This window comes from Paraburkholderia sp. UCT70, assembly GCF_050434085.1.
GTDB lineage: Bacteria > Pseudomonadota > Gammaproteobacteria > Burkholderiales > Burkholderiaceae > Paraburkholderia > Paraburkholderia tuberum.
On sequence record NZ_JBNPVZ010000002.1, the window covers coordinates 1,256,302 to 1,313,972 of the forward strand.

The 57,671-nt window shown below is 59.1% G+C and carries 47 protein-coding genes and 9 pseudogenes (2 of these 56 only partly in view); 31 read left to right on the forward strand and 25 right to left on the reverse strand.

Features of this window, described 5'->3' with window-relative positions; genetic code table 11:
• The 4 genes and pseudogenes from folC to OKW41_RS08100 all read right to left on the reverse strand — a co-directional run.
• Nucleotides 1-1,047 carry the 5' portion of a bifunctional tetrahydrofolate synthase/dihydrofolate synthase gene (folC, locus tag OKW41_RS08085; protein ID WP_429572124.1) on the reverse strand. 264 nt of this gene lie to the left of the window's left edge, so only the first 1,047 of its 1,311 coding nucleotides appear in the window; its start codon is at nt 1,045-1,047; its stop codon lies beyond the left edge, outside the window.
• A gap of 460 nt (nt 1,048-1,507) precedes the next feature.
• Nucleotides 1,508-3,640: an ATP-binding protein gene (locus tag OKW41_RS08090; protein WP_429572125.1), complete on the reverse strand. Its 2,133-nt coding sequence runs from the start codon at nt 3,638-3,640 to the stop codon at nt 1,508-1,510.
• Nucleotides 3,637-4,788 (reverse strand): substrate-binding domain-containing protein, encoded by a 1,152-nt coding sequence (locus OKW41_RS08095; RefSeq protein ID WP_429572126.1) that lies wholly within the window; start codon nt 4,786-4,788, stop codon nt 3,637-3,639. Before OKW41_RS08095 ends, OKW41_RS08090 begins: the two co-directional genes overlap by 4 nt.
• A 378-nt stretch (nt 4,789-5,166) precedes the next feature.
• Nucleotides 5,167-5,283: pseudogene (locus tag OKW41_RS08100) on the reverse strand (IS6 family transposase); the annotation flags it as partial.
• A 316-nt stretch (nt 5,284-5,599) separates the two neighbouring features.
• On the opposite strand from OKW41_RS08100, the gene OKW41_RS08105 reads away from it, so the two are divergent.
• Nucleotides 5,600-7,459 carry a PAS domain-containing protein gene (locus tag OKW41_RS08105; RefSeq protein ID WP_429572127.1) on the forward strand — a complete coding sequence of 620 codons (1,860 nt, stop codon included), beginning with the start codon at nt 5,600-5,602 and terminating at the stop codon, nt 7,457-7,459.
• A 380-nt stretch (nt 7,460-7,839) separates the two neighbouring features.
• On the opposite strand, the gene OKW41_RS08110 is transcribed toward OKW41_RS08105, so the two are convergent.
• The 3 genes from OKW41_RS08110 to OKW41_RS08120 form a co-directional block, all read right to left on the reverse strand.
• A complete protein-coding gene (locus OKW41_RS08110; RefSeq protein WP_429572128.1) occupies nt 7,840-8,070 on the reverse strand; it encodes a hypothetical protein in 231 nt (76 codons plus the stop codon).
• A gap of 135 nt (nt 8,071-8,205) precedes the next feature.
• Nucleotides 8,206-9,075 carry a substrate-binding periplasmic protein gene (locus OKW41_RS08115; protein WP_429446094.1) on the reverse strand — a complete coding sequence of 290 codons (870 nt, stop codon included), beginning with the start codon at nt 9,073-9,075 and terminating at the stop codon, nt 8,206-8,208.
• 957 nt (nt 9,076-10,032) lie between these two features.
• Nucleotides 10,033-10,509: a hypothetical protein gene (locus tag OKW41_RS08120; RefSeq protein WP_429572129.1), complete on the reverse strand. Its 477-nt coding sequence runs from the start codon at nt 10,507-10,509 to the stop codon at nt 10,033-10,035.
• A gap of 668 nt (nt 10,510-11,177) precedes the next feature.
• Here OKW41_RS08120 and OKW41_RS08125 point away from each other — a divergent pair.
• Entirely contained in the window at nt 11,178-11,618 is a 441-nt protein-coding gene (locus OKW41_RS08125) for a response regulator transcription factor (protein ID WP_429446100.1), read from the forward strand.
• Nucleotides 11,619-11,677: 59 nt separating this feature from the next.
• Here the strand turns inward: OKW41_RS08125 and OKW41_RS08130 are convergent, their stop codons facing one another.
• Both OKW41_RS08130 and OKW41_RS08135 read right to left on the reverse strand, forming a co-directional pair.
• A complete protein-coding gene (locus tag OKW41_RS08130; RefSeq protein ID WP_429446949.1) occupies nt 11,678-12,349 on the reverse strand; it encodes a response regulator transcription factor in 672 nt (223 codons plus the stop codon).
• Between the two features lie 185 nt (nt 12,350-12,534).
• Nucleotides 12,535-13,137: an ATP-binding protein gene (locus OKW41_RS08135; RefSeq protein WP_429572130.1), complete on the reverse strand. Its 603-nt coding sequence runs from the start codon at nt 13,135-13,137 to the stop codon at nt 12,535-12,537.
• Between OKW41_RS08135 and OKW41_RS08140 the strand changes: the two are divergent.
• Nucleotides 13,057-13,537, forward strand: a pseudogene (locus tag OKW41_RS08140) (ISKra4-like element ISBte1 family transposase); the annotation flags it as partial. The gene OKW41_RS08135 and the pseudogene OKW41_RS08140 sit on opposite strands and share 81 nt — an antisense overlap.
• Here OKW41_RS08140 and OKW41_RS08145 read toward each other — a convergent pair.
• On the reverse strand, nt 13,472-13,777 hold the full coding sequence (locus tag OKW41_RS08145) for a hypothetical protein (protein WP_429573440.1): 306 nt from the start codon (nt 13,775-13,777) through the stop codon (nt 13,472-13,474). The pseudogene OKW41_RS08140 and the gene OKW41_RS08145 sit on opposite strands and share 66 nt — an antisense overlap.
• Nucleotides 13,778-14,168: 391 nt before the next feature.
• Between OKW41_RS08145 and OKW41_RS08150 the strand changes: the two genes are divergently transcribed.
• From OKW41_RS08150 to OKW41_RS08210, 13 genes and pseudogenes are all read left to right on the forward strand, one after another.
• On the forward strand, nt 14,169-14,594 hold the full coding sequence (locus OKW41_RS08150; RefSeq protein WP_184072442.1) for a hypothetical protein: 426 nt from the start codon (nt 14,169-14,171) through the stop codon (nt 14,592-14,594).
• 17 nt (nt 14,595-14,611) lie between these two features.
• Nucleotides 14,612-14,971, forward strand: a complete 360-nt coding sequence (locus OKW41_RS08155) for a hypothetical protein (protein ID WP_429446951.1) — start codon at nt 14,612-14,614, stop codon at nt 14,969-14,971.
• Between the two features lie 904 nt (nt 14,972-15,875).
• On the forward strand, nt 15,876-16,157 hold the full coding sequence (locus OKW41_RS08160; protein WP_429572131.1) for a hypothetical protein: 282 nt from the start codon (nt 15,876-15,878) through the stop codon (nt 16,155-16,157).
• Between the two features lie 424 nt (nt 16,158-16,581).
• Nucleotides 16,582-17,919 (forward strand): lyase family protein, encoded by a 1,338-nt coding sequence (locus OKW41_RS08165; RefSeq protein WP_429572132.1) that lies wholly within the window; start codon nt 16,582-16,584, stop codon nt 17,917-17,919.
• A gap of 348 nt (nt 17,920-18,267) precedes the next feature.
• A pseudogene (locus OKW41_RS08170) lies at nt 18,268-19,354 on the forward strand (efflux RND transporter periplasmic adaptor subunit).
• Nucleotides 19,351-22,524 (forward strand): efflux RND transporter permease subunit, encoded by a 3,174-nt coding sequence (locus OKW41_RS08175; RefSeq protein WP_429572133.1) that lies wholly within the window; start codon nt 19,351-19,353, stop codon nt 22,522-22,524. The pseudogene OKW41_RS08170 and the gene OKW41_RS08175 overlap by 4 nt, the downstream one beginning before the upstream one ends.
• 2 nt (nt 22,525-22,526) lie before the next feature.
• On the forward strand, nt 22,527-23,990 hold the full coding sequence (locus OKW41_RS08180; protein ID WP_429573365.1) for an efflux transporter outer membrane subunit: 1,464 nt from the start codon (nt 22,527-22,529) through the stop codon (nt 23,988-23,990).
• Nucleotides 23,991-24,210: 220 nt separating this feature from the next.
• Nucleotides 24,211-24,410, forward strand: a pseudogene (locus OKW41_RS08185) (hypothetical protein); the annotation flags it as partial.
• A 228-nt stretch (nt 24,411-24,638) separates the two neighbouring features.
• Nucleotides 24,639-25,085, forward strand: coding sequence for a hypothetical protein (locus tag OKW41_RS08190; protein ID WP_429573366.1), 447 nt, complete (start codon nt 24,639-24,641; stop codon nt 25,083-25,085).
• Between the two features lie 431 nt (nt 25,086-25,516).
• Nucleotides 25,517-26,704, forward strand: a complete 1,188-nt coding sequence (locus OKW41_RS08195) for an ATP-binding protein (protein ID WP_429572134.1) — start codon at nt 25,517-25,519, stop codon at nt 26,702-26,704.
• Entirely contained in the window at nt 26,692-27,147 is a 456-nt protein-coding gene (locus OKW41_RS08200) for a response regulator (RefSeq protein WP_429572135.1), read from the forward strand. Before OKW41_RS08195 ends, OKW41_RS08200 begins: the two co-directional genes overlap by 13 nt.
• The gene (locus tag OKW41_RS08205) at nt 27,147-29,060 is read left to right on the forward strand and encodes a PAS domain S-box protein (RefSeq protein ID WP_429572136.1); all 1,914 of its coding nucleotides are present in this window, start codon (nt 27,147-27,149) and stop codon (nt 29,058-29,060) included. Before OKW41_RS08200 ends, OKW41_RS08205 begins: the two co-directional genes overlap by 1 nt.
• A gap of 168 nt (nt 29,061-29,228) precedes the next feature.
• A pseudogene (locus OKW41_RS08210) lies at nt 29,229-29,432 on the forward strand (IS5/IS1182 family transposase); the annotation flags it as partial.
• A 113-nt stretch (nt 29,433-29,545) separates the two neighbouring features.
• Here the strand turns inward: OKW41_RS08210 and OKW41_RS08215 are convergent.
• From OKW41_RS08215 to OKW41_RS08225, 3 genes are all read right to left on the reverse strand, one after another.
• Nucleotides 29,546-30,451 (reverse strand): GlxA family transcriptional regulator, encoded by a 906-nt coding sequence (locus OKW41_RS08215; RefSeq protein ID WP_429572137.1) that lies wholly within the window; start codon nt 30,449-30,451, stop codon nt 29,546-29,548.
• 120 nt (nt 30,452-30,571) lie between these two features.
• Nucleotides 30,572-30,784: a hypothetical protein gene (locus OKW41_RS08220; RefSeq protein WP_429446127.1), complete on the reverse strand. Its 213-nt coding sequence runs from the start codon at nt 30,782-30,784 to the stop codon at nt 30,572-30,574.
• Between the two features lie 458 nt (nt 30,785-31,242).
• The gene (locus OKW41_RS08225) at nt 31,243-31,458 is read right to left on the reverse strand and encodes a hypothetical protein (protein ID WP_018424979.1); all 216 of its coding nucleotides are present in this window, start codon (nt 31,456-31,458) and stop codon (nt 31,243-31,245) included.
• A 164-nt stretch (nt 31,459-31,622) separates the two neighbouring features.
• Between OKW41_RS08225 and OKW41_RS08230 the strand changes: the two are divergent.
• Both OKW41_RS08230 and OKW41_RS08235 read left to right on the forward strand, forming a co-directional pair.
• Nucleotides 31,623-31,757 (forward strand): annotated as a pseudogene (locus tag OKW41_RS08230) (IS110 family transposase); the annotation flags it as partial.
• A 12-nt stretch (nt 31,758-31,769) separates the two neighbouring features.
• Nucleotides 31,770-31,976 (forward strand): annotated as a pseudogene (locus OKW41_RS08235) (IS3 family transposase); the annotation flags it as partial.
• A gap of 74 nt (nt 31,977-32,050) precedes the next feature.
• Here OKW41_RS08235 and OKW41_RS08240 read toward each other — a convergent pair.
• The 10 genes and pseudogenes from OKW41_RS08240 to OKW41_RS08285 all read right to left on the reverse strand — a co-directional run bounded on the left by OKW41_RS08240 (nt 32,051) and on the right by OKW41_RS08285 (nt 39,252).
• Nucleotides 32,051-33,034, reverse strand: coding sequence for a phytanoyl-CoA dioxygenase family protein (locus tag OKW41_RS08240; protein ID WP_018424982.1), 984 nt, complete (start codon nt 33,032-33,034; stop codon nt 32,051-32,053).
• Nucleotides 33,035-33,672: 638 nt separating this feature from the next.
• Nucleotides 33,673-33,818 (reverse strand): annotated as a pseudogene (locus tag OKW41_RS08245) (IS5/IS1182 family transposase); the annotation flags it as partial.
• Between the two features lie 426 nt (nt 33,819-34,244).
• Nucleotides 34,245-35,240 (reverse strand): GlxA family transcriptional regulator, encoded by a 996-nt coding sequence (locus tag OKW41_RS08250; RefSeq protein ID WP_429572138.1) that lies wholly within the window; start codon nt 35,238-35,240, stop codon nt 34,245-34,247.
• A 30-nt stretch (nt 35,241-35,270) separates the two neighbouring features.
• Complete coding sequence (locus OKW41_RS08255; protein ID WP_429572139.1) at nt 35,271-35,483, reverse strand: hypothetical protein; 213 nt, start codon at nt 35,481-35,483, stop codon at nt 35,271-35,273.
• A 10-nt stretch (nt 35,484-35,493) separates the two neighbouring features.
• Nucleotides 35,494-35,664: a hypothetical protein gene (locus OKW41_RS08260; RefSeq protein WP_429572140.1), complete on the reverse strand. Its 171-nt coding sequence runs from the start codon at nt 35,662-35,664 to the stop codon at nt 35,494-35,496.
• Nucleotides 35,665-35,843: 179 nt separating this feature from the next.
• A pseudogene (locus OKW41_RS08265) lies at nt 35,844-36,023 on the reverse strand (hypothetical protein); the annotation flags it as partial.
• The gene (locus tag OKW41_RS08270; RefSeq protein WP_429573367.1) at nt 35,989-36,234 is read right to left on the reverse strand and encodes a helix-turn-helix domain-containing protein; all 246 of its coding nucleotides are present in this window, start codon (nt 36,232-36,234) and stop codon (nt 35,989-35,991) included. The gene OKW41_RS08270 and the pseudogene OKW41_RS08265, both read right to left, overlap by 35 nt.
• Nucleotides 36,235-36,512: 278 nt before the next feature.
• Nucleotides 36,513-37,696, reverse strand: a protein-coding gene (locus OKW41_RS08275; RefSeq protein WP_429572141.1) for an IS3 family transposase whose coding sequence is annotated in 2 segments (ribosomal slippage) — nt 36,513-37,441 and nt 37,441-37,696 — 1,185 coding nt in all. Because the reading frame shifts where the segments join, the coding sequence is not laid out codon by codon here.
• Complete coding sequence (locus OKW41_RS08280) at nt 37,693-37,905, reverse strand: hypothetical protein (protein ID WP_429572142.1); 213 nt, start codon at nt 37,903-37,905, stop codon at nt 37,693-37,695. The genes OKW41_RS08275 and OKW41_RS08280 overlap by 4 nt, the downstream gene beginning before the upstream one ends.
• A gap of 93 nt (nt 37,906-37,998) precedes the next feature.
• Nucleotides 37,999-39,252, reverse strand: coding sequence for a glycosyltransferase WbuB (locus OKW41_RS08285; RefSeq protein WP_429572143.1), 1,254 nt, complete (start codon nt 39,250-39,252; stop codon nt 37,999-38,001).
• Nucleotides 39,253-39,889: 637 nt separating this feature from the next.
• On the opposite strand from OKW41_RS08285, the gene OKW41_RS08290 reads away from it, so the two are divergent.
• The 8 genes from OKW41_RS08290 to OKW41_RS08325 all read left to right on the forward strand — a co-directional run bounded on the left by OKW41_RS08290 (nt 39,890) and on the right by OKW41_RS08325 (nt 48,650).
• A complete protein-coding gene (locus OKW41_RS08290; protein WP_429572144.1) occupies nt 39,890-40,705 on the forward strand; it encodes an aldo/keto reductase in 816 nt (271 codons plus the stop codon).
• A gap of 1,350 nt (nt 40,706-42,055) precedes the next feature.
• On the forward strand, nt 42,056-42,244 hold the full coding sequence (locus OKW41_RS08295) for a GMC oxidoreductase (protein WP_429292478.1): 189 nt from the start codon (nt 42,056-42,058) through the stop codon (nt 42,242-42,244).
• 66 nt (nt 42,245-42,310) lie between these two features.
• A complete protein-coding gene (locus tag OKW41_RS08300) occupies nt 42,311-42,949 on the forward strand; it encodes a putative colanic acid biosynthesis acetyltransferase (protein ID WP_429572145.1) in 639 nt (212 codons plus the stop codon).
• Complete coding sequence (locus OKW41_RS08305) at nt 42,912-43,781, forward strand: glycosyltransferase family 2 protein (protein ID WP_429446146.1); 870 nt, start codon at nt 42,912-42,914, stop codon at nt 43,779-43,781. The genes OKW41_RS08300 and OKW41_RS08305 overlap by 38 nt, the downstream gene beginning before the upstream one ends.
• Nucleotides 43,782-43,831: 50 nt before the next feature.
• Nucleotides 43,832-44,983: a glycosyltransferase gene (locus OKW41_RS08310; protein WP_429446149.1), complete on the forward strand. Its 1,152-nt coding sequence runs from the start codon at nt 43,832-43,834 to the stop codon at nt 44,981-44,983.
• A gap of 141 nt (nt 44,984-45,124) precedes the next feature.
• On the forward strand, nt 45,125-45,856 hold the full coding sequence (locus OKW41_RS08315; protein WP_429572146.1) for a hypothetical protein: 732 nt from the start codon (nt 45,125-45,127) through the stop codon (nt 45,854-45,856).
• 79 nt (nt 45,857-45,935) lie between these two features.
• Nucleotides 45,936-46,553: an MATE family efflux transporter gene (locus OKW41_RS08320; RefSeq protein ID WP_429572147.1), complete on the forward strand. Its 618-nt coding sequence runs from the start codon at nt 45,936-45,938 to the stop codon at nt 46,551-46,553.
• Between the two features lie 99 nt (nt 46,554-46,652).
• Nucleotides 46,653-48,650: a hypothetical protein gene (locus OKW41_RS08325; protein ID WP_429572148.1), complete on the forward strand. Its 1,998-nt coding sequence runs from the start codon at nt 46,653-46,655 to the stop codon at nt 48,648-48,650.
• Between the two features lie 51 nt (nt 48,651-48,701).
• On the opposite strand, the gene OKW41_RS08330 is transcribed toward OKW41_RS08325, so the two are convergent.
• Nucleotides 48,702-49,724: an IS30 family transposase gene (locus tag OKW41_RS08330; protein WP_429572149.1), complete on the reverse strand. Its 1,023-nt coding sequence runs from the start codon at nt 49,722-49,724 to the stop codon at nt 48,702-48,704.
• A gap of 355 nt (nt 49,725-50,079) precedes the next feature.
• Between OKW41_RS08330 and OKW41_RS08335 the strand changes: the two genes are divergently transcribed.
• Genes OKW41_RS08335 through OKW41_RS08355 form a run of 5 tightly spaced genes read left to right on the forward strand, consistent with a single transcriptional unit; the run spans nt 50,080 to nt 57,176 of the window.
• Nucleotides 50,080-52,326 carry a polysaccharide biosynthesis tyrosine autokinase gene (locus OKW41_RS08335; RefSeq protein ID WP_429572150.1) on the forward strand — a complete coding sequence of 749 codons (2,247 nt, stop codon included), beginning with the start codon at nt 50,080-50,082 and terminating at the stop codon, nt 52,324-52,326.
• Nucleotides 52,327-52,381: 55 nt separating this feature from the next.
• Nucleotides 52,382-53,500, forward strand: a complete 1,119-nt coding sequence (gene gmd, locus OKW41_RS08340; protein ID WP_429446161.1) for a GDP-mannose 4,6-dehydratase — start codon at nt 52,382-52,384, stop codon at nt 53,498-53,500.
• A 45-nt stretch (nt 53,501-53,545) separates the two neighbouring features.
• On the forward strand, nt 53,546-54,928 hold the full coding sequence (locus tag OKW41_RS08345) for a hypothetical protein (protein WP_429572151.1): 1,383 nt from the start codon (nt 53,546-53,548) through the stop codon (nt 54,926-54,928).
• On the forward strand, nt 54,913-56,079 hold the full coding sequence (locus OKW41_RS08350; RefSeq protein WP_429572152.1) for a glycosyltransferase: 1,167 nt from the start codon (nt 54,913-54,915) through the stop codon (nt 56,077-56,079). Before OKW41_RS08345 ends, OKW41_RS08350 begins: the two co-directional genes overlap by 16 nt.
• A gap of 38 nt (nt 56,080-56,117) precedes the next feature.
• Nucleotides 56,118-57,176 (forward strand): IS630 family transposase, encoded by a 1,059-nt coding sequence (locus tag OKW41_RS08355; RefSeq protein ID WP_429572153.1) that lies wholly within the window; start codon nt 56,118-56,120, stop codon nt 57,174-57,176.
• A gap of 172 nt (nt 57,177-57,348) precedes the next feature.
• Here the strand turns inward: OKW41_RS08355 and OKW41_RS08360 are convergent, their stop codons facing one another.
• On the reverse strand, nt 57,349-57,671 hold the end of the coding sequence (locus OKW41_RS08360) for a GDP-L-fucose synthase family protein (protein ID WP_429572154.1). Its footprint extends 628 nt past the window's final position; only the last 323 of its 951 coding nucleotides appear in the window; its start codon lies beyond the right edge, outside the window — the gene reads right to left on this strand; it ends in the stop codon at nt 57,349-57,351.

Consider the following 57,671-nt stretch of genomic DNA (forward strand, 5'->3'; position numbering starts at 1 on the left):
GATCACGCCAGCGATGTCCTTGTCCTGCATCGAGCCAAATACCGCATACGTGTACGGGAAATAGCCCATGTTGCCGAGGTTCTGCTTGAGCACCGCGGCTGCGTGCGGGTTATGGCCGACGTCGAGCACGATCGAAGGCTTGCCCGGCAGCACCTGGAAACGGCCCGGGAGTTCGACGTTCGCCAGACCGAGGCGGATGTCCTGCGCGGAGACCGGCAGACGGTCCCGCAGTGCCTCGAGGGCCGCGAGCGCGGCCGACGTATTGATCAGCTGGTTCGCGCCGCGCAGCGCCGGGTACGCCAGCGCCGAGCGCCGCAGCGCGCGGCCGACATAGCTCCATTGCTGACGCTCGCTGCCCGCCTGCCCTTCGTAGCGGAAATCGCGGCCGAATAGCCACAGATCGGCGCCAATCTGCCCGGCGTGATCGATCAGCGTCTGCGGCGGCACCGGGTCGGCGCAGATCGCCGGCTTGGCCGCGCGGAAGATGCGGGCCTTCTCGAAGCCGATCTTCTCGCGCGTGTCGCCGAGGTACTCGGTGTGATCGATGTCGATGCTCGTGATAATCGCACAGTCGGTGTCAAGGATATTGACGGCGTCGAGACGCCCGCCGAGGCCTACCTCGAGAATGACCGCGTCCAGCGCGCGCGAGGCGAACAGATGCATGATCGCCAGCGTCGTGAATTCGAAGTACGTCAGCGAAACGGGTTCAGAGAGGCTCAGGCGCGCCGCTTCGACCGCCTCAAAATGCGGCAGCAGGTCGGCGTCGCTCGTAATCGCGCCGTTCACCCGCGCTCGCTCATTGAACGCCAGCAAATGCGGGGAGGTATGGCAGCCAACCCGGTAACCCGCGCGCAGCAGGATCGCTTCGAGGATCGCGCAGGTCGAACCCTTGCCGTTGGTGCCGCCAACCGTAATCACCGGACAGTCAAAGGAAACTTGCAGTGCGTCGCGCACCTGGCTGATCCGCTGCAAACCCAAGTCGATGCCGACCGTATGCGCGGATTCGAGGTGCGTGAGCCACGCGTCGAGAGTGGGGAATGTGGTCATCGGATAAGTTGATTCTTGCCTGTTGTCAGGGACGTTAGGAGTAGTATCTGGCGATGCGGGGTAAAGTCCAATATATTCGGAGTGGTGACTTCGATATGGTTTAGTAAATAACAGGACGCTGGCATGGAGTGAAAAAGGCTAGTTCGCAGTCGGACAGCGTCATGCCGGACAACCACAATTCGGGTCAAAAGTCCGGCCAGCTTTCCCAACATACTGACCCGGTTCATCTGCACGAGATCAGCCTCTAGCCTGCAACGGTGGATCAGGCAGTTCCATGAACGCAACGGCTATCACAAAACGCTGATCGCCATTGCCAACAAGCATGCCCGCATGCTGTGGGTGATGGTCGCGAAGGACTTCGTTGCCTCCATAGCTGCGCCGTTTGCTTCCGGCGGGAGCGGTTGTCGGGTGGCGCTTGCACCCGCTAGAAAGCGCCGCCTTTTCACGGCGCACACCCATTTCAGTCGATTGCACCGCTTGAACGAACGTCTGCACTCGTCGTGACACCGGACGGGCATGGCGACACGGCCAGGGTGAACTGAAACACGGCGCCGCTGGGCTCGTTCGAGCTCGCCGACAGACGTCCTCCGTGCGCTTCTATAATCGAACGACAAATCGAGAGCCCCATCCCCATGCCGCCAGCCTTCGTCGTGTAGAACGGCTCAAAGAGACGCTCCACGTTGTCGACCGCCAACCCCGGTCCCGAATCGCGCACGGAAACGAGGACGCGGCCCGATTTGTCGTTGGCGGTGCTGATGATCATTTCCCGCCGCCCGTGTTCAACGACGCTCATCGCCTCCACGGCGTTGATGATGAGGTTCAGCATGACCTGTTGGAGTTCGACGCGATCGCCTTCAACGGGCGGCAAGTCCTCCGCAAGCTGCATCCGCGTGGATACGCCGCTTTTCGCAAGCTCACTGGACGTGAGGGCGATGACCTCATGGATCGCCTCGTTCATCTGCAGGCTTTGCCTGGACGGCGGGACGTTCCGGACGAGACCGTGAACCCGGTTCGTGACCTCGCTGGCGCGCTTCGCGTCCTTGATGATTCGATCGAACGCTTGCCGGGCTTGCTCGAGGACGGGCGGATTGGCACCTAACCAAAGCAGCCCGGCCTGAGCATTGGCGACGGTCGCCGCGACCGGCTGTTTGATTTCATGGCTGATCGAGGCCGCGAGGTGCTCCATCGTCGTCACGCGATTCGCCTGCGCCAGCACCGTCTGAACTTCGCGGTAGCGCCGCTCGCTCTCCCGTAGCTCGGCTTCCGCGCGCTTTTGCTCCGTGATGTCGCGTGAGATGCCGAGCAGGAACTGTGGCTCGCCGCGCGCATCGAGGATCGGGATCTTCATCGTGTGTACGAGGCGCGGCCCATTACGCGTTAGAACCCGTTCCTCCGGCACCTCGACCATCCGCCGCGACTCCAGCACGGCACGATCCTTCAGCGCAAAGAAATCGGCCTCCTGGACCGGAAACAGGTCATGGACGGATTTGCCGATGAGTTCCTCGCGGCGGTAGCCGAGCAGTTGCTCTCCTGCCTTGTTAAAGCGCACGAATTGCAGGGTCACTGCATCCTTGACGAAGACTACATCCGGGATGTTTTCGATGATGCTGTCCAGGAAATGCTCGCTCGCTTGCGCTGCCTCTTCGGCGCGCTGTCGTTCGGCGATCTCGGCCGTCCGGCCCGCAAGTGCCGTGCTGAGTTCGGCCGTGCGCTGCGTGACGCGTGCCTCGAGTTCGGCGTTGAGCTCCTTCAGCGCATCCTCGGCCTGCCTGCGCTGGCGCCGGTCTTCGAGGAACTGCTCGACTGCGCGCGCCATATCGGCAATCTCGTCGCCGCCGTGAACGGGGACGCCGGCTTGCACGCTGTCGACGTCACCGTGCCGCAGGAAGTGACTGACTCGGCGCAGCCGTGCCACGACGTGGCGACCGAGGAATGCGCGGGCGATCAGCCAGGCAAGCAGCAGGCTCACCGCAACTTCGCCGATGACCCACCTGCGCGTGCGGTCCGAGTCTTCGGCCAGAGACTGGACCGCTTTGCGGTAGGCGCGCGTGAAATAATCCGACTGCTGGCGCGCCGCTGCCGCCAAGGCGTCGGCCTGGCGGCGCAGATCGTCGTCCAGGCTGGCCAATGACGCGCCGGGCCGCGACGAGTACGCCGGCGCGGCTGCGGCGCGCAGCGCGGTTTCGCGCACCTGTGCCTCGATGTTGACTGTGTTGCGGAAGCGCTGGCTGGACCGATGCAGCGCGAGCGCATCGACGGTGACGGCGTCACTCGCCGCGGATCCCAGACGGTCTACCAGACGGTCAAAGGATGCCAGCTGTTCGATGATATGCCGATGCGTCTCGCGCACAGCGTCCACCGTATCGTCACTGGACAACTGTAATGCCAGGCGTTCGATCATCAGCGTGCGCTGCGCCAGGTCCTGTGCATCTTCCTGGCGCGCCAGCCGCTCTTCGGCCAACTGACGGATCGCGTGGGCCGAACCGGTCAACGAGTAAATGGTCGTGACACCGACCGCGACCACCAGGGCGGCCAGGCACGAAGCGACGAGCGCAAACTGAGCGGTGAGCGACTGGGGGCGCGGTAGTTTCATGGGCGTTGCCAGATGCGGCGATAAATATCGCGGTAGCCGTTGGCGGGGTCGTAAATCAGACGATCACCACCGTCCGCGGCGATGTTGTCCGCCGTCACGAGATGCACAGGAAACACGTAACCCGTGACACCTCGGCCTGCGAAGAGCCGGTTCATCTCGTCGACCAACTGCCAGCCGTGCAGATTAAGGGGTTCGGCCACGGTGCCGGTCTGGAACGTGCCCGTCCGGATACGCAGGAAGGCGGACTCGCTGCCGTCGCCTGCCGACAGCATGGCCATGGCGGCGTTCGGCATTCCGGCCTGGGTCAGCACCGGGGCGGCGTAGTCGAAGTAGATGTCGTTGACGGCCAGCGCATAGGTCCAGCGCTTGCCATATCGCGCGAGCAAGGCGCGTGTCGCGCCCGGCATCAGTTCCTGGCTGCGCGAGATCGCCACGTCGCGCACATCGAGCAAGGTGCAGCCGCTGCACGCGCGCACGACGGCAGCCATTTCATCCGCCTTGCCTTGCGCAATCCGGAAATTGGAATCGGTGAAGATGACGACTCCCGCATGCCCGCCGGACTGCACGATGGCCGCCAGCGCGGTCACGCGCGCGACCTCGAGCGGATCCGTCGCCACGTTCATCGCCACGGGCGTGCCGGGCACCGGTCCGGCCCGGGCCGCGACATGCCAGCCGACGATCGGAATGCTCCGCTCGGCAAACGGCCGTAGCCCGGGCAGCAGCGCGCGTGCGTCGCCACCGACGATGATCAGGCCGTCTGGATCACTTGCCAGCGCATTCGCAAGCATCTTCAGCCGCAGGTCCGGCGTGCCGCTGGAGTCGAATATCTGTACGCTCCAGCCGATGACCTTGGCCGCCTCCAGTACACCGTCGACCACGCCGACGATGCCGCCGTTGCGCAAATCCTCGGCGACGATGGCGACGCGTTTCCCGGATTGCGCCCGCGGCCCGTTGCGCGGCCCGTTCCAGGGTGCAGCGGGTTGCGCCGCCGCATCGACCACACGCTTCGCTTCCGCCAGGTAGTTACTCGCGGCGGCGACAATCGCGGTGACCGAGGCGGAAGAGGCGGTGGACACGGGGGGAGTCAACAAACCCTGCGCCGCGATAACCGACGGCATGCATACGCATGCCAGAATCAACGCCCTCATGTTGCTCCCTAACGGTCCGCTCGGGGTCGATCGACCCAATTGAAGACGTACCCAAATGCCGCTCGGAGTGCCATCCAAACAAGATACAGCCCAAGCCGCCGCGAGTCATCGCCGCGCTGGGGCAGCGGACTTGCGGGTCGCCGCAAGGAGGCCCCGCAGTGGCGTATCACCACTTGTGCAGTGCATTGACGACCGCGGACCATCTGCCGATGCCGGGATAGCCGAGTCGCTGGCGCTTTCCGGCGCAAAGGCCGCCAGTCATGAAGACAAGTCTGCCACACGTGACGCATCGATGATGCTTATCGCAGGCCGGCAATGAAAGGGGATAACCCTGGCAAAACCGGGTCCCGCAGCATACCGGCCTCCGCTATTGCAACGGAACCGCAACTCCTCGATGTCGCGCAGGCTTAACTGGAGTCGATAGTACCAACGCGCCGCGCAACTGACGACGGCGAGGAATCGCTGACCGTGATAGCGGGATTTTGCGTTCTCCATGGTTTGAATTTCATAAGCCAATCAATCAGGTACCGCCTGAAATAAGCGCAGACTGCATAGTCGCTGGACGGCGGGCTTTCGGTGCAGGCGTTAGAACGGGTATGTTGGGGGTGAGGTAAAGTCAGCGAAACGTCAATGGCACCACTCGCATGCTGCGTCCAGTCGGGCGAACGCCTGCTATCGGCGCCGGGTCTTGCCTTTCATCATGCGATCAAAGAGCTGGCCCTGAAAACCGGGTTACTCCGGGTCCGACGGACTTCCCCAACGGCTGGCTAAGGGATACGATCAGGTTTCATCGCGACCGGCGAGCCCACGGATGCCGCCCAAGGAACAACAGCTCGAACTACAGTCGCCGCACCGCGGCTGGTTGGCATCCATTGCGCAAATCCCTCGAGGTGGCATCGCGATGGCACTGCTGTTGCGTGTGGTGCTTTTCAGCTCCGTGGTCACGTTGATCCTGACTGTCCTGCAGTTGACCTTGAGCTACCGCAGCGAGCGGGCGAGTCTCGAGAGCCGATTCGGCGAGATCGATCAAGCCACGTCGCGCAGCCTGGGTGAGAGCTTATGGGCGATGGACTCGAAGCAACTCGAGGAGCAGCTCGATGGCATATTGCGTCTGCCGTCCATCCGCGCGGTGGAGGTGCGCGAGACGCCTTCGCCTAGCCCTGCCTTCGCGATCTTTCGCGGCGAGCGACAAACCAGCGCCGCCGTGGTGAAGGAATTCCCGTTGTTTTGCTGCGGTACACATCCGCAGCACATCGGCGTGCTCCGCATCGAGGCGACCCTCGCGGACATCTATCGCGATCTGGCCGCGCAGGCCGTCGTCATCCTCCTGAGCAACGCCGCCAAGACATTCCTGGTCGCGTTCTTCATCCTGTTCATCGTGGACCACCTGGCGACTCGACACCTGCTGGACATCGCCGCATCGGCGGCCAGCGTCACGCCGGGCGCCGACCTGCCGCCGTTGCGCTTGCGGCGTTTGCGGGTCGAAGGCGATGAGCTCGATCAGCTGGTGGATGCCCTCAACGCAATGCGTGAGAGGCTGCGGCAGCACGCGATCGAGCTGGGAAACGCGAATGCACGCATGGCGGCAATCCTGGACAACATACCGGACCTTGCGTGGGTTAAGGACGCAAATGGCCGTTTCATCGCAGTCAATCGCGCCGTTGCCGCCGCGAATGGGTTTGCGGAGCCTCACGACATGATAGGCAAGACCGATTTCGATGTTCATCCGCCAGAACTCGCGCGGACTTATCTTCGTGACGACGTCGAAGTGATGGAATCGCACGGGCGCAAGCGGATCGAGGAGCCTCATGTCGATGCGGATGGCAGCATGAGGTGGATCGAGACGATAAAGACAGCGTTGCATGACGGGCAAGGGCGCGTGGCCGGTACTGTCGGGATTGCGCGCGATGTCACCGAACGCAGGCGTGCCGCGGAAACCTTGCGTGAGACGCAGATGGAATTGGCACACGCAAACCGCGTTGCGACAATGGGACAACTCGCGGCCTCGATCGCCCATGAGGTCAATCAGCCGATCGCCGCGACGGTCACTCACGCCCAGGCTGGGCTTCGGTGGTTGAGCGCCCAGCCGCCTGAAATGGAGAAGGTTGCAGAGGGGCTGCGCCGGATCGTCAAGGACGGCAATCGGGCGGCGGACGTGATCGGCCGGATCCGGGAACTACTCAGGAAGACGACGCCACGTAACGAAACGTTGGACATTAACGAGGCAATCCGCGAGGTGATCGAGATCACCCGAGGGGAAGCAATGAAGCGGGGTGCTCTGGTAAAGACACAACTGGCCGATGGCTTGCCCTTCATCGAGGGAAACCGTATCGAATTGCAACAGGTCCTCCTTAACCTGGTCATCAACGCGATCGAGGCCATCAGCGGCGCTAGCGACGGCGCGCGGGAAGTGCTGGTCAGCACGGGGAAGGCCGACGCTGGCTGCGTGCTTGTGGCAGTGTGCGATTCGGGGCCAGGCTTTTCCCCGGAAAGCGCCGAGCGCCTTTTCGCCCCCTTCTACACGACGAAGTCCACCGGCTTGGGGATGGGGCTGTCGATCTCCCGTTCGATCATCGAAGCACATGGCGGACGTTTGTGGGCAAGCGCGAACCCGCCCCGCGGAGCCGTGTTCTACTTCACGGTGCCCGTACATCCGGATTTTTCATCGTGATTGCGACGCAAGCGCGACGACCGCCCCTGTGGTTTTGGTACGCGCGGCCGCCTACCCTGACGGTGCCGTGCTCCGGTTCCTCGCCAGGAAGCCGGATCAGGACACCGCCTACGGCAAGAAGTAGTCACTGTTGCGCTGTGCTCCGACATCGTTGGGACCCGCCGTGCGTTTCACCGCACGCACGGCGGTCTGCATCATGTACTGCGTGATGCCCGCGCGAGTAGTTGTGCATGGGATACGCGATCATGAACCCGTGTGAAGCGCTCGCGCTGCACCGCGGCGGAGTGCCGCGCAACCGCGAAATCGCGTTGACGGTGCTGCGCGGCGCCGGCATCGTCGTCAGCGTCGCTGCGACGGCCAGGAGGCCTTCGACTGCTCGGTCAGCAGCGCTTCGACGGCGTCTTGAGGGCTGCCAGAGCCAGATGCCCGTCATGGATGGCTGCGCGGCGACCCCGCCGCTGCGCCAGCAGCCGCAGCGGCGTGGCCCTGTCGGAGATCGCGATGACCGCCCACACGATGGTCGGCGATCGCGACAAGGTGCTCGCCGCCGCGATGAACGGCCACGTCGCCAAGCGGATCAGTTGAAGAAGCTGTTTGCCACGCTCGCCCACTGGATCCGCCCGGCGATTGTCAGACTTGAGGAACTGCCTAGGTCCGCAGGCGACGGAACGCGCACGCATCCCGCGAACGGGCTCACCGGCATTGCGGCAAGGGACCGTTATCGGCGGTCGTGATACGGCCCGGGTTCACTTCGGATTCGTGGGTTTCCGCCTGAAGTCGTACCAGAGTTCCGGTCGATCGGAAGGCGTGCCGGGCGTCAGCAACGGGTTTTTCAGCTCGATCACCGTACGCGTTTCCAGGTGCGCCTTGCGTAGCCGATCGCCATTGTATTGCTGGAAGAGCTTGTCCAACGAGCCGTCGGCAATGGCCTTTTCGAGCCCCTCGCGGATATCCTGCGCGAGCCGGGTGTTCTTGCGGTTCACCATGAAGTAGGCGTCGTAGAAGTAGTGCAGGGCGAGGTGGGGCTCTACCTCCAGGGTATCCGCGTTGTTCGCCTGCTCGTCCCAGATTTCCATGACGCTTCTCGGAAAGTAGTCGAAGCGCCTGACTATGAGCATTTTGAAGAGGCCTTCGTAGTTTAAAGCGGTGATCACATTGAGGCCGTTAGCCCGCAGGATCTGTGTATCCGGCCAGTCCCCCCCCTGCGCGAGCCGCACACGTTTCAGGTCCTCCAATGTGTTGACGCCCGCGAACAAGCCCTGGTCACCTTTGCGGATCAGCCCCAGGCGCCATCCCAGCATGCCTTTGTTGATGGGGATCCGAATCGGTAGCAATCTCGCCTCGCGTTCGATGGAGCTGGGAATCGGGGCGACATCGATCGTTCGACCGGCCTCGAGCTCCCGCACCTCGCGCTCCTGGGTCATGGGAAACGCGGCGGCCTGGATCCGATATGCGGAGCTGGTTTTTGAAAGCGCGAGCTGCAGCAATTGCAGCGCGTAGTCAGAGCGGTGATCGCCTTCGAACTCGGGCTGCGGAAAGCGAACGACTTCGTTACCGGTGGCCACCCCATGCCACGCAAGCAGTAGACAAACCAGCAGACGAGGAATGATGGACATGATCCGCTCCTGTTGCGCGGAGGAAACCGGTCGACTAAATGGCCTTTGGCAGGCAGCCACCTGCACTTGCCGGTCATGATACGCCCCGATCGTGGTGGCTCGCGGCGCGAGATACGCTTCTGTCGCGCTAAGGCAATGCGGACGATAGCGATACGATAAGGATCGCCTACGTCGCCAGCGTGTAGAAATTGCTGGACACCTGATGGCTTGGTTTGCCTGCGTCTTTCATCTGCCCCTTGGCGATGCTGTGTCGCAATAAGGCGCTCCGGTAAAGTCTGCGGCCCGACGCCAATGCCGGACACGATGGCCAAGACGCAGAAACCGCCCCGCAAAACACTTCCCGCGGACATTGACCGGGCGCTCAGACGTCTACACCTTGGCCACAATGCTCAACGGCAGTAGTACCGGCGCACCGGTCTCGGGATTTGAGGCTGCAGCCCATGCTCAGGACGTGGTGTGTCGAATATGCCTTGAAGATGCTGGCGTCGCCACCTGAACAGCAGATTTGTGCTGTTAGGGCGGGCAATCAGCGATACCGAAGCTCCCCGTTAGAAGGTCTGCTCGACCAAGTGCCGCGTCGTTTCGACAGGAAAGTTCGGTTGTTTGCTCTTCGGGCTACGACTCAATATCTCGTCCACTTTAGTTCCCACCAAGTCGTTTATTGGGAACTAAACACTCCTGCGCAAACTGGGCAAGACGAGCACTCGGACCTCAGAAAGGCCGACTTGACGTCGAGTGCTACCGGTGAAATGAGGGAAGTCGGATAGAAATGTATGGACTACTATTGGATGCAAATTTTGCAAAGGTCGACGGTTCTCTGGTCGACGTTCCGCTTAAGCCATGGGACAAAGGTGTATTCGTCGTAAGCGTTCGCGCCGACGTAGATCCAGTTATGCAAACAGTTGGACATGAAAGTCACCTCAAAATGAAGGTTGGGGAAAAAGCGTTGTCGGCGCGTCAGTCGCGTGGCGGCAGTACGGCTACTTCAAAAACGTGACTGTGGTTGCGCTTGTCACGACCATTCCTGCCAGACGAGGAGAACGCGCAAGCGAGAAACAATGTTTTCGTTACGCAGTCGATGAACGAGGCGGCTGGTACCAGGAGCGAGTCTGTGAACTCAAGCGGGATGGCCGGACCGACTGCAAGCACGCTCATCGCGCACAGAAAACAGAACACGGGCCGTGCGAAGGGGGCGTCGCCTACGACCGCGAGTCCAGATACCACCACGATCAGTCTTGTGCCTACTGTCGCGCCGAGTGCCGCGTCGCTGTCGGTCAATGCAAAATCCAAAGATATCTTGATCAATTCCCACCAGCAGACAGCAAGCGCCGAAATGGTGACTGCGAGCCCGGCCGGTCGGCCGATGTTGTTGCCGTTGGACGCCTTTGTTTCCGCCCGCGGAAAACAGCGATGACCTGTGCGTTTGCTGAACATTGCTTGACCTTTGACGGGCATGCCGAGACGAAAACGTGTGTCTCCAACACGTAACGCATCTGAGCCTGTCGACGCACAGAACGACTTGCAGGTCAACGCTCACCGATAGGCGGGGGCGGGACCTGTTGTGCCTTTAAAGGGAGTCGACTTGTAAGCAGCACCGCCTATGATTGCCAAGATAGACGGCCGGGTGGTATCGAATCCATTCTGCGAGCGTTTGGACTTTCGCCCACCGTTGTTTGTCGAGCTCATACGTCGGTATGGCTCGACTTACCGTCGGTCTGAAAGATCCGAAGCGTAGGTTTTTGCGTTTGAAGACAACGTCGACGCGGGCCGCCGTGAAGCGGTTGTGTCGCGATAATCGGTAATGGAACTTGCCGGACTGCGCGTCTCGCTCTGCAGAAGACTTTAGGCAACCGTAAGGAAAAGATATGGGGACAGTCAGAAGAGGTTCGGGGACAACATTCCGAGGCAGCACCGCGGCGGTAAGATTAGCCACGAGAGGTGTACTCAAGGTTCCTTGGACGGCGTTCGTACGATGAAACCTTGAGCGAGGGCGCGCCCGGCAAGTCTCGATGCGGGGGCCGACGCACCGCGTCTCATCATTCCGGAAGGGATAGTCAGACATACGTCGGTATGATGGACAAGTCGACGCTCCAGGGGCTAGATTGAATAAGCAATCATTGGCAAGCGACCTTATGTCCTCCCGAAGCCCCTCGCAACGACAGGCGCGGGCTTCCGTTTCCGGGATCGTCTGGATTGTCGACGACGACGAATCATCCCGCCTGGCGCTCGAAAGCCTGGTGCAATCGCTCGGCTATTCGACCGAAACTTACTCGCTGCCTTCGGACTATCTGGCGGCGCGGGCGTCGCACCTTCGCACCGAAAACGGAGTCCTGCTTTCCGACGTCCGCATGCCCGGCATGTCAGGACTGGAGTTGCTTGACCGTCTTGTCGCACTGGGCGCCGCGCCGCCGACGATCTTCGTGAGCGCGTTTCCCAGCGACGCGCTGCGAGTGCAGGTGCAGTCCAGCACAGCCATCACGCTGCTCGACAAGCCCGTGGATGCGGCGCTCCTGAAGCGAGCACTCGGCAACGTCGGGATTTAGGCAGGGCGCTCAAAACAGCGTTTTCGGACCTCTTTCCGTCAATGGCGGCTGGCGCGAGCCTAAGGGCGCGGCTTTGTTTGTTGCCGCCCAATTTCGAGTGCGGCGGCCTTGAAGACGAGATCCGGGAGTGAGCGCGCGTCCATTTTTTTCATCAACTGGCCGCGATGGATTTTCACCGTGATTTCGCTCAGGTTGAGTTGGGCGGCGATCTGCTTGTTGAGCATTCCGCTGACCACCAGCGCCAGGATCTCGCGTTCGCGCGGCGTCAGCGAGGCGTACGCGGCGCGTACAGCCGCGAGGCTGTGTTCCTTTTCGAGGCGTTGCGAGTCTTTCGAAATTGCCTCGGAAATCGCGTCGAGCATATCCTGGTCACGAAACGGCTTCGGGAAAAAATGGAATGCACCAGCTCTCATTGCTCGCACCGACATTTCCATGTCGCCATGCCCCGTCATGAAGAGAACCGGCATTTGCAGTCCCTCGCGTGCCATCGCCTGCTGGAACGCCAGACCGCTTTCGCCTTTGAGCCTGACATCGAGGATGAGACAGCTCGGGCCGGCGGGTTTGCGAAACGTCACGAATTCCTGCACGGAACAGAACGTCTTGACGGAATACCCGACGGACTCCAGTAGATCGCACAGCGCGAGGCGGATGGACTCTTCGTCGTCGACGACGAAGACTGTCGAGCCGCGGATTCCACCCGTGGACGACGGTATATGCCTATCGGTAGCCATAAACGAGTCCTCAACACGCCAACAATGCGGCGGACTGATGAGACATTTTCGCCCGCTTGACAGAGACGCATCCGCGCCGTTTTGCGCCCGTAAGACGCGTTTCAAGTATGACACGGTAAAACGAGAGTAGGGTAAATGTCCGAATGGAGGTTTGCCGCCGCCCAAGCGGCCCGCTACCCTTGCATCTACGTCTGCAATGCATCGCACGAAGCGGCTAGAACATGAACCGCGGCATGGAGCGAGGGATACACCCTCTGTTCGGAGCTTACTATGTCGTCGATGCCAGAGGCGTGCTGCAGATTTACCTCTGCGCGCCTTGGCAAGCGCAGCCACCCGGCCCCGCTTGACGCGCGGGCAGCACAAAAGCAGGAGATACCGGAAAACAGCTGCTGTTGGCCGCTGCATGCCCCGGCAGCACAAACGCAGCCGCAAACCGCCCCTGCCGCCGCGGGCTTTAACGCGGACAATCGTGCCGTTCGACAGGGATGGCGAAGCGAAACACCGCACTGCCAGGCTTGTTCGGCGCCTGCGCCGATACGCTCGCCATGAGTCTCGGCAATGGACCTGCAAATGGCAAGGTCCATGCCCTTGCCTCCCGCTTTCGTCGTATAAAACGATTCAAAAAGGTGTTCCAGCTCTCTGTTGCGCAGCCCCACGCCGGTGTCTCGAGCCTCTATGATGGCGTACCCTTGGCCGTCGACGCCCATCGCAATCTCGGACAGGTGATCAAAGGGCTTCCGGAACGCGACGAACGGCGGTGTGCCGACGCGCTGATCGATACGCTGCATCGGGCCAAATGGCACCTGTGGCACGGCTGTTCCTAGCCGGCACTGCGGCGGCTTGAAAGCCTGGGTTGGGCGCTCGATGCGGCGTGCAGTCCCGTCCCGAGGAGGCCAGGCTGCTCGCCATACTGGAGGAGTTCATCGGCTACCTCGAGAACAACCAGAACTTTATCGTGAACTATGGGGGGACCGGTACCGCCACGGCGAGCCGATCACCTCAAGCTTTATTGAACAAGTGGTCAGCAAGCGTTTTGTGAAGCGGCAGCAAATGGCGTGGCGGCCGGCTCACGCGCATGGCCTTCTGCAGGTGAGGACGGCCGTCCTGAATGCGCAACTGCGATCATGCTTCGAGCGATGGTATCCGGCGCTCGCGGGCAACAATCACGCTCACCATATCGCGGCGTAGAGCCCCCGCTTTGGCGCGGTCTCCCTTCAGCGCGTCACGCTCTTTCGCGATCTGCACACGCAGCGCGGCCTCTGCCTCAAGGCGCGCAACCCGTGTCGCGGACAGCTGCTCGCGGCGCTGCGCGCCTGACAGGTCCATGCGGTCGACAAGCGCGCTGCGAGCACGGTAGAGCGCCGATTTGAGCGCCTTTCGCCGCCCGCTCTCATGATCGGCCTGTGCATCCCGCGCGCGACGTAGCATGCGGCTACGGCCCCACAGTCGCCCACTCGCATCGCGTACTCAATCGTTATCGAAATCTCGGAGGCAGAGCCTATACGCCCGTATATTCACGCAACACTGAACACTGTGCCGGTGCATCCCAACGTAGAGGCGTTCCTTCCTTCCGTGTGATAGCCCAATTTCGGTCGCGGCTGTACCGTAAGCCCATGCCCGATGCAGCCGCGCTTTGCGCCTGCAACGGCCTCCGGTCTGACTAGCGCAGGCGGCTTCGAGCCAAATCGAGGTTCCGTCAAAACTTCGCGTCGCTTGTATTCGCAGCAGCCCCTTTGCCCCGGCGGCGACGTTTGATACTTAGAGCGCAGGCTGCCCGTTGCCAACGACTGGCCGATGCGAAAGACGCAAAGAGGTGGACATGAAAAGCCGGAGCTTCCTGACACATCAGGAGATTTTCAACCACGCTGTAGAGCATTTATTCGGCCAGGCGCGAGCCTCCCTGCTGCCTCGCGGCGGCGGCGCCTATCGAGGCTACTGCGGCAGCTGTCCGGTCGGCAGTTTCATTAAGCCGCGCGACTATATGACGGCAATGGAAGGCGTGCCCATCCGCTACGTCGCAAAACCGCCAAAGGACGTGCCGGCTTACATGGATATCGGTGTCGCGGCGCTCAAGCGCGCGCTGCTTCGCTCGCGCATCGATGTGTCCGATCCGGTGACTGTCGAATTGCTTAGTTGTCTGCAGAACGTCCACGATGTATTTGGCACATGGGAATGGAGTGAGCGGCTGGCATCAATTGCTCGACAATTTGCCCTGTCGGCCACGTTTCTGAAAGCCGCTGCTTGAGGGTCGCAGGTGTCGTGATGCAGTGCGCAAGAAAGATATACGAGCGCGTCAGCGCTCATCTGCTTAACCAAGGGGCCGTCTCGGAGGACGAGAACGGCTCATGCCGGCTGCGCGGCGACAACGACCGCGAGTGCGCAGTCGGATCGCTCGTTAGCGACGAGTTCTATCACCCGGACATCGAAGGGATCGGCATTTCGTACTATCGGCACGCCCGGGACGGCAAGCTACTGCAGGCGCTGTATGCATCCAACGTCAATGCCTACGATCCGGGCATTGTCGATCTGCTGTGCGAACTTGAGGAGATTCACGATGGCGCCAGCGTCGATCAGTGGCCAGATCTTCTCGCCGCTCTCGGTAAGCGGTACGGGTTCGTCTGACACGCAAAACGAATAATTGATCGCGCATTGGCGATGCGAGGGTCCGTGAGTCGTAGCGGCCGGTGGCATGCTGATTGATCAGCCACAGGATAGTGAAGCGTGCGCCGCGACCAGATTCCGTCGTTTGCGAGGAAAACCGACGTCCGACCGTCTCCGATGGCCCGACGACGACCGGCCGTAGTCAGCCGCCTTCTGACGGATTCATTTGATCTGTTGCAGAACGACTCAATAATGCAGTTTCTCGACTGCACTACGTTGCCGACCGCTGGTCGACTGGAAAGCGTAACCGTGATGGCGGTGCCATTGCCACGCAAACTGTCGACAGCAATTTCGCCGCGACCGTCGTCGCGCACTTCCAGGAGGCAGTCGCGGCCGCTTCGCTCCAGTGTATTGGTCACGGTATATGTTGATACCTCGACGGACGCGCCAAACGTTTGGCTCGTCGCCGATATCTCGGTAAAACGATAGCTGCTGCGGTGCAGGCGCGAGCGAATGAGATGGCGAAAAAAACGAATCGCTTTATCGCGGCCACCGGAACAACACGCATGGGTACACGCCGGCTTTCCGCACGCTGCTGAACGAGGTTATCGGACCCCACACCTGAGCGGATTGGTCTTATCCCTGTCGCCGCGTGCGCTATACCGCCGTATAGGCTTTGGACGGGCAGGTAGACGCGCGATAACCGACGGTACGATATCTTCCTGGGTCGCTGGCGTCTATCGTAGGAAATGTGGACAGCGCCTTTGCATGGGGCGATCGACGGAGTCTGATTCATCCGGCGGCGTCCGAAACGTGATCGTCCAGTGGCATTCGCGCGGCTCGGATGCACGGTAGCGTGCGAGCCAGACCTCGATACGCATACTGATAATGAAGATCCCGTCACACCCTCCTGGAGAAGTAATCGATGTTTGACGAACGAGCACGAGTGAAGGCATTGCAGTTTGCGCAAGCACATCCTTGGCGTCGGGACGTCAAACGGCGAAATACCGGATTCGCTGTCACCGCTGCGACGCATGTCGTCTCCTGGCGAATGCTCATCCAGACAGTATCTGACTTCCTGTTGAACATCGGTGACGCTGCGTTCACCTCGGCGGTGTCGACGAGACCTGTGTTGTTGGCCCAGGCATTCCCGCGCTATTCGGCGCTCGCCATGCCGCTAAAGTTTTCTCTTTCCTGTGCGCGATGAGTCTTTTTTGCGTTGCCCCATCGACCCCAATGGCGTTTTAGCGTCCGCGCGCGTTGGCTTCGCGGTAGTCATCGACTGCGAAACCGGGGTATTTCCTCGGCCCGTTTCTGCGCCGGGTCGGTGCACTCCGATTAGCCGTCAGAAGTTACCCGCATTGGGCGCCGGAAATCAACATGCGGCTATACACCCGCTTCACGAGATCGTGGTCTCACCAACGGCTGCTAAGGAAGTGACATGTCAAACATTTTGCGCAACTGGCTCTATGTAGGCACCAATGCCTACCGCGAATATAGCTTCTCGCCTCGTTCGACCGGAATGCATACCGACGAACCCTGTCCGAACCAGCTCTGCCTTTGATAAGCAGAGCGACCGCTATTGGCTATTGCGTGTGTTATGCAAGCACTCATCCTTGGCAGGAGTGAATATGGAGATCGGCAGACCAGGCTTCCGGGTCGAATACGATTCGCCGGGCAAGCGGGAAACACCCGAGGAAGCGCGATATGGCATTCACACGCCTGGCGCCGTCGAGAACTGTCCCATATCGGGGACCCCGGTAGGCGCATACCCAGACCGGCTGAATGCGCTGGCGGCAGTCAAGCAGGCTGTCGCAGAAGTGCATGCCGAGTTGCATCTACTTGAACCTCCACTTGGTGACGCAATCGTCGCCTCTTGCGTGGAGGCGCAGAAAGGACGCTTGTGTGACCAGTGCTTCGTCGACGTGACTCAGGGCCGCGCTGACACTGAGACCGACATGAACGCCAACGAGGTGATATGCAACCGCGCTCTTGAACTTCTGGGTCGTCCGCACGGCGACTATGTTCATCTGGATCCAGGTGCGTGCATGTGTCCCGGAGGCGGCAATGTCTATTCGACCGCACTTAGGATCTCGATCTGCGATGCGATTGAACACCTATGTGACGGGTGCGATGCGTTGCGGTCCGCCTTCGTCAGAAAGGCGGAGGAATTCCGCGATTTGCTGCAATTCGACCGAACCACCCAGTTATACGATGCAGTTCACACCACGCTGGCTTTCAAGTTTTTGACGCATGCGCTTTTGCTAGACGAACAGATGGCCAGGTTGCGAGAGTCATCCGCGCAGCTTCGTGAAATCTATCTTCGCGCGACGATTGACGCGGGCGCTACGGCCCATTCCGGATATGAAGTCGAAGCGGTTGAAGTTGATGCGGTTGATGCAGTAAACGCAATGACCGCGCTCGGGTTGCCTATGGCGTCAACTCCGATTGAAAGAACCCAGGAATGTGCCGCGTATTTGCGGATTTCCGGCATTTTGACCGACATCGCCGTCGAGCTTTCGAACGCGTGCAGTGACCTCCATCTGATATCCATCCGGGCACTATTCGACGTGCCAGAAATCGATCTCGCGTGGATGCGGACCGGCTCCTTTGTCACGCCTGGCAGACCGAATGCGGTGATTTCCGATGTCGTCCGTCAGATGGCACTCCGGATTTTGGCGAGTGACGTCGCGGTCACGTTCGCGGCTGAATCGGTTCAGGTGCATCCATGCAAGACGCTGGCCGAGCATTGGATCAGGGAGATCGCGGCCGATTCCGAACAGATCCGGGAGATGCCCGAGTGTCGTTGCGCGATGGCGACTGCGGCAAACCCCTATATTGGCGGCAAGAGTGCTCGCATACCCGGCGCGCATTCCAGATACAGCATGCTAAGAGAGGCGGTGCTGCACCGGCAGTTGATAGCCGAGGAGGAACTCGACCGAGAACTGCGCGCTGGCGCAGGCGATTGATCGGTAGTTTTGTCGATGCCGGGGTAGAGAGCAAAAGCCCCGTGAGGCAAGTGTGCATGTAAGCGCGCGAATCAGACGCTGAGTGCGCGCGTCCCATCGGGAGGGCACATGTCGCCGGCATGCCATGTCAATACGTAGGAGTCCAACGTATTGATAGAGATTGTTTGCGAGCCCATGCTGACGGCGAACCGTGCTTCATTGCATGGCGGGTCTACAGCATCGGGAAATTTTTTACCTGGATCAATCCTCTGCCTTGTGAACATCGTGAAACATTCCGTTCCTGTCGCGCCTAAAATTGCACGTATCTTCTTATCTTCGTCCAGACGATCGCCCAAGCGGACGCACGTGATGGTCGCGGCTTGCAGCGCAATCCTGCTGTCGGCATGCCAGTCGCGCGAAGCCGCCGCTCCTGAGCCGAAGCCCGTGGTCGCCCTGGCCGTTCACGCTGACGGGCGCGCGGTAGGTGCGTCGCTGCCGGCTCAGGTGCAGGCGCGCTACTCGACGGCGCTTTCGTTCCGGGTGGGCGGCAAAATCATCGAACGGCGGGTTCATCTCGGCGATGCCGTCAAGGCGGGACAGGTTGTTGCACTGCTCGACCCGACCGACCTGCGCAATAACCTGGCCAACGCACGAGCCCAGCTCGATGCCGCCGAACATCGACTTGTCTACGCGAAGCAGCAGCTCGACCGCGATCAGGCGCAGGCGCAGGCGAACCTGATCGCGCCGGCGCAACTTGAACAGACGCAGGACGCCTACGCCTCCGCGCTCGCCCAGCGTGATTCGGCGCTCTCCCAGATAGCGCTCGCCTCGGACAATCTGCGCTATGCGACGCTGACAGCGGACCACGACGGCGTGATTACCTCGGAGGACGCCGACACGGGCCAGAACGTTCAGGGAACCCAATCGATCTATCACCTCGACTGGACGGGCGACGTAGACATCGTCTGCGACGCGCCCGAGCGGACGCTGAACTCGCTGACAGTTGGCAGTAAAGCGCGCGTAACGCTGCCGGCGCTACCCGGCAAGACCTTCGAGGCGCGCGTGCGCGAGGTATCGGCTGCTGCCGATCGAGAAAGCCGCACCTGGCGCGTCAAGCTGACGCTGGCCGCCCCGAGCCGCGACGTGCGCCTCGGCATGACGGCGAATGTGGGGTTCGATGCCGTCGGCGACGCGCCCGTGGGGCAGATTTTTGCGCTGCCTGTGACGGCGCTCTTTCACCAGGGTGAGCACCCCGCTGTCTGGGTGGTGCGCGCCGGGGAGCGACACACTCGAACTGCGCCCGGTCACTATCCAGCGATATGACGAGCGCACCGTCTCGATCGGATCGGGCCTCCGCGACGGAGACCGAGTCATGCTCCAAGGCGCACACGCCGTGAGCGCAGGCCAGCATGTGCAGGTGGTGCCCCCGCTGCATCCCGAGGACTTCCCGTCATGAGGGCCCGCGACAGTGAATCCGCAGGCAACAGCGCGCCCGTCCCGCGTTCCGACGCCGAAACGCCGGGTGAAGGTGGCTTTAACCTGTCCGCCTGGGCGTTGCGTCATCAGCAGCTCGTGATCTTTCTGATCGGGCTCGCCACGCTTTTCGGCGTAATCGGCTATACGAAACTCGCGCAGTCGGAGGATCCGCCGTTCACCTTCCGCACGATGGTGATCAAGACCTATTGGCCTGGTGCGAGTGCGCGCGAGGTGCAGGAACAGATCACGGACCGGATCGGCCGCCAGCTACAGGCCGCGCCGAACATCGACTACATCAAGAGCTACTCGCGGCCTGGCGAGTCGATGATCTTCTTCGCCATGAAGGACTCCGCGCCCGTCAAGGCAGTGCCGGAAACCTGGTATCAGGTGCGCAAGAAGGTCGGCGACATTGCCGCGACGCTGCCGAAGGGAACCGTCGGCCCGTTTTTCAACGACGAATTCGGTGACGTCTACACCAACATCTATGCGCTTGAAGGCGACGGCTTTTCGCCGGCGCAACTGCACGACTACGCTGACAGGCTGCGCACAGTCCTGCTGCGCATACCCGGTGTGGCGAAGGTCGATTATTTTGGCGACCCCGATCAGCACATCTTCGTCGAGATACCGAATGCGCAGCTCACGCGGCTTTCGATCACGCCGCAACAGCTCGCTCAGGCGATCGACGCACAGAATGCCGTGGCGCCCGTCGGCACCATCACGACCGCGGACGACCGCGTGTTCGTGCGGCCGAGCGGCGCGTTCAAGGACGTGCAGGCGCTCTCCGACATGCTGATCACCATCAACAAGCGCACCTTCCGGCTGGGCGACATCGCGAAGATCACACGCGGTTATGACGATCCACCGGTGACCCAGATGCGGGTCGGCGGCCAGGCGGTGCTCGGCATCGGCGTGACGATGCAAAAGGGCGGCGACGTGATCGACCTCGGCAAGGCGCTCGACGCAAAAGCCGCCGAACTGCAGGCAACGCTGCCGGCGGGTCTGAAACTCGCGGCGGTTTCGAGCATGCCGCACGCGGTCAAGCACTCGGTGGATGAGTTCGTGAGATCGGTTGGCGAAGCGGTGGCGATCGTGCTGGTCGTGAGCCTCGTCTCGCTCGGCCTGCGCACCGGCATGGTCGTCGTGATCACGATTCCGATCGTGCTGGCGGTGACGGCGCTTTGCATGCACATGTTCAATATCGGACTGGACAAGGTTTCGCTCGGTACGCTCGTGCTCGCGCTGGGCCTGCTCGTCGACGACGCGATCATCGCCGTCGAAATGATGGCGGTGAAGCTGGAACAGGGCTGGAGCCGGGCGCGCTCGGCAGCGTTCGCGTATACCAGCACGGCATTCCCGATGCTGACAGGCACGCTCGTCACCGTATGCGGCTTCCTGCCGATTGCGCTCGCCAAATCGAGCACGGGCGAATACACGCGTTCGATCTTCGAAGTGTCGGCCATCGCGCTGGTCGTTTCGTGGTTCGCGGCCGTCGTGCTGGTGCCGTTGCTGGGTTATTACCTGCTGCCGGAACGCAAGCCTCAACCCGGCGGTGCGCACCATGATCCGCATGAAATCGGCAACACCGGCTTCTACCGGCACCTGTCGGGATGGGTTGCGTGGTGCGTCGAGCGTCGATGGGTCGTGCTCGGCGTCACCGTCGTGCTTTTCGCGATTTCCATGCTGGCCTTCACGCGCGTGCCGCAGCAGTTCTTCCCGAACTCGGAACGGCCGGAGCTGCTGGTCGACCTGCGGCTGCCGGAAGGCGCCTCGTTCGAAGCGACGCTGCGTGAAGCGAAACGCCTGGAAAAGGTACTCGACGGCAAAGCCGAAATCGACCACTTCGTCGACTTCGTCGGCACCGGCGCGCCGCGTTTTTACCTGACGCTCGACCAGCAGCTTCAACAGCCGAATTTCGCGCAGTTCGTGATTACCGCAAAAAGCGTGGAAAACCGCGAGGAACTGATGCGTTGGCTCGACGGCATGCTCGAGAAGGACTTCTCCGGCATGCGCACGCGTGTCGCGCGGCTCGAGAATGGTCCGCCTGTCGGGTTCCCGATCAAGTTCCGCGTGAGCGGCGACGATATCGCGACCGTGCGATCGCTTGCTCAAGAAGTGTCGGACAAGGTCCGCGCCGATCCCCGCACGCGCAACGTCCAGTTCGACTGGGACGAGCCGGCGGAGCGCTCGATCTCGTTCGAGATCGATCAAAACAGGGCGCGCCAGCTTGGTGTCACCTCGGAGGACGTGTCGAACTTCCTCGCGATGACGCTATCGGGCTACACGGTGACGCAGTACCGCGAGCGCGACAAGCTGATCAACGTCGATCTGCGTGCGCCAAAGAGCGAACGTGTCAATCCGGCGCAGCTCACGAGTCTTGCGATTCCGACACCCCACGGCCCGGTGCCGCTCGGTTCGCTCGGACACGTGCGCAATACGCAAGAGTACGGCGTCATCTGGCAACGCGACCGTCAGCCGACCATCACGGTGCAGGCGGACGTGCGCGGCGACGCGCAGGGCATCGACGTGACCCACGACATCGAACGTGCGCTCGCGGCGGAAACCGCCAGGCTACCGGTCGGCTATCGCATTCAGGTGGGCGGCGCGGTCGAAGAAAGCGTGAAGGGCCAGACGTCGATCAATGCCGAAATGCCGTTGATGATCATCGCCGTGCTGCTGTTGCTGATGATCCAGCTCAAGAACTTCGCGCGGACCTTCATTGTCGTGCTGACGGCACCGCTCGGTCTGATTGGCGTCGTGGCCGCGCTGCTGCTGTTCGGCAAGCCCTTTGGTTTCGTCGCGTTGCTGGGCGTGATTGCCATGTTCGGCATCATCATGCGCAACTCCGTGATTCTGGTCGACCAGATCGATCAGGACATCGCGGCAGGGCATGGACGCTTCGACGCGATCATCGGTGCGACGGTGAGGCGTTTCAGGCCGATCATGCTGACGGCCGCTGCCGCCGTGCTCGCCCTCATTCCGCTGCTGCGCTCGGGTTTCTTCGGCCCGATGGCGACCGCGCTGATGGGCGGCATCACGATCGCCACGGTACTGACCGTCTTCTTCCTGCCCGCCCTGTACGCGGCGTGCTTCAGGGTCCGGCACGACGAGCGCGGAATGCAACCGGTCGTCGACGAGCAGACGGAGGTTTGATGATGAGCTTCGCCTACAAGACATCCGTGATGGCCGTGGCTGTGGCCATCGCACTGACGGCCTGCACGTTCGGCCCGAACGGCGCACCCCCGGCGATGCCTTCGCCTGCGCACTACGGTGCCGAGGCACAGCCGGCGAAGACCGTCACCGCGGGCGGCGTGGCGCAGCAGTTCGATATCGGCGCAGTGGGCGTTCCGCAATGGTGGCAGCTTTACCGGTCGGACGCGCTGAGTGCACTGGTCGAGGAAGGCTTGCGCAACAGCCCCACGCTCGGGGCTGCGCAGCGGACCCTCGCAGCCGCGCAGCAGGAGTTGCGCGCCCAGGTCGGCGCATCGACGCTGCCTTCAATCGATGCCGCCGCACAAGTCGATCGCGGGCGTTCACCGCTTGTGCCCGGCATTGGCCCCAGCGAGGTTCGCTATAACTTTTTTGCCGGACAGGTTCTCGCGTCCTACACCTTTGACCTGTTCGGTGCGACGCGTTCGGCGAACGCGGCCAGCGCCGCTCGCGTAGACGTGCAGGCGTATCAACTGGAGGCGGCGCGGCGCGCGCTCGCGGCAAACATCGTCGGTACGACGATCAGCGTGGCGGCACTCGATCGCCAGATCGCGCTCACCGAACGGCTCGTCGCCGTGGCCAGGACGGTCGCGAACGAGGACCAGCAGCGGTACGCACTCGGGTCAGTTTCCCGTGCGCAGGCGCTCGCATCGACGCAGGATGCGGCTACGGCTGCGGCGAGTCTTCCTGCATTACGCCAGCAGCGCGCCACAGCCATCCATGCGCTCGCGGTGCTGATGGGCCGCACGCCGGACAACGCCCCGGCCGTTCCCGATCTCGACAGCCTGGTGTTGCCCGAACACGTGCCTGTCGAGGTGCCGTCGGTCCTGCTGCGTTCGCGCCCCGACGTTCAGGCAGCCGACGCCGCCCTGAAGGCCGCTGCCGCCGATGTCGGCGCTGCGACCGCGCAGCTCTTTCCGAGCCTGTCACTGACGGGCTCGATGGGCCGCGGCGGCTTTAGCTGGCCGGCGGTGCTCTCAGGCGCGGGCGGACTCTGGGCCATTGGTGCGAGCCTGACGCAACCGATTTTCCATGGCGGCGCGCTGTTCGCGCACCGCAAGGCGTCGATCGACGCTTACGATGCGGCCGTGCTGAACTACAAGTCCACCGTTCTGTCGGCGTTCCAGAATGTCGCGGATTCGCTTGCCGCGCTGGATAACGACGCACAGACACTCGCGTCGACTGAAGCAGCGGCACAGGCAGCGCAGGCGGGATTCGACGATACCGCGTCGCGCTGCCGCATGGGTTCGCTGCCGTCAACGGCGGAGCATGCCAGCGAGCAGCGGTTTCTAAGTGCACAGATCAACTCGATTCGCGCAGCAAGCCAGCGTATGAGCGATACTGCGGCGCTGTTCCAGTCGATGGGCGAACTGCCAGCCGGGCAGCCGGTAGCCGCGTCAAGAGAATGATCGTCCCTCGATGAGTTCGGGATGAGCGGCCCTTGACCGGGTCGCCATCCATCGAGAGTAGCTGTGGTGCCAGGCGCTAGTTAGGCACCCACAACATAAATGAGCCGGCATTTCAGCCGCGTCGAATGACACCAGAAAATTCATCCTGGTCGGTCCGTATGGAGCATCAGAAACTGATTGCCTGCCACGAATGCGATCTGCGATTTCGCAAACCTACGGGAGGGCCTATCTTCTGGGCGAAACCGACGGCGTTCCCAAGACGCCCGAGTGGCAGGAGGGCGAAACCGGCGTGCCCGCCAAGGACGTCCGTGTGCGCGCCGATGGGGGAACAGGAAGGTCCATCTCGCGGTCGGGATGACCGGCGCGGGATTCGGCGGCGCGGGCCGCGGTGTGACCGGAGCGCAATGGGCGCGCTGCATGTCAGGGATGGCGCATAACCTCAGACGCTCGTGCGAGGCCAATCACGGCGGCGTACACATGCGAACACCGGCCATTCGTCAGACATGGTCGGAGCTGAGCCGCCGCAGCCGACTCCTACTCCAACTGCATCGTTCGCTCATAACACGCACATGCGGACAGCGAAAATCTGCGAGACTACAGGCTGGCTCGTGTTTTGCATGTCGACCCCGCGGTTCGGGCAAGTTCACCATGGCAATCCGTCTTCTAAAAGTACTCGTCATACTGCTGGTGTCAGGCGCAGGCTTCTGCCCGGTCGCGGCGCACGCGTACGCGCTTGATGGGCAATTCGACTGCAGGGCGAGTCCACACGCGTTTATCGGGCAGCTCATCAACAACCAGTACATCAACCCGAATCCGATGCACGTTGAGGCGAATTCGGTCAACGCGTTTCGGCCAGCGCAAGGCAGCGACATAACGGCCTTCGGCTTTCGTGTCTACGCCGTGCTTGGGTACGAGCAGGACGACGGGACGTTCAAGAAGGGCCGCGGCAATGCGCTCGCGGGCCCGCTGTACGGCGCTGTGCTGTCCGCTCCCAGCGACGCGGTCGAATCGCGCGTGCGCGATGCTGGCAGCAACGCTACCGTGCGCATGGTGATTCCGTTGTTGCTGACCGCGGTGGTCTGCAGCCCGTCTTGACGCGCGGCGTCCGTACCCTCACGGTGCAAGGCTTCCTGCCTGCCACGCCTCTTCGGCGCCGAAGTCAGGCTGGGAGCCTGCCAATGACCGCCTCTCAAGAGAGCCGAATGGGTACTTCCGACCCATTGAACCCGGCACCCCATCTGCGGCAGCTATTGAACCCCTGAGCTGCCGTTCGCCGAATTGCTTATCCGTGTTTGTCAAGCGGTGTTGATCGGTTCAACGGAGACTTCTGGCGGTCTATTTGGCAGACGAATCGTTGGTGAACCACACCCGCACCATCGCAATGATCGAGGCGGACAACGGGCACAAGCATGAGCCGGCTCGCCAACGCATCCGCGTTGGGGCGTCCCCGCCTGCTCAACGATCGGAACTGGGACGACTATAATTTTTAGTTCAGGGGATCCGCACCTTTGGCAATGAGGCGAAGCTTGGCGCACTTGCACCTGGACTTGCAAAGTCGCTCACCGATTCTGCGCTACGGCTTATCCGTCGTCTGCGTTGGGGCTGCACTTGGGCTGGCGCTCGTGTTCCGGTTTTTCGGAGTCCACGACGTCTACGGGTCCCCTTTTAACTTCGCCATCGGCGTTGTTTGCTGGTACGCAGGGGTAGGACCTTCCGTGCTGGCAGTCGTGCTATCGGTGGCATCCTACGATTATTTTCTTTCTGAGCCGCTGTACACCATCGGTCTCCCAAGCAAAGATTTTCCGCGTTTTTTAGTTTTCACGGCATGGGCCTTGACCTTTGCCGGTTTCGTCGCTGCTCGACGGCGAATCGAAACTGAGCTTCGTCACACCAGCGATCGCCTTCAGGCCGAATTGCAACAGAGTCAGCATAAAGAAAGCGAGATTCACAGGCTCAATCAGGAAGTGACCGCGCGGGCTGAGCAGCTTGAAACGAGTAACAAGGAACTGCAATCCTTCGCCTATTCCGTCTCGCACGATCTACGCGCGCCACTTCGCCATGTGATCGGATACTCCGAGCTACTACAAAAACAGGCGGCTTCTTCGCTCGATGATAAAAGTCGTCGCTACATACAAACGATTGTCGAGGCGGCAAAAAGAATGAATAACCTGATCGACGATTTGCTGGCCTTTTCCAGGGTCGGACAGGTGGAGACCACAAAGACGCCGGTGAGCCTCGATCAGCTCGTCAAGGAGGTCGTTGCGGAGATCGGGCAAGAAACGAGCGGGCGAGACATTGTATGGACAATCAACGCTCTTCCGGTCTGCTACGGGGATCGTCCCATGCTCCGACTGGTTATCGCCAATCTCGTCGCCAATGCGGTCAAATTCACACGCATGCGAACGCGGGCCGAAATCGAGATTGGTTGCGTGGACCCGAATAAAGACGTGGTGGAGGTGTTTGTGAAAGATAATGGTGCAGGCTTTGACATGCGGTATGCGCATAAACTGTTCGGTGTTTTTCAACGTCTGCATCTCCCGGAGCAGTTTGAAGGTACTGGCATCGGACTAGCTATCGTTCAACGCATCATCGTCCGCCACGGAGGCAAGGTCCGTGCAGAGGGGGGGGTGGATCAGGGCGCTACTTTCTATTTCTCAGTGCCTAAGGCACACGGTGCAACGGCAAAGACTGCGAGGACACCATGGACCAACTAGGACGCATTCTGCTCGTCGAGGATGACCCGAGAGACGTCGAACTCACTCTGGCCGCGCTGTCAGACTGTAACTTGGCAAACGAGGTAGTGGTTGCCAGAGACGGACAGCAAGCCTTGGATTACCTCTATTGCAGGGAGGAATTTGTCGATCGCTACGACGAGAACCCGTCAGTCATGTTACTGGATCTTAAACTCCCCAAGGTCGATGGCTTGGAAGTCCTGGACACAGTGAAGTCGGACGAACGTTTGAAGCTCATTCCCGTGGTGGTGCTCACATCGTCGCACGAAGAGAAAGACATGATGCGAAGCTATAAACTCGGGGTAAACGCGTACGTAGTAAAGCCGGTCGACTTTCATGAATTTATAAATGCCATCAAGGAGCTAGGCGTATTCTGGGCACTGATCAATCAGCCACCGCCGGGCAGCATGCGGAAGGGGCAATAATGTCGGGGCTTCGCATTGTGTTGCTGGAAGATAACGCGAATGACGCCGAACTCATTCAAGAGCTCCTTCAAGCCGATCATCTCTGCTGCGAAATCGTTCGCGTGCAATCGCGTGCGGACTTCGAGGCTGCGTTGAAAACCGTTGGAATCGACCTGATTCTCGCGGATTACCAACTTCCGGCGTTCGACGGTCTCTCGGCATTGGAGATCGCTCAAAGCGAACGTCCCGAGGTGCCCTTCATCCTGGTTTCCGGCACGCTTGGCGAAGAACTGGCGGTAGAGGCGCTAAAGAGTGGCGCTACCGATTTTGTTCTGAAGACGCGGCTGTCGAGGCTCGTGCCCGCAGTGCGGCGCGCGCTGCGCGAAGCAAGTGAGCGAGCCGAGCGCAAAAGTGTCGAGCAGGCGCTACGCCGGAGCGAGATGTATCTGGCGGAAGCCCAACGACTGAGCCACACAGGGAGTTTTGGCTGGAACCTATCGAGCGGCGAGATCTATTGGTCAGATGAGACTTATCGAATATTCGAGCTCGACGCCGCGATCAAGCCCACCGTGCAGACCGTCATCGACCGGACGCATCCGGACGATCGTATCCGTCTGCAGCAAATCATTGACCGCGCCGCAAACGAAAGGATTGCATTTACGGCCGAGCATCGTCTGCTGATGGCTGATGGTTCTATCAAGTATGTTCGAGCTGTGGCGCATGGCGTGAGCGGCTCTGATCCGGATCGCTTCCGTTTCGTGGGCGCGGTCATGGATATCACCGAGCGCAAACGCACCGAACAAACACTGCTCGAACGCGAGTCGAAGATCCGGCGCCTCGTGGATGCCAACATCATCGGGATCATCGTCTGGAATTTCGATGGTGAGATTCTCGAGGCCAATGACGCATTTCTGCGCATCGTGGGATACGAGCGTGAAGATATAGGCCCCGGTCGCGTAGGCTGGAGGGATCTGACGCCGCAGGAATGGCTCCCGGGCAGCGAACGGGCCCTGGTGGAGGCCGGGCAGACGGGGCGCGCCCAGCCTTACGAGAAGGAGTACATCAGGAGGGACGGTAGCCGTGTGCCCGTTATGGTCGGTTTGGCCACGTTTGACGCAAGCGGGACGGAAGGTGTTGCATTCGTGCTTGATCTGACCGAGCGCAAGCGCGCCGAAACCGAAGCCCGCGAGAGCGAGCGGCGTTACCGGGAGGTGCAAAGGGAGCTGGCGCACGCGAACCGTGTCGCAACCATGGGACAACTCACGGCCTCGATCGCTCATGAAGTCAACCAGCCGATCGCCGCGACGGTCACCAACGCCCAGGCGGCGCTGCGATGGCTCGCCGGCCAGCCTCCTGAAGTCGAGAAGGCCCGGCAGGCGCTCGGCCGTATCGTCAACGACGCCAATCGGGCGGAAGCCGTAATCGGCCGCATCCATGAACTGATCAGGAAGACGCCGCCACGGAAGGAACCGGTGGACATCAACACGGCGATCCTCGAGGTGATTGAGCTCACCCGCGGCGAAGCGTGGAAGCACGGCGCCTCGGTGCAGACGCATCTCGCGGACCGATTACCGCTAATTGAAGGAGATCGGGTCCAGTTGCAACAAGTCCTCCTTAACTTGCTCATCAACGCGATGGAGGTTATGAGCGGTGTCAGCGATGGCGTGCGGGAATTGCTCATCAGCACGGCAAGAGCCGACTCGGGCTGTGTACTCGTGACGGTGCTCGATTCGGGGCCTGGCTTTGCCGCGGACAGTGACGAGCGCCTTTTCGCTCCTTTCTACACCACGAAGCCGACCGGTTTGGGGATGGGGCTGCCGATCTGCCGTTCGATCGTCGAGGCACACGGCGGCCGATTGTGGGCAAGCGCAAACGTGCCGCGCGGCGCGATCTTTCAATTCACGGTGCCCGCCCATCCAGACGCTTCATCGTAACTGCGAGCAGCACGAGAACTTCCTCGCGCTGCTGTCCGTCCGTTGACCAAGGCAGAGATGCTATGTGGGACTACTCAAGCCAGACCCGTGTAGGGCAACGCTAATTAAGTCCACCGAACCGGTACGTAAAGCGTCAGAGATCGGATCGAACGAGGAAGGCGAAACAGGATGAAGCAGCAGACGCTGGCGATGGCAGCCGATCAAGGAGCGGGTTTCGAGACGCACCGCAAACGCACGCGGCGCGACGAGTTTCTCGACACGATGAACGCGATCGTGCCATGGGCGCAACTGTGCGCGGTGATCGAGCCGCATTATCCGAAGCGCGGCAATGGCCGCCCGCCGATCGGTCTGGAGCGCATGCTGCGGATCCACAGCTTCTCGTAAATTCTTGAGCGCAGCTTTTCGCCCTTTTGGAGAGGCCATCGCGCGATGCCGGTGCGCTTGACCTGACTCCACACTTGCGCATCTGGATTGCTGTTCGTACGTCAACTCTTTCGTCGACTCTGCGTCCGGAACTGAGTAGGCGACATCGAGAGCTCTTTACGGAAAAGCTTCGACAGTCTCTCTCCGTTGCTAAGACCGGTTCTACGAGCGATCTTGTCCACCAGAAGATCGCTGTTGGCGAGCAGCTTGCACGTAAGATCGAGCCGCGCACCAAGAAGGTACTTTGAAGGCGTAACACCGAGCTCCCGTTTGAACAGACGCAGGAAATTGCGCTCACTCATCGAAGACGTGCGCGCCGCATCGCCCACCGATATGGACTTCGCGCAGTTCTGGACGATCCAACGCGCCGACGCACGTGCTTTGTCGGCGAGCGTCCGTGCATCCATCTCTTCGAACGCGGGGGCCAATGTACGCCCGCCATCCGAGCCGAGACGGTCCGCCACGCGCGCGGCCAACTCCGCTCCCAGATCCATCTTGAGCAGTGCGAGCGAGGTCACCAAAGCCTGATCGCGATCATGCTCCGCAGCGCTCGCGGATAACGATCGGAGACTGATATCATGCTTCACCGAAGGCCAATCGCACCGCGCCACGCCGGCAGCCGACAAAACCATGTGCCCATTCCCGATCGCGGTGACACTGACCCCTCTTGCACAAACCAGTCGCAACAGATCAATGAGGTTGTCGTCGACGGAGGCGTGCGCGACACCACTTCCGCTGGGAATGAAGAGGTTGTCGAGACGATCGAAATCGCGCGTGGAAAAATGCTCTGTCCAAACCATCATCGATGACGAGCACGCAACCCCTCCACCGCCAGCCGAGATGAGGTTCACGCGATATGTCACGGAATGATTCGAACTTTGAGATTGTAATTCATTAGCGACATGCAGAGCTTCGGCGAGCGTACTGGCGTCCAGCAACGAAAATCCGTCATACAAAATAATCGCCACGTGCTTCACGATTGTCGAACACTGAACAGACCGAATGTCCTGTCTCGGACAATCAAGCGGTGCTAGCGCGTCAGATAAGATTGGCGTCATGCGGCCTCCGATTCGGCAGGTTTCTATTCGTCACACGGAAAGAAGACAGGATTTCCATGTGTCGTCGGACTTCGATTCTCGCGTTTTCAGATTTATCCTTGCCGTTTTAATCGACAAGGTTTCAGGCGAGAAAAATACGTTGCCGAAGGGCGGTGATGCAAGCCTGGCATCCAGGTCGCGGCGCGCGATAAAAACGACTGTCAGCGGAAAATGCAGCGGCCTTGCCTCAATGTCGAGATGCAAGGTGTCCGCTTCAAAATAGCGGAGGCGTCACTGCAATATGGGCAGCAACCCCGGTAATCAGAAATAAAATAGTAATAACAAGCATCGACTTCCCGTTTCCGGTTTCGTATAACGATATCGGGAGTCTGCGCCTGATGCGAGTCAGCGAGATTTTCATATATCGGTATTCCTGGTTCGAGCGTATTCTTCATATCGTAGATTTCGAAGATAAACTAACGAAAGAATGAGGAGTTGCGCCGCGTAAATATCGTTACATGCCGTAACTTACCGCGTGAAAAAAAATCCCACCAATTACTTTCAGGCTTTATCGGCCGGACAGGGCTAAGTTTTGACTTAATGAAACTACGGCGCGTCCAACTGGCCGCATACCTTGGTGAATTAGTAGGGAAGGTCTGCAAAAGTGCTGGTGTTGACGTCTGGGTGGACAAAAAGCGCTACAAGGCGAAGCCGCTTCAGATCTAGTCCCGGCTAATACATCTGATTGAATCATTCATGCCCATGGCTTCACCGAGTCTCGCGACCGCAACCATACAAATCCGGTCTCCGGCCTCTTCAAGCGTGATGGTCTGTTCTTTGTAGGCCAGTGCGATCGCCTCCACTGCACGCATAAAGAACTCCGACTCCTCATCCGTCCAGTCTACGGGAAGGTCAGCACTAAGCCCTTCTGAATTCATCCCTGCCTCCTTAGAATTCCTTGTGAGGCCCACGAAGCAAGCTGGATCTCGCTCCTTTGCGCTAGCACCGGATCCGGAAGACTGTTAAGTGGGCCTACGTCGTCGCGCGGTCTCCGAGGTCTCGTTTGCCGAGAACTGAGCTGCGAAGCCGTGCCTCAAACTGGAGAAGAATCGTTTCTTGCCGGACAAAGGAAGGCATGTCGAACAAGGAAATCCACCGCTGCCTGAAGCGCTATATCGTCCGGGAGCTGTACCCGCTCATCCTGGCAGATCTGGCCGATTCGACGCGTGTCGCTTGACATAGGAGCGTCAATGCGCCGACCGAGAGTCTGTGGGGTTCGCTGAAAGTAGCACGCATGCATGGACGACACTTCGCCACGCGGCGTTCTGCAATGGATGAGGTGATTGATTGGCTCGGCTTTTACAATGCGCGCCGGTTACACTCGACACTCGACTACGTCAGCCCCATGACATTCGAGAAGAACTGGTTCGCAACTCAGCGAGGCGAAGCCGCGTAATTCCTCCAGCTATGGGATTCGTCAAACGGGGGCAAGGTCATAGTTCCCTTTTCCCGCGAGCGTCCCCGAGTGCATCACTTCACCAACACCTTGATGGCCAATCTCTTGGTCATCTGGAACGTCTTCGGAAAGGTGGTTTCCACTCCCATGACCACTCTGCTGGAAAAACGATCCATGTCCTTGGGACAATGAAATGCCATGCCGTCGAACTCTCGCAGCTGCAAAGGCTTGATTTTCGACTGAAACTGCAGGAACCGATGAGACGCTGGGATGAAGTGCGATGTCAGTGAGCTGCGGGAAAACTGCGGGCGCGTCGTGCGCAAACTGCCGTGAATCGTCTTGGCGTTCCAGAACAGGACGTCGCCCTTTTGCAGGAACGGCGCACGAAACTCAAGCCGATGTTCCGTCAGGATTTTCTTGACCAGTTGCTTGTAGCGATCGTGATTGAACGCCACATCAAAATTCTTCCCGTTCTTCGCCATGTCGATGCGATGACTCTTCGGCACCACGAAGAACCGGCCCGCGCCCGCATCAATGTCCTCGAGGGCGTACCAGCAGGCAGCCATCGTGCCGATGCTCTCGCTGTCGAGGTAATACGTGTCCTGATGGGGCCAGGTTTCCGAGTTGCCCTCGAAATACATGCTCTGAACGAGCGTCCCCTCTTCCGAAAAGAGTTCCCGGTTGACGGACTTAATGGGCGCGCTCGCAAACACACTTACAGCGAGTCGCTTTAGCGGCGCGAAGTCCGCGTCACTCAGTGACTGAAGATTGAGCAACGGATTCATCACGAAGCCGTGCTCGTTGATCCTGTTCTTTTCTGGATTCGCGGTGGCCTGACGGTAGATGTATCCCGGATAGCGCTTGACCGTGTGGTCGAAAGCCCCGCGAATGGAATCGCAGATATCCGGATCGACCACGTTGCGCACAACAACGTAGCCGTTTTCTTCGTAATAGCGCTTGGCGCCGACCAGATCCGTCAATTGGAAGGTAGTCCCGTTCTCGGCCTCAACTTCCGGAATTTCAATTTTAGTGCCAATCGGACTCAGAATTTGATGCATATGCCCTCCAGCATATCAGTTATACGAAATCTCTCCCGCCGACGCTCGGTTTGAGAACAGGTATTTACATTCAGCGACATAGTGCGGCGCTTGAATAATTTGGCATTTGACTTTTACTCTCGTTCTGGGTGATGCATTGGAACCAGCATCGACGCACTGGACAGAGACGGAATTCAAGCAACGAGCCTCAGCGATGCGCGTCTGGACACGCGAATGAGCATGCTTGCGGAACGATTGGCAGTCCAACCCGGCGGATTCCTCGGCGGCAACAGCAATGGAAAACCTGGCGTCAAAACAATCTGACTTGGAGTCAAAGAGGTTCATGTTGCTGTCTAAACACGGCGTGGGTTACGCGTTAAGGGTGATGCCGACATTTATGTATAACTGCATGGCCTAGAAGGCCTGGAAGGCATCACCGATCATACGTGTCATCTCGCTTCGATACTACAAGACCAGATGAACCATTTCCGCCAAATGATTGGCGTAAAACGCTAAAGACGTTAAGGAAACGCTGAACAAAGAAGGATCGTGCAGCGCTGTTCGCACGATGCGGATTCTGTCGCGAACCGCCAGCGGATTTGCCCACTAGCCAGTGCGAATATTCATTTCTGCAGGGCTTTCACCACTGTTTTTGCGCTTTATGCCGCCCCGCAGACGGAGTTCTCCATTGATTGCAACAACGCTTTCTTTGCAATCACCAGATTGCCCAGCGCAAACAAGGTATCGTACTGCGCACCGTTTTAGCCAGGCCCCGGTAGCGAGCCTTCTTGTGGTTGAACAGGTTTGAGCTTGCCCCCGAAAAACGAATCCCTTGCTGAGCAGGTAAACTCAAGCAAGGAGAAGGTTGCGTTGGGAATCGAGAGTGATGGCAACACAGGTCGGACCGTGATTCGCTAAACCTGAATGGCTCCAGGAGCTCCGAGCTCGTGAGAAAAATGAGGTGCGGGTCAGCGGATTCCATAGTGGCCCGCAGCGGAAGAACCAGCTGCAGCAAGGCCGGATATACAGCTGCAACCCATCCTGTCCGTCTACGCACAAGAGAGCTTGCTCAAACGGGAGACGTTCATATACAAACTACTATCGGCAACTTGAAACAACGGTCGCCGAACTCGCATTAACTTAAACCAACCAGCCTCCACGATTCCCGGGGCGGTTCACCGGTGCGCTTGACGTGACTCCCCACTTGCGCATCTGGATTGCTGTTCGTACGTCAACTCTTTCGTCGACTCTGCGTCCGGAACTCAGTAGGCGACATCGAGAGCTCTTTACGGAAAAGCTTCGACAGTCTCTCTCCGTTGCTGAGACCCGTTCTACGAGCGATCTTGTCCACCGGAAGATCGCTGTTGGCGAGCAGCTTGCACGTAAGATCGAGCCGCGCACCAAGAAGGTACTTTGAAGGCGTAACACCGAGCTCCCGTTTGAACAGACGCAGGAAATTGCGCTCACTCATCGAAGACGTGCGCGCCGCATCGCCCACCGATATGGGCTTCGCGCAGTTCTGGACGATCCAACGCGCCGACGCACGTGCTTTCTCGGGGAGCGTCTTTCCATCCATATCTTCGAACGCGGGGGCCAATGTACGCCCGCCATCCGCGCCGAGACGGTCCGCCACGCGCGCGGCCAAGTCCGCTCCCAGATCCATCTTGAGCAGTGCGAGCGAGGTCACCAAAGCCTGATCGCGATCATGCTCCGCAGCGCTCGCGGATAACGATCGGAGACGGATATCATGCTTCATCGAAGGCCAATCGCACCGCGCCACGCCGGCAGCCGACAAAACCATGTGCCCATTCCCGATCGCGGTGACACGGACGCCTCTTGCACAAACCAGTCGCAACAGATCAATGAGGTTGTCGTCGACGGAGGCGTGCGCGACACCACTTCCGCTGGGAATGAAGAGGTTGTCGAGGCGATCGAAATCGCGCGTGGAAAAATGCTCTGTCCAAACCATCATCGATGACGAGCACGCAACCCCTCCACCGCCAGCCGAGATGAGGTTCACGCGATATGTCACGGAATGATTCGAACTTTGAGATTGTAATTCATTGGCAACATGCAGAGCTTCGGCGAGCGTACCGGCGTCCAGCAACGAAAATCCGTCATACAAAATAATCGCGACGTGCTTCACGATTGTCGAACACTGAACAGACCGAATGTCCTGTCTCGGACAATCAAGCGGTGCTAGCGCCTCAGATAAGATCGGCGTCATGCGGCCTCCAGTTCGGCAGGTTTCTATTCGTCACACGGAAAGAAGACAGGATTTCCATGTGTCATCGGACTTCGATTCTCGCGTTTTCAGATTTATCCTTGCCGTTTTAATCGACAAGGTTTCAGGCGAGAAAAATACGTTGCCAAAGGGCGGTGGTGCAAGCCCAGCATCCAGATCGCGGCGCGCGATAAAAACGACTGTCAGCGGAAAATGCAGCGGCCTTGCCTCAATGTCGAAATGCAAGGTGTCCGCTTCAAAATAGCGGAGGCGTCACTGCAATATAGGCAACCCCGATAATCAGAAAGAAAATAGTAATAACTAGCATCGCCTTCCCGTTTCGTGTAGCGATATCGGGAGTCTCCGCCTGATCCGAATCAGCGAGATTTTCATATATCGGTATTCCTGGTTCGAGCGTATTCTTCATATATTAGACTTTGAAGATAAACTAACGAAAGAATGAGGAGTTGCGCCACGTAAATATCGCTACATGCCGTAACTTACCGCGTGAAAAAAAATCCCACCAATTACTTTCAACCTTTATCGGCCGGACGGGGCTAAGTTTTGACTTAATGAAACTACGGCGCGTTCAACTGGCCGCATGCCTTAATGAATTAGTAGGGAAGGTCTGGCGGTTTCAAGGGTGAAGCGCAACGGGGTTAATAAACGCAGGCGGAGGCAGTGAAGCGGCTTCGAGCATGCGTGCGTAGCACGTGGCCTGCTATTCATGCTCTCAGCAATGGCGTCAAGTTCATCCTGGCTGCACACGGACAGATCCGTACCTTTGAGTACGCCACAGCGCGCCTTGCGGGTCCAGTTTGTGCGGCGGGCGAGCCGCCGCCCGACGGCTCGAACTGATGGCCTGCGCGTGAACCGAAGCGTAGCCACGCACAGCACAGGGATTGCGTGCCAGTTCGCGGCTTACGCTCGAAGCCGAGCTGCGGAGCGTTCGGGCCATGGCCCGAACGCTCAACCCCTGCTGTTTCATGCTGGCAATAGTGAGACGTTATTCAGGCTGCAACTGCTGATATATTCGCGAATTCATGTGCGCACCTTAGCAGGTCCAAGGTGTTGCACTTCACAATTGAGGCCGCCTCCGAAAAATCCCGGTGTTGACGTCTGGGTGGACGAAAAGCGCTGCAAGGCGAAGCCGCTTCAGATCTAGTCCCGGCTAATACATCTGATTGAATCATTCATGCCCATGGCATTACCGAGTCTCGTGACCGCAACCATACTGACCTTGCCCCTGTTTCGCGAATCCCATAGCTGAGAGATTTATGCGGCTCGCCCCTGTTGAGCGGCGAACCAGTTTTTCTCGAACGTCATGGGGCTGACGTAATCGAGCGTCGAGTGTAGCCGGCGCGCATTGTAAAAGCCGAGCCAATCAATCACTTCATCCATTGCGGCACGCCGTGTGGCAAAGTGCCGGCCATGCAGGCGTGCAACTTTCAACGAACCCCACAGGCTTTCGGTCGGTGCATTGTCCCAGCAGTCGCCGCGCCGACTCATCGACGAGCGCATGCCGTAGGCCTTCAGCGTGTCCTGGAACAGCCCGCTGCAATACTGGCTACCCCGGTCGCTATGGACGATGACGCCAGCCTCTGGACGGCGCCGGAACCACGCCATACGCAGCGCATCGGTGACCAGTTCCGCTTTCATGTGTGGCTGCATCGACCAGCCCACCACCTGCCTGCTGAACAGGTCAATGATGACCGCCAGATAAACCCAGCCTTCAGCCGTCGCACAGTACGTGATGTCGCTCGTCCAGACCTGGTTCGGCGCCGTTGCTGTGAAGTTACGCTCCAACAAGTTCGGCGCCACCGGCAGGTTGTGATTCGAGTTCGTCGTCGCGATGTACTTGCGCTTGTGTCGGGCACGGATGCCATGCTGCGCCATCAGCTTGCGAACACGCTCCTTGCCCACGCGCACGCCGCGCGCAACGAGCTCTTTCCACATGCGCGGCCAGCCATATTCGCCCTTGACCTGCACGTGAATTGCCTTGATGTGCGCGAGCAGGGCATCGTTGCTGATACGGCATCTGTGCGGCTTATCATCACCGCTGCGCTGCTGACGCTGATGATATCCACTGGGACTGATTCCCAGTACTTCGCACAGCATCGAGACTGGCCAGTGGCGTCGATTCCGGTCAATGAACGCGCACTTCACATCAATTCCTTTGCGAAGTACGCCGCCGCTTTTTTTGTGATGTCGAGCTCCATCTTCAGGCGAGACACTTCCGCCCTCAACCGCGCCAGTTCCATCTGCTCGGGACTGACCGGCTTCGCCCCGGCTCCGACCAGTTTGCCTTCCCTGTCCGCCTTGACCCAGTTGTGAAGGGTCTGCTGCACCACGCCCAGCGTCGCCGACACCGCAGCCAAACTCTGGCCGTTCTTTACCAGTCGGACCGCTTCCAGTTTAAATTCGAGCGTGTACTGCGCCCGCTTTGCCTTGACCGTCATCGTTTCCTCTCCTTGCTTGAGTTTACACACTCAGCAAGGGATTCGTTTTTCGGGGGCAAGCTCATACAAATCCGGTCTCCGGCCTCTTCAAGCGTGATGGTCTGTTCTTTGTAGGCCAGTGCGATCGCCTCCACTGCACGCATAAAGAACTCCGACTCCTCATCCGTCCAGTCTACGGGAAGGTCAGCACTGAGCCCTTCTGAATTCATCCCTGCCTCCTTAGGATACCCTGTGAGGCTCACGAAGCAAGCTGGATCTCGCCCATTTGCGCTAGCACCGGATCCGAAGACTGTTAAGTGGGCCTACGTCGTCGCGCGGTCTCCGAGGTCCCGTTTGCCGAGAACTGAGCTGCGAAGCCGTGCCTCAAACTGGAGAAGAATCGTTTCTTTCGAGAAATTGGATGCGGCGTATTGCCGTCCGAGGGTGCCAAGGCGCTCACGAAGCGACGGGTCGTCGGCGAGACGAAGGATGGCGTGTGACAATGCCGTGAAAGAGCCGGCCTCGACTGCGACGCCGACCGAGTTGATGACGCTCCATAACTCGGTACCTTCATTCGCAGTCGCAATTACCGGTCGGCTGCTCGACAGCATCGGGCCAAGCTTCGAAGGCATGACGAGATCCGCGGCGCCTGCAAGCTGTGGAAGGACGTGTATGTCCGCAAGCGATAGCAATTCATTGAACCGCTCTTTAGGTTGCAGCCCGAGAAACTTGACGTTCGGTACGTCACGGGCCTTTTCGAGCAGAACATCTTTTGCTGGTCCAGCGCCACAGATCAGGAACATGATGTCCGCGCGCCACGTGAGAAGCTTTGCAGCGTCGACAATGATTTCCAGACCTTGCTTAAGTCCGAGATTGCCTGAGTAGAGGACGACCAGCGCTCCGTGGCCGATGGTGAGCTGCGCGCGATAGGGGTTGTCCGTGCTGTTTGGATGCGCGTGTTGAGTATCGACCCAGTTGGGAAAGGTGAAAGCTTTTTCCGAGGAGACCCCCTTCTGCACGGCGAGCCGTGTCATCGCTGCGGAGGGTGTCGAGACGACGTCGGCGCGTGACATCAACCATCTTTCCACGCGCAAAGCCAGCTTTCTTGCGACATGGCCTTTCAGTATGCCCAGTCGAAACGCTGCGTCGACTTCGTAGTCCTGTACATGAAGCCAACATGAGGCGCTGGCGACGCGGGCGGCGAACAACGCGACGGGAGACGCGAACAAAGGTGGCTCTACGAGCCACACGGCGTGCGGACGCCACGCGATCTGCCATAGGGCGGCCGGACTCGCGAAGACCGCGAAGCTCATCAGATGTAGCACGCGCTTCAGACCCGACGGGCGCTTGGGGCACCAGAAGGGAACGCGTATGACGGAAACGTTGTTGATTTGCTCAGTCGAGTACGTCAACGCGTTATAGCCAGCCTTGATGCGCCACTCAGGATAGTATGGAGACGCGGTTATCACGCGTATCGTGTGCCCCTGTAATGCGAGCCACTCCGCAAGCTCCGCGGAGTATTTTCCCACCCCTGTCACCTCTGGGGCATAGTTGAGCGAGATTATCAGCACTTTCATTGAGTAATCCACATCTTGGGAAAAAGAAGATCAAGTCTGCGTTGGGCACGGGAATGTACGACCCATGCGTTCGGACTCTGATGGAGGCTATCGTTCCGTGGCTTGCTCGCAGTCGCATTCGTATTCGCGTTGTGTCAAAGCTGCGCGTTCGCCTTCCTGATTCGAAGATCGCAGATATCCAATTGCCCGGTCGGACAAATGCTTGTCGTGCCTCGCCTAGATGGGCTTCGCCAGCCAGGACATATGATCGCAAGCCGTGTGGGCGCAGGAGGCCTGGTGCCGGTCTCTTTCCACTCGCGGTGGGCGAAAGCCGACAACTTCTTGCCAATTTCCGTCTTGACCGGGGGCATCAGGGGCGCGGCGCTTATATTCCTTTCACGTCGACGAGATTCAAGTTCGCCACATGCGATAGCGTGAACACGCTGTGCTAACCCATCCAGTGCTCGATATACAGCGGCTTTGACGGAGACCTCATACAACCATGCCATGGATACTGACACGGTTATTCTGGCGGACTACGCACAGACCTTACTAAGAAACTGACGTCTTATCGCCGCGGTAACGCTGATCGTCGGTAGAACATTCTCGTCATTCAATTCAAGGCGCGGGCTTGACGAGCATTTAGCGGGAGTTAATCGTGCAAAGCGTTCAGTTGACCGGGACTCCCATCGTACTTTCGAGATTCATATTCGGCACCGCCAGTCTTTTCAACAGTGGCTCCGAAAAAGCGAGACGACGACTATTATTCTCTGCGGTGGACGCCGGGTTCACCCATTTCGACACGGCCCCCTACTATGGCTTTGGCTTGGCCGAGCGCGATCTTGGCAACGTTCTCAAAGCACGACCGGAGGTCACTGTCACCACCAAAGTCGGTATCTATTCGCCCGGCGGCGAGGAGCAAAGCGGGGCCGCTGTTTTTGTTCGCAAGGCGACAGGGCGCTTCATAAAGGCCATCTCGGGTCCAACGGTGGACTTTTCAGTCGCCCGAGCGAAGAGAACACTCGAGGGCAGTTTGCGTCGTCTGAAGCGTGACTCTATCGACATCTACGCGCTGCACGAGCCTGAACTTTCCCTGCTCGATACTGATGAATGGTTGAAATGGCTCGAGAGTCTCCTACGCGACGGAACGGTCCGTACTTTCGGCCTCGCGCTAACTACGGATAAGGTCGAACCGTTCCTCGCTGCCGGCTCCGAACTGACCCGTTTCATTCAGGTCCACGACAGTCTCACCGGTCGGGAGGCTGACGTACTGACCTGCTACCGCAAGCCCTTCCAGATCACTTACGGTTATGTCTCCGCGCCCCGCAAGGAGGGGTCGCCGCTGTCCGTGACAGAGGTTCTGCGTCGGGCACTACTTCGCAATACGAATGGCGCAATCATCGCTAGCACGAAGCAGTTGGCCAGGCTGCAGCAATATGCCCGGCTCGTGGAGGAAACGGCCAATGCTCAATGACCTGGGCGGGCAGGGCGCGATTTCGCGGGCAGCCGATTTCATAGTCATCGGCGCGGGAACCGTCGGCCTACCGATCAGCGTACTACTGGCGCGCAAGACAGGCGCAACCGTCATCTGCCTGGAAACCGGCGGATTGCGCCAGGAAGAGGACACGCATCCGCTCAATGAAGTCGTCCAGCAGGGGATGTTCTACAAGGGTGCCTCGCACGGACGTTTCCGATGCCTGGGCGGTACCTCGATGCGATGGGGCGGTGCCCTCATTCCCTTCCAAAACTCTGATCTCTGCAATGCCCACTGGCCGATCTCACTCGATGAACTAACCCCTTTCATCGGTGACGTCGAGCGGCTATTCTCCCTGGAACCGGGCCTGTATTCCGACGTCTCCTTTCCGTTCGAGTTCGGTGGGACCCATGTCAATCGTTTCGCCAAGTGGCCAGAATTCCCGAAGCGCAATGTAGCGGCGTTGTTGGACGCTGACGTCGCTGCGGCAGCCAACCTTCAGGTCTGGTTGAATGCCCATGTCGTCAAAATCAAAACTCAGACTGAAGGCGTCCGACTGGAAGCGGTATCGCAAAATGGTGACAGGCTAGCTATTTCGGGGAGGAAGCTCATCGTCGCCGCTGGCGCGATCGAAACAACCCGTCTGGCATTGCTAATCGACCGTCAGAACAATGGAGCCGTCTCCGCCCTTACGTCTGCGCTCGGTCATAACTTCGCGGATCATATTTCCGCAGAAGTAGCGGAAATCGACGCCTCCGAGAGCGCTTTGCTAAATAAGATCGTCGGCTTTCGATTCGGCGCCGCCGGTTCAATGCGCAATATTCGTTTCGAGCTAGCGCCACAAGCGGAGGCGCGGCGGCATCTGCCGCCAGGTTTCTGCCACATCGGGTTCGAGGTTGAGAAACCCGGTGGCTTTGATGTGCTACGGGAGATATTCCGGAATGTACGGCGTCGTAAGTCACCGCCGCCACGAGTAATCTTCGATTTGATTGCGAATACCCCCTGGCTTGCGCGCGCCATGTGGTGGAGGCTCGTGAACAAACGTCTACTGTTTCCCGCTCACTCGCGCCTGATTGTCCATGCGGTGGTTGAGCAGCTTCCATCTCCCAACAATCGTATCACTCTCAGCGATACGTGCTGCGACCGCTTCGGCTTGCCACTCGCTGAGATCAACTGGAGGTTGTCCACGGAAGACAAAGAAAACGTAATCGAGACATCGGAACTATTTAAAAAAACTTGGAGAAGAGCAAATTCGCCTCGCTTGGCGTATGGAAATCGATCGAGCCACAGCAAATCTGGGCCAACATCGATAACGCAGAAGGCATCTTCCATCCGACGGGTTCGACTCGCATGGGTGCTTGCCCCGCCGATGGCGTGGTGGACAAAAACCTCAACCTCTTCGGTGTCGCGAATGTCCAGCTGCTTGCCACGTCCGTCTTGCCGACGGGAGGTGGGGCGAATCCGACTATGATGCTCCTGCTGCTGGGGATGCGATGTGTCAATCAGCACGCTGCCGGCAGCACCCCGCCAAAAGCTTGATGCTTTCCGCCAACCGCAGGTATTGAGCCGTGTTGACGCTACGATGGTCAGTTGAGAGAGGAGTCTATGCCTGAAGATGCAATCAACCGGGAAGGCGTTCGTCCGAGCATAATCCTGAAAGGCGTGAATTCGAGACAGGGACCTTCATTTTCGTTGTCGAACAGATTTCTGAGGGTTCTTTGGGGCGTCATCTACATCGTCTTCTTCGTACCGACGCCGCGTGTCTTTCATGCGTGGCGTCGCTGGATTCTGCGACTATTCGGGGCCACTATAGGCGCAGGTGTTCACGTCTATCCGCGTGTGCGCATCTGGGCGCCATGGAATCTTTCGATCGGCGACTTTACAGGCGTTGCCAATGGAGTGAACTTGTATTCCATCGAACGCATCACGTTAGGTGAGCGTTGCACGATATCGCAGGGCGCGCAGCTCTGTACAGGAAGTCACGACTACAACCATCCGACGTTTCAGCTAACGGCAAAGCCGATTATTGTGGGATCGGACGCGTGGGTGTGCTCTGAAGTATTCGTTTGCCCTGGCATTCATATCGCGCCGGGAGCGGTTGTAGGCGCGCGATCAGTGGTAACGCGGAGTCTGCTGGATGAGTGGACTGTGTATGCCGGCATGCCAGCAAGGAAGATTTCTCTTAGAGTCAAGCACGGAGAGCCCAATGAGCAAAGTGTCCGTACTAGTGCTGACGAAGAATGAAGAACAGGATTTGCCTGGTTGTCTTGAGACCGTCATCGGGTGGTCCGACGACATCCACGTATTTGATTCGCTCAGCACAGACGGGACCGTCGCGTACGCTCGCTCGGTATGCGCGAACGTGATCTCCAGACCATTCGACGACTGGTCCACTCACCAGAACTGGGGATTGAAAAACATCCCATTCAAGCACGAATGGGTGCTGTATCTGGATGCCGACGAGCGCGTTCCCCCATTGCTCGTACCGGAGATTGAAACGGCGGTCTCGAACGCCGGCGATGCGGTGGCGTTTCAGATTAGACGCCGCGACTTCTTCAATGACAGGTGGCTCAGGCACGTGCAGGGTTCACCGTACTTCGTTCGGCTTTTCAGACCCCAGCATATCCACTATGAACGGCTCGTCAATCCCGTCACCGTGGTGGATGGCAAGACTGGCCGGCTCGACGGCTATCTCGATCACTTCCCTTTCAGCAAGGGGCTATCGCACTGGCTTTCACGGCATAACGCCTACAGTTCGCTGGAGGCAGATCAGTTCCTTCGCAATAAGGCGAACGGCAACAAGTTCAGCCTTTCCCAGGCGCTGTTTGCGGCCGATTTCCAGACTCGCCGCTATCATAAAAAGCGCCTGTTCTACCAACTTCCATGCCGCCCGGTGATCAAGTTCGTTCTACTTTACTTCGTTCGTCGAGGCTTCCTCGACGGGCACCCGGGCTTGGTGTATGCGACGCTGCAGTCGGTCTATGAGTACTTCATCGTTCTGAAAGTCAGGGAGAAGATGAGGGCGGCGAGAACGCAAGTCGATCGGCCTACGTTAAGCGAAGAATTGAAGAGTTGAACCGCGCCTACGCGTTACGATGAATGTCAGTGTCAGCCGGAGATCCCGCCTTGAGAACCCTTCACATTATCTCGTCAATCGAGCGAAGATATGGTGGCCCTGCTGAGGCGCTCAAACGGCTCGCGACGGAGCTCAGGCTTTCCGGACACACTATCGACATTGTCTGTCTTGACTCATCTATTGATGCTGACAAATCGGACGACAATGCTTTCGATCTGGTTGTCAGGCTAGGCCACCACGCCGGCAAATACGCGCTCAACTTCAGGCTTGTTGGGTGGCTGACACAGCATGCGAACCAGTACGATGCAATTATCGTAGACGGCATATGGCAGTTCCACAGCGCGGCGGCCGTTCTCTCGCTTCTTCCGAAAAAGATCCCATATTTCGTGATGCCGCACGGCATGCTCGATCCATGGTTCAACATCGGCCGCCCGTTGAAACATGCCAAGAAGCTAGTCTATTGGATTTTTGTGGAGCGTCATGTCATCAGCAATGCGAAGGGGGTTCTCTTCACCACCGACAGTGAGCGCGAACTGGCGCGCTTGGCGTTTCCGCTGTACAGGGCGAAGGAGCTGATGATGATGATTGGCACGGCACCGCCACCTTCGACGGAAACGTTGGACGTTGCGCAGCGGCATTCGCTAGCGACGCCGGGCAAGATCATCCTCTTTCTCGGGCGAATTCACGAGAAGAAGGGCTGCGACTTGCTAATCCAGTCGTTTCACGATATCCAGAACTTGAGCACCGACTATCGCCTCGTCGTCGCAGGCCCCGATGATCATGGACTCGGGGCGAGATTGCGTCGCGAGGCCGTGCGGCTCGGCATCGCGGATCGTGTTAGCTGGCCTGGCATGGTAACGGGGGCGCACAAGTGGTCCCTGCTGCGCGCTGCCGACGTCATGGTTTTGCCCTCGCATCAGGAAAACTTCGGCGTGGTGGTGGCCGAAGCACTAGCGTGCGGCGTGCCGGTTCTCTTGACCGACAAGGTCGGAATCTGGCAAGAGGTCGTTGCCGATGGAGCCGGGTTCGTGGACGACGACACGCGAGAGGGTATCACCCGCCTTCTGACGCAATGGGCAATGCTGCCGGACGACGAGAAGGTTGCGATGCGATGTTCGGCAAAGCAGTGTTTCAACAATCGGTTTCATATCTCCGGAGTCGCGCAGAACTATATCGCGTTGATGAGCAAGCAGGTAGCGTAAGCATTTCTGCTTTAACACACGCGTGCAGGATGGCTGTCGCAGGAAGTTGAGTTCGTCAGCGCGATTTTACGCTCAACCGTTGCTGCCCCTTCCAGGACATCTCATTCGCGGAAGAGCAGCGTCAGAGGATCACACGCTCCAATGCCGCTTGCAGATAATTTTTTCGTGCGCGCACCGGTTTCCATCCTGCGGCTCTGTTTTCGTCGCTTGCCGTTTGGTATCGGTGCCTCGGAAGGGCGCGACAGGGATCGCTATGTGCGCGCCGCGCGTTCCGCTGCATGCAATGCGGTGAGTGCCGCGATGGGCTTTGCGGTAGTGCTGCTCTCGGTCTCTTTAACGCTTCCGTATCTCGGGCAAGAGCGCTTTGGCATCTGGATGACAATATCAAGCCTCGCAGTGATGTTGTCGGTGCTTGACTTTGGCGTGGCGAATGGCCTCGTCAACCTGGTTGCGGACGCGAAAACGAGCGACGATCAAGAGAAACTGCAGTCGATTGTGACTCGCGGCGTACTGCTGCTCGTGGTGATCGGCGCAGCCGCTGGGGCTGTGCTCGTTGGTGCCGTGAGGTTGCTGGACTTCCAAAGGCTGCTCAAGATCGAATCGGCCGACGTCGCAAGAGAAGCGGTGGAGTCAACCGTGGTTTTCATCACGCTGTTTTGCGTGAACATCCCACTAAGCGGCGTGAGAAAAGGTTTTTCATGGTCTTCAGCGAGCATGGGAGCCACATATCACTGCTGCGATCGGATACTTTTTCTCGCTACCGCTTCTTTATCTCTGCAACCGCTATCGCGCATCGTTGCCGTATCTCGTGCTTTCTACCTATGGCATGCAGGTCGCCATGACGTTGATTCTGGTTTGGCGTCTTCGACGTGAGCGGATTTTTCGAGTTCATCGCGGCATATGGGCGGGAACGGGGTGGCAAGACTCGAGGCTGCTACTGCGGATGAGCGGCATGTTCCTGATTCTTCAACTTGGCATGATATGCGGCAGCGCATGCGATCCCCTGATCGTTTCAAACATTCTCGGCGCGAAGGAGGTGGCGAGACTGGCCGTTGCGCAGCGGTTGTTCCAGGCGATCACCGTCGGGATGGCCATGCTGTCGGGGCCGCTCTGGGGTCTCTATGCCGACGCACACGCGCGCGGTGAGAAGGTGTTCATCAGGCACACGCTGAAGGTGTCCATGGGCGTCACGGGCGGCATCGCGGTGCTGACAAGCGCGCTGATTCTGGCAGCTTCCCCCTGGCTTCTGAAGGTTTGGACGGGCAATCACCTGGTTGTACCTTTCTCATTGCTGTGCGCGGCGGGGATGCTGGCGGTGGTTGAAGCAATGGGAAACGCTTTCACCATCTTTCTGAATGGAATGAGCGAATTGCGCCCCCAGTTGCTTGCCGTGCTGATCTTTAGCACGGTATCCATTCCGCTCAAGGTATGTCTGCTTTTGAAGTTCGGCACAGTGGAATGGGTGGTCTGGTCGTCCATCATTGCGAGCATCATCGCCGAATATGGCGTCTATATCGGCCTCTGCAGGAAGCAGATTCTTGCGCACGCGTCGCTGGGTCCGCTTTCGTGACTCTCGCGCCCACCTTCTGAACGTATGGCCGACTTCCAGGAAAAGTTGCGGTTGGCGGGGAACGCGCTCAAAAACAGACGTGGAGCCTTGAGGAGAATCATGGCCGCCTGCTTCGGCCTGTCTGGCGCATCTGCACAAGCGGCGCAACGGCAGGCATCGGGACTGCAGCCGTCTCACGCGCAGAGCGGTTCGACCTCGATGCAGCCCGTGAGCGACTTGTCGCCCGACGACAGGCTGATAGTCACCAGGTCTTCGCTCGCATACACCGAAATCCGACACCTCGCTGAATTTGTGCTTGCGCAAGGTCCGATTCAGGGCTACGCCAGCTTGCGTGACTACGGCGGACCGCTTACGAGACTGCTCGTTTTTCAGCACGCTGCGGGCGAACGCGATTTGGATGCTGCATATTTTTGGCTCGATCCTACCGACGTCTTGAGCCGGGACAATGGTGGCACAGTGCTGGTTTCGAAGAGCGGAAAGCGTTGGAAGCGCGTATTCGAGGGCGACATCCATGCCCGATGGTTCGGTGCACGCGGTGACGGCACGACGGATGACGGTGACGCGATCAATCGCGCCGTCGCATTCGCAGGATCGCTCTATGCATCGACGGGCCGGACTCAGTGCGTTGTGCTTGATAACGGCACGTTCTACCTTGCAGCCGTGCGCGGAACGCTGGCCATCCCTTGTCACGACGATGGCACGGTTAAGCAGGGAAAAGGCAGGAGACTCCCGTCTGAGCCTCCCATGCGACAGCCCTATTGCGTAGGCGTATGGCCGGGGGTCAAACTATATGGGCATAACGCCGTGGTGAAGGGCAACTATCGCTACGGCATGGCGGACGCGTCGCAGCCAGTCACTTTCGGCTTGCTCGATCAATTCGACACGGCGATGGATGCAGGGCTCGAGAATCTGACATGCGTGGATTGCTTCATGGCTTTTGGTGCCCTGTCCGCGACGCTCGCAGGCTGCATCTTTGACAGACTTCACTTTGTCGGCTGCGGGGTGGGTATCTATGCGGCTGTGCTGGAACAGTGCACGTTCAGCAATATCGAGGCGCTGCGCACGGGCGTCCCTGTTCTTGTCGGAGGGCAATGGGTCGATCGCAACGACGACTACAACGAACGAGGCGGCTTCGCGGACAAGTGCACCATCATCAACGTACGTAACATCTATGACCGCGTCTATGGCGACGATGAGCGCAAGATCGATCAATGGTTCGATGCCACGTTCTTCAAGTCAATCAACAGCGAGCGCAGACTCAGCGCGCGGACTAATGCCGCGTCACCGGCGAGGGCGTATCCCTATCGGGGCATTTGCGGATTCTGCATACGCGTCATGGCGCGCTATGCGCGCCCTTCGAATAGCAATGTCTTCATGCAAATAACGCACGCTTACTCGCCGCGTCCAGCGGTGCTGGTTGATGCATGCCAATCGGCTGTCTTCAACGGCGTTTATATGGAACGCGTCGGCTATCGCGACCATCGCAAGCGAACCGGTGCCGTTGGCGCCGGATGGGACGATCCTTACCTTGGTCATGGCGTCCTCGTCCCGGCGTTCATAGGAGAACTCGACGTCTCCTCCTGCGTTTCCGGTGTCAACATCCAGCAGTCCTTCGGCGTTTCGGTCGTTCGATCTGACGGCCCTGTCGGATCCGTCCAGTCATCGGACTGTGTTTTCAAAGAACCGCAGCCTCGCTACACCCTGCCTGCCACCACTTTCACCGACGATGTGACGATACGCAGTGGAGCGCTTCGTGCATTGGAGGATGTCAGGCATCGGATCGGTGGATTGGGCCTCTACACCGTGCATTTCGATGGCGGCAGTTTCGACACTGAGATTTCCTGCCCGAAGGACGAAGAAGGGCATGCAGTCATGGTGCTGGTGTCACGCGATGCGAACCGCGTAGAGAGCGCGTCGTCCGGTCTCTATCTGCTGCAGCTTTCGCGTAATAGTACGAGCGCTCCGGTTGGAACGCTCGTGTCGGGAAGCGATGTCCTGCGTTTTGCTGTAAGTCCGCGGAACATGCTGGAACTACGAGCTACTGTCCACGGCGCACACCACGTCGTGATGATCGGCAACCGGCCGTTCGAGACTTAGGACCGACCCCGCATCCAGGGGCGGTTTCAAGGTCGAAGCGCAACGGCGGGTTTAATGTTTGGAGCCTTGAGGTTGAGCTGCTGAAGCAAGGGTCGCGGCGAAGACCTCGAACGGCGAATGGAAGGCATGAGTGGCACGAGGTCGGCTGTTCAGACTGTCGGCGATAGCGTCAAGTTCGTCCTGACTGTAGACCGAAAGGTCCGTGCCTTTGGGCAGATACTGGCGCAGCAGCCCGTTGGTGTTTTCGCAAGTGCCGCGTTGCCAGGGACTGTGCGGGTCGCAGAAGTACACCTTCACGCCGGTTGCGGCGGTGAGTTCCTTATGCCGCGACATTTCTTTGCCCTGGTCGTAGGTGAAGCTCTGCCGTAATGGCGCGACAATCGAATTGAGTTTGGCGGAGAAGCCGGCCAGCGCTGAAGCGGTGGTGGCATCTTCCATCCTGGCAAGCAGCACCAGACGGCTGGTCCGTTCGACCAGCACGCCTACCGAGGACTGGTTGCCGGCACCCTTGATGAAGTCGCCTTCCCAGTGCCCAGGCAGCAGTCGGTCTTCGATTTCGGGCGGCCGCACATGAATACTGACCATGTCGGGAATCTGTCCGCGCCGGTCTGTGCCCCGTGTACGCGGCATGCGCGTGCTGTGGCCATGGCGCAAGCACGCAATGAGCTGACGGCGCAGTTCGCCGCGCGGCTGGGCGTAGATGGCCGTGTAGATGGTTTCGTGCGAAACCTGCTGGGTCGGGTCGGTCGGATACATACGCTTCAGTGTGCCCGATATCTGCTGGGGTGACCATTTCCACTCGAGCAGAGTGAGAACGATGCGCCAGCAGACGCTTTGCAGGCAAAGCTTTGTGGGGCTGCGGGCCGCGCTGCGGCGTGCGGCACTGAGCGCTTCGGCCGACACGGACGCGTAGCCAGCAGGCAAGCTGTTTCGCGCCAGTTCACGGCTAACGGTGGCTGGCGAGCGCCCGAGTGTCCGGGCCATGGCCCGGACACTCGAACCCTGCAGATGCAGGCTTGCAATGGTCAGGCGCTCTTCGGGTTGATGCTGTTGATACGGAGTTCTTTCGTGCATCACAACACCTTATACGAAACAGGTGTTGCGCTTCAGATTTGAGGCCACCAACGAATTTCTAACTCACGACACCAGGGGGCACGCTACTGGCCATTAGATCGTTTCATTCTAAACGACCGTCCTGTCGTGCCCGACAACATCTTGGCGATTTCGGTCTCGACACGGCGCGAGCAGCAGGCTTATCTAAAATAGACTACGGCGGCAAATAATGTTCCGCATTCTCGAATTTCAGTCATTGAAGTAGTAGCAGAGTACCTGTCTAAATGGACGCACGGTCAATGCGTCGTCGCTCCCGTAACTGGTTGCCCCTGGCGTTATCGCGCTGGCGGGCGCAAAGCACTCCACCCGAGAAACCATGGCCTCAAGGAAACAGATCACGCGCGATGATCCGCTGCAGGGCGATGAGATCTCCATCTCGGATTACCTTCGCACAATCGGCGAGAGCTGGCGTCTAATCGGCATGATTGCGCTCGGCGTTCTCGCGCTGGGATTGTTGTACGGCCTGATGCATCCGACCTTGTACCGGGCCGATGCGCTCATACAGATTGGCACACCCGCGTCCAGCTCTCCCGAAGCCGAAGCGTTGGGCCGGCTTGCCTCGATATTCGATTCGAGGGTGAAAGCCAGTGCAGACGCCGAGATGGAACTCATTCGCTCACGCCTCGTGGTCGGCGAGGCGGTGCAGCAACTGAATCTCCAAACTACGGCGCAACCTCGGTACTTCCCACTTATTGGCCATTGGATTGCGCGACTCCGCAGCGGATCCGCCAGCATGAAACCCCTGTTTGGACTGCGGCAGTTCGCCTGGAGCGACGAGTCGATCGAAGTATCGAAATTCGATGTTCCTCATGCTGCAATCGGCCACAAATTCATCGTAAAGGCGGGACAGGCCCCGTACTTCAAGTTGATTGCACCTGACGGCAAAGCGCTCGGAAAAGGGGAAGTCGGCCACGAGCTGGTGGTGCCTTTCGGCGACGGCAAGGTGTATCTTCTCGTCAATAAGTTATCCGCTTCTCCCGGCGGTGAATTTACACTGAAGTCAAGTTCGATGGAGGCCACGATCCTCGCGCTGAAAGATGCTTTGGTCATTTCAGAAAGAAAGTCGCAAACCGGCATGATCGGTGTTGCCCTGGAGGGACCCGACCCGGTGCGCACTGCGGACATCGTCAATGAGATTGCTCAGCAGTATCTCGCTCAGGATCTTGCAAGGCGTTCGTCCGAGGCCGAACACTCGCTTCTCTTCCTCGAGGGTCAATTGCCGAAGCTGCGGGACGAATTGCAGCAAGCCGAGGATAAGTACAACGCTTTTCGTAATAGCAATGGAACCGTCGATCTGAGTGTGGAAAGCCGGTTGTTGCTGCAACAGGTTGTCGATCTCGATACCGCCTTGCGCGGACTCTTGCAGCAGCGCGACGACATCTCGCAGCATTACAAGGAGGGTCACCCGCTACTTACGGCGGTGGACTCGAAGATCGCCCGATTGCAACAAGACCGCGAAGTGCTGAGCCAGCGTGTTGCCAGTTTGCCGGATAAGGAGCAAAACGCAGTGCGTCTGATGCGCAACGTTCAGGTCGACACAGACCTCTATACGAATCTCCTGAACAGTGCGCAACAGCTTCGTGTCGTCAAGGCGGGCAACGTAGGCAACGTGCGCATTGTCGATCTCGCGGTGCCCCCCGAGAAGTCGAGCAAGCCTAACTGGCAGGTACTATTGTCGTTGTCTGCCGTGCTTGGGCTTGTACTGGGAATCGTCACCGCGTTCCTTCGCAAGGCGTTGTCTGGTGGAATCGAGCGAAGCGCCGAGATCGAGGCCGCCCTTGGAATACCCGTTTGCGCTGTCGTGCCGCACAGCGAACGGCAAATTCGTTTGCAGGAGGCAATGCGCCGCAGGGCTCCGGGCATACATGTGCTTGCTGCGGTATGGCCAGGGGATGTCGCGGTCGAAGGCGTGCGAAGCTTGCGAACAGCGTTGCAATCGATCGGATCGGAAGTCAGGAACAATGTCGTGATGATCACAAGTTCCCGTGCCGGGGTAGGAAAGTCGTTTGTCGCGGCCAATCTTGCAATCGTGTTGGCGACAGGCGGGAAAAAGGTGCTCCTGATCGATGCCGACATGCGCATGGGCGACATACACAGATCCTTCAACCCGGCTGGCGGCCCCGGCTTGACCGAGTTGCTAAAAGGTGCGGCGTTTGACGACGTGGTCGTCCGCGATGTCATGAATGGCGTCGACCTGATCCCGCGCGGGGGCGAGACGCCAAACGCCGCGGACTTGCTCACGACTCGGAGACTGAGCGAGATACTCGATGTTGCATCGCGGCGGTATGACGCTGTCGTCGTCGATACGCCGCCTGTGCTTGCTGTCACCGATGCAACGCTGATCGGCCGGCAGGCCGGTACAACGCTGCTGGTCGTTCGGCACGGTCGGCATCCGGTGGACGAACTGTATGAGGCGCTCAACCGGTTGCGGAGTAGTGGCGTGAACGTGGCAGGAACTCTCTTTACCGATGTTCCGCTCGACAAGACGCGATACGGTTCAGGCTACGGCAGGTCGGACGGGTACGGCAAAAGCGGCGGCGAGTCCAATGTCAGGACAGCCTGAACGAATCGCAAGAAGTATCACGCACAGCGAAGTATCAAAACAAGGAGAAGGAACCATGTCGAACAAGGTTGCACTGGTCACCGGTATCACCGGCCAGGATGGCTCTTATCTTGCTCAATTCCTGCTCGACAAAGGATATGAAGTGCATGGCGTCAAGCGGCGCACCTCGCTCTTCAACACGGATCGCATCGACCATTTATACGAGGACGACCATGCATCGCAGCGCCGCTTTCATCTTCACCATGGTGACCTGACCGACTCGTCGAGCATCTTGCGAATTATTCAGCGGGTGCAACCGGATGAGATCTATAACCTCGCCGCGCAAAGCCATGTTGCGGTTTCGTTTGAAGAGCCTGAGTACACGGCGAACGCGGACGGCCTGGGTGCGTTGCGCATACTGGAAGCCGTGCGAATTCTGGGCTTCGAGAAGACGGCCCGGTTCTATCAGGCGTCGACATCGGAGTTGTTCGGACTCGTGCAGGAAGTGCCGCAACGGGAGGGCACGCCCTTTTATCCGCGCAGTCCGTATGCGGTAGCGAAGATGTACGCGTACTGGATCACGGTCAACTATCGCGAGGCGTATGGCATATACGCTTGCAACGGCATTCTGTTCAATCATGAATCACCCGTTCGGGGCGAGACGTTCGTCACGCGCAAAATTACGCGCGCCATCGCGCGTATTGCAATCGGTTCGCAGAATTGCCTTTACCTTGGCAATTTGTCGGCGAAACGCGACTGGGGACACGCGCGCGATTACGTCCAAATGCAATGGCTCATGTTGCAACAGGACGAGCCGGAAGACTTTGTCATTGCATCTGGCGTGCAATACAGCGTGCGCGAATTCGTTCACCAGGCGGCGTGCGAACTCGGCATCAAGCTTCGGTTTGACGGAAGCGGAGTCGATGAAGTCGGGATCGTCGAAAGTGTGAGCAGCCGGGAATGCCGGGTAGCGCCCGGGACGGTCATCGTGCGAGTGGATCCTCGCTATTTTCGACCGACAGAGGTCGAGACTTTGCTCGGCGATCCGTCGAAAGCCCACGCGAAGCTGGGATGGGCACCGACCGTGACGTTCGGCGCTCTTGTCAGGGAAATGGTGTTGTCCGATTATCAGATCGCCAAGCGGGATGCGCTGATCACGCTGGCTGGCTACAGGGCGTTGGAGCATCACGAGTAAGGACGAAGTTTGGCCGAGTCGGCATGTAACTCAGGAGCGTGTGGAATGTCGCCGCGTTTCGTATTTTCACTCGCTGTCTTTACGCTCTTCGCGGCAGCCTTGGCACAATACGCGGATCAGGCGCTTGGCGCGCTCGGCACCGGAGCAATCAACGTCTGGAACTTAAATTCGGCCGCCATGGATGAAGCAGGTGCTGTCAAGTACGTGAAGGACGCGAGCATCGCCTTGATCGGAGTCGGGTGGCCTCTTGCGCTCGGTTTGAATCGCTTTCGGGGGGGAATGCGTACGTTTATTCTGTTGTTCTTCACGTGGATTCTTTGCATCGTATCGGTGGGAATCGTGCCGTTCATCGCAGGTTGGACGCCATTGTTCTTCCTACCTGCGGGATTGCGCTGGGTTCTGCTGGTTCATGCGTCATTCGGCCTGTTTGTGTTCGCGAGTTTGCTGCCGGCCGAGAAGCAGGGACAAACGGCCCTCGTCCTCGCGTTGCTCGCGCTTGCCGCATTGGACTTTTACGTTGTCCTGCGACAATGGATACAACTCGGACAAATACAGCAAGTTCTATTTGCGCAGGATCGGTACACGGGCTTGTTCAGTAACGCGGCGCTAGCAGGCATGTATGCGATTTCGCTTGCAAGCATGGTGCTCGTTCTGGACCGCGCCCGGCTGTTTTATCGGCTTATATTGCTCTCCCTCGCAGTCGCGATTGCCGTCTCTTCGGGAACGCGATTCGCTATGCTCAGTATCGCGTCCATCGTCGGCGTAGTAGTTTGGGAAACGCTTGGGGGGCGGCTGAGCCGTAATGATCGGATGCTGCTGGTGGTGACTGCGCTACCGATTGCTATTTGGCTCGCAATCGTTGGCTATTCCCACATGGTGGAAGCGGTCGGCCGCGGTGATGTGCTGACTGATCAACTCGACGAAGGCGGTCGTTTATCCAACCTCGGGAAGATAGCGGAGCAGTTGTCAGAGGCAACTCCGGGAGAACTCTTTTTGGGGCGGGGCCTCGGCGTAGGCACGAACACAGCCGTCATGCTCCTCGAGCGTGCGGGCGTCGACCCTGAGCAATACCGGTTCAATCAGATCATCGATAACGCCTTCGTGACGATGCAGTTTCAAATCGGAATTGTGGGTATGCTAATTTTCGCGACGGGTGCGACGGCGTTTTTCTGGCGCATCCGTCCGCGTCATTCGAGGCGTCAGGCAGTTCGCTATGTGGTGTTCGTTGGGATCACGATTGCAGCCTGCATGGACATCAACCTATTCGAGCAGTATCCACTGGTGACGACTCTGATGGTCTGCTTTGGGGACATCTACGGGTGCTCTCTCGGCGCGTATTTGTCCACGCGTCGATCACGTGGCGTTGACTTGCGTGGCACTGAAGCAGGAGTCGCCGACGTGGAGCAGCAGAAATGCTTGTTTTCATAGCCCCTTACAGCGCCTCTAATCGTGGGGCGAATGTGAATCTGGGCGCCGCACGCAAGGTGGAGTTTTTTCTGGCGTTGGCATCGCAACTTTCCAAGGATGTTCTTTTGATCAATACGGGCCACATAGAGGCAGGATGGTCACGTAGAAAATTTCGGGATTCCGTCATCGGCACGCAACGCATTCGGGAGATTTCGCTTCGCTGCTACCCTGTAAGGCCCATCGGCAAGCTGCTGAACCTCTTCGAAGTCTTGGCGCTGAGCGATGAGATAGCGAAGGTCGGCAAGCCCGAAGCCGTATGGATCTATAACGCGTACGCGTTCGAGTCGATGCTCGCTCGCGTGCTGACGCACCGGTTCGGTGCGCGTCTGATCCTCCAGTTCGAAGATTGGCTGCTTTCTCGTCGCCGCTGGCATCCGAAGCCGTTGCTCGACTTCATCGCATGGCGATATGTGTTACCCGCTCCATCGTTATGTCTTGCGGTTAACGATCACTTATCGACACGCGAACATCAACGCAGCGGTTGTCCCGTGGTGCTGTGTCCGGGCGTGGTGTCGGACGATCTCATTGAAGCTTGTGGACAGCGGCGTCCATTCTCGCGAACGGCAGATGCTAGAACGACGGTTGGCTATTTCGGTGGGCTGAGCGTCGAGAAGGGTGCTGACTTGGTTCTCGACCTGATCCGGAAGTCCGGCGGACGCCTCATGTTTCACGTTTGCGGAACGGGTCCGCTGGCATGCGAGTTCGCAAGGCTGTCCGCCGAAGATTACCCGGTGCACTTCCACGGTCGGGTGGACGAAAGAGTCTTGTTCAAATTGATTTCAGACTGTGACGTGCTGGTGAACCCGCATGTTTCGATAGAGAAAATGGGTAACGGGGTCTTTCCTTTCAAGGTTGTCGAATATGTCGCGTCGGGAAGATTGGTCATTTCCACCGAGCTTCCCCCGATGAGCATGAAGGAGATTCACGACGCCATATGCTTTGTTTCTGCGGATGCAAGGTCCATCGCCGATGCGTTGGCAAACGCAGAGCAGACGTATCGCCGCAAACGCATGAGCATCGAACGCGCAATGAAAGCAGCCGCCCAACTTCTGACGCGAGACGCGCTAGAAAGGTCGATATCCAGGGCTTTGAGCAGTCGAATCAAGGACTAGTCCATTGAACCAATGAAATTGCACTGAGCTAATCGTGCATGGGCAAAATGAATCTGAGTGAAACCGAGCGCGAAGAGTTGATGTCGATGCAGCGCAGCCGCACGATGGCCGTTGGCCAGGTGAGGCGTGCGCGGTTGATCTTGCTGCTCGACGAAGGAGCCTCGCGTGCGGCGATCATGGCGGAATTGCGTTGCGATTCGCGTTTCATTACAACGTGGCAAATGCGTTTCACCGGTGAGCGTTTGGCTGGGTTGTACGGTAGACATCCAGGCCGGGCACCGCGACCTGACCTGGCGGGCCTTGAAGCGAGAGTGCTCGACTACACACTGCGACGTAAGCCGGCCGACGGCTCGACACACTGGAGCAGCCGCAAACTGGCGGCACAGTTGGGCATGGCCTTCATGACGGTGCAGCGTATTTGGCGCAAGCACGACATTCGGCCACATCGTCTCGATACCCACATGGTGTCCAACGATCCCGACTTTGAGGCGAAGGCAGCCGACGTGATCGGGCTGTACCTCAATCCGCCGTTGCATGCGGTGGTGTTCTGCGTGGACGAGAAGACAGTCATCCAGGCGCCGGATCGCAAGGACCGGATGTTGCCGCTCTCGCCCGGACGCGCCGAGAGTCATGGCTTTGAATACAAACGCAACGGCACCCTGAGCCTGTTCGCCGCATTGAATGTTGCCACCGGTGAAGTGCTGGGCAAAACCGCGCCACGCCATACCAGTGCCCAGTTTGTTGCGTTCCTCACCGAGGTGGTATGGGCGCAGCCGCGCGAAAAGGAGATTCACGTGATCTGCGACAACGTGAGCAGCCACAAAACCAACGCCGTTCAAACATTTCTGGCTGACCATCCGAAAGTGTGGATACATTACACCCCCACGTATTCGTCATGGCTGAATCAGGTCGAGAACTGGTTTGCACGCATCCAGCGCGACGTCATTGCGCGTGGCGTATTCAGCAGCACCAAGGATCTCAACAAAAAGGTCATGCGTTATATCCGTCAATACAACAAGCAGGCGCGCCCATTGAAATGGAAGTACTCCGATCCATCGCGCCGAATCCGGTGCAATTCATCCGGTTCAACGGACTAGGCCGACGCTTTGATCAAGCCGCTCTAACCGGAATGACCTGTCGTGGCCTTGAAAGTCGCATGATTTGCTGGCCATTGAGGGACGGGAACCGCAGTCGGCAGACGGGTTACCCTGGATACCAGGAGCGGAACTTCAATCCGTGGTGCAGGATCGCGGACGCCGCGTGAATTCGTCAGGCGCTGGCGAGCCCGGTACGGTGCACGTCATTCTCGAAGTCGGCGTAGGATGAGGCGATGCCCTCTCTGAGCGTAATCGTGGGCGCCCAACCCAGAGCGGCGAGCTTCGATACGTCGAGCAACTTTCGCGGCGTCCCATCGGGCTTCGACGAGTCGAATCTCAGCGATCCAGAAAAACCGACGACATCGCAGATCAGTCGTGCGAGGTCGGCAATCGCTATGTCCTTTCCATATCCGACATTAAACATGCCCTCGACCAGGTCGTTGCTCAGCAGGACGAGAACCGCGGACGCCAGATCGTCTACATGAAGGAATTCCC

Bases quoted from the DNA above. Each gene is read 5' to 3' on its own strand.
- OKW41_RS08260 (WP_429572140.1), bottom strand. From the start codon at position 35,664: ATGAAGAATACGCTCGAACCAGGAATACCGATATATGAAAATCTCGCT.
- OKW41_RS08355 (WP_429572153.1), top strand. From the start codon at position 56,118: ATGGGCAAAATGAATCTGAGTGAAACCGAGCGCGAAGAGTTGATGTCG.
- OKW41_RS08300 (WP_429572145.1), top strand. From the start codon at position 42,311: ATGCCTGAAGATGCAATCAACCGGGAAGGCGTTCGTCCGAGCATAATC.
- OKW41_RS08160 (WP_429572131.1), top strand. From the start codon at position 15,876: ATGTTTGACGAACGAGCACGAGTGAAGGCATTGCAGTTTGCGCAAGCA.
- OKW41_RS08280 (WP_429572142.1), bottom strand. From the start codon at position 37,905: ATGAATTCAGAAGGGCTCAGTGCTGACCTTCCCGTAGACTGGACGGAT.
- OKW41_RS08155 (WP_429446951.1), top strand. From the start codon at position 14,612: ATGCAGTGCGCAAGAAAGATATACGAGCGCGTCAGCGCTCATCTGCTT.
- OKW41_RS08095 (WP_429572126.1), bottom strand. From the start codon at position 4,788: ATGAGGGCGTTGATTCTGGCATGCGTATGCATGCCGTCGGTTATCGCG.
- gmd (WP_429446161.1), top strand. From the start codon at position 52,382: ATGTCGAACAAGGTTGCACTGGTCACCGGTATCACCGGCCAGGATGGC.
- OKW41_RS08135 (WP_429572130.1), bottom strand. From the start codon at position 13,137: ATGCAGCGTATCGATCAGCGCGTCGGCACACCGCCGTTCGTCGCGTTC.
- OKW41_RS08305 (WP_429446146.1), top strand. From the start codon at position 42,912: ATGAGCAAAGTGTCCGTACTAGTGCTGACGAAGAATGAAGAACAGGAT.
- OKW41_RS08250 (WP_429572138.1), bottom strand. From the start codon at position 35,240: ATGACGCCGATCTTATCTGAGGCGCTAGCACCGCTTGATTGTCCGAGA.
- OKW41_RS08225 (WP_018424979.1), bottom strand. From the start codon at position 31,458: ATGAATTCAGAAGGGCTTAGTGCTGACCTTCCCGTAGACTGGACGGAT.
- OKW41_RS08190 (WP_429573366.1), top strand. From the start codon at position 24,639: ATGGCAATCCGTCTTCTAAAAGTACTCGTCATACTGCTGGTGTCAGGC.
- OKW41_RS08130 (WP_429446949.1), bottom strand. From the start codon at position 12,349: ATGGCTACCGATAGGCATATACCGTCGTCCACGGGTGGAATCCGCGGC.
- OKW41_RS08200 (WP_429572135.1), top strand. From the start codon at position 26,692: ATGGACCAACTAGGACGCATTCTGCTCGTCGAGGATGACCCGAGAGAC.
- OKW41_RS08320 (WP_429572147.1), top strand. From the start codon at position 45,936: ATGTTCCTGATTCTTCAACTTGGCATGATATGCGGCAGCGCATGCGAT.
- OKW41_RS08115 (WP_429446094.1), bottom strand. From the start codon at position 9,075: ATGTCCATCATTCCTCGTCTGCTGGTTTGTCTACTGCTTGCGTGGCAT.
- OKW41_RS08145 (WP_429573440.1), bottom strand. From the start codon at position 13,777: ATGCTACGTCGCGCGCGGGATGCACAGGCCGATCATGAGAGCGGGCGG.
- OKW41_RS08175 (WP_429572133.1), top strand. From the start codon at position 19,351: ATGAGGGCCCGCGACAGTGAATCCGCAGGCAACAGCGCGCCCGTCCCG.
- OKW41_RS08345 (WP_429572151.1), top strand. From the start codon at position 53,546: ATGTCGCCGCGTTTCGTATTTTCACTCGCTGTCTTTACGCTCTTCGCG.
- OKW41_RS08325 (WP_429572148.1), top strand. From the start codon at position 46,653: ATGGCCGCCTGCTTCGGCCTGTCTGGCGCATCTGCACAAGCGGCGCAA.
- OKW41_RS08315 (WP_429572146.1), top strand. From the start codon at position 45,125: ATGCCGCTTGCAGATAATTTTTTCGTGCGCGCACCGGTTTCCATCCTG.
- OKW41_RS08105 (WP_429572127.1), top strand. From the start codon at position 5,600: ATGCCGCCCAAGGAACAACAGCTCGAACTACAGTCGCCGCACCGCGGC.
- OKW41_RS08350 (WP_429572152.1), top strand. From the start codon at position 54,913: ATGCTTGTTTTCATAGCCCCTTACAGCGCCTCTAATCGTGGGGCGAAT.
- OKW41_RS08335 (WP_429572150.1), top strand. From the start codon at position 50,080: ATGGCCTCAAGGAAACAGATCACGCGCGATGATCCGCTGCAGGGCGAT.
- OKW41_RS08205 (WP_429572136.1), top strand. From the start codon at position 27,147: ATGTCGGGGCTTCGCATTGTGTTGCTGGAAGATAACGCGAATGACGCC.
- OKW41_RS08295 (WP_429292478.1), top strand. From the start codon at position 42,056: ATGGGTGCTTGCCCCGCCGATGGCGTGGTGGACAAAAACCTCAACCTC.
- OKW41_RS08120 (WP_429572129.1), bottom strand. From the start codon at position 10,509: ATGTTCAGCAAACGCACAGGTCATCGCTGTTTTCCGCGGGCGGAAACA.
- OKW41_RS08285 (WP_429572143.1), bottom strand. From the start codon at position 39,252: ATGAAAGTGCTGATAATCTCGCTCAACTATGCCCCAGAGGTGACAGGG.
- OKW41_RS08330 (WP_429572149.1), bottom strand. From the start codon at position 49,724: ATGCACGAAAGAACTCCGTATCAACAGCATCAACCCGAAGAGCGCCTG.
- OKW41_RS08090 (WP_429572125.1), bottom strand. From the start codon at position 3,640: ATGAAACTACCGCGCCCCCAGTCGCTCACCGCTCAGTTTGCGCTCGTC.
- OKW41_RS08165 (WP_429572132.1), top strand. From the start codon at position 16,582: ATGGAGATCGGCAGACCAGGCTTCCGGGTCGAATACGATTCGCCGGGC.
- OKW41_RS08150 (WP_184072442.1), top strand. From the start codon at position 14,169: ATGAAAAGCCGGAGCTTCCTGACACATCAGGAGATTTTCAACCACGCT.
- OKW41_RS08180 (WP_429573365.1), top strand. From the start codon at position 22,527: ATGAGCTTCGCCTACAAGACATCCGTGATGGCCGTGGCTGTGGCCATC.
- OKW41_RS08240 (WP_018424982.1), bottom strand. From the start codon at position 33,034: ATGCATCAAATTCTGAGTCCGATTGGCACTAAAATTGAAATTCCGGAA.